At 69.1% G+C, this 54,147-nt stretch carries 60 protein-coding genes and 1 riboswitch (2 of these 61 only partly in view); of the genes, 26 read left to right on the forward strand and 34 right to left on the reverse strand.

The genetic code is table 11. The features are described from left to right. The 8 genes from hflX to ASD78_RS16190 form a co-directional block, all read left to right on the forward strand. On the forward strand, positions 1–650 hold the 3' portion of the coding sequence (gene hflX / locus ASD78_RS16155; RefSeq protein ID WP_055901095.1) for a ribosome rescue GTPase HflX. 658 nt of this gene lie to the left of the window's left edge; only the last 650 of its 1,308 coding nucleotides appear in the window; its start codon lies beyond the left edge, outside the window; its stop codon occupies positions 648–650. Positions 651–725: 75 nt separating this feature from the next. Then, positions 726–1,859, forward strand: a complete 1,134-nt coding sequence (gene hflK / locus ASD78_RS16160; RefSeq protein ID WP_055901093.1) for an FtsH protease activity modulator HflK — start codon at positions 726–728, stop codon at positions 1,857–1,859. Next, positions 1,856–2,719: a protease modulator HflC gene (gene hflC, locus ASD78_RS16165; protein WP_055901089.1), complete on the forward strand. Its 864-nt coding sequence runs from the start codon at positions 1,856–1,858 to the stop codon at positions 2,717–2,719. Before hflK ends, hflC begins: the two co-directional genes overlap by 4 nt. After that, positions 2,720–2,920, forward strand: a complete 201-nt coding sequence (locus ASD78_RS16170) for a DUF2065 family protein (protein WP_055901087.1) — start codon at positions 2,720–2,722, stop codon at positions 2,918–2,920. Positions 2,921–3,396: 476 nt separating this feature from the next. Further along, on the forward strand, positions 3,397–4,689 hold the full coding sequence (locus tag ASD78_RS16175; RefSeq protein WP_055901084.1) for an adenylosuccinate synthase: 1,293 nt from the start codon (positions 3,397–3,399) through the stop codon (positions 4,687–4,689). Between the two features lie 266 nt (positions 4,690–4,955). Continuing rightward, the gene (locus ASD78_RS16180; RefSeq protein ID WP_156087828.1) at positions 4,956–5,429 is read left to right on the forward strand and encodes a hypothetical protein; all 474 of its coding nucleotides are present in this window, start codon (positions 4,956–4,958) and stop codon (positions 5,427–5,429) included. Between the two features lie 30 nt (positions 5,430–5,459). Next, a complete protein-coding gene (locus ASD78_RS16185) occupies positions 5,460–5,834 on the forward strand; it encodes a hypothetical protein (RefSeq protein WP_056103284.1) in 375 nt (124 codons plus the stop codon). A 159-nt stretch (positions 5,835–5,993) separates the two neighbouring features. Beyond that, complete coding sequence (locus ASD78_RS16190; RefSeq protein WP_056103287.1) at positions 5,994–7,808, forward strand: SLC13 family permease; 1,815 nt, start codon at positions 5,994–5,996, stop codon at positions 7,806–7,808. 33 nt (positions 7,809–7,841) lie between these two features. Here the strand turns inward: ASD78_RS16190 and ASD78_RS16195 are convergent, their stop codons facing one another. Beyond that, the gene (locus ASD78_RS16195; RefSeq protein ID WP_056103290.1) at positions 7,842–8,171 is read right to left on the reverse strand and encodes a hypothetical protein; all 330 of its coding nucleotides are present in this window, start codon (positions 8,169–8,171) and stop codon (positions 7,842–7,844) included. Positions 8,172–8,316: 145 nt separating this feature from the next. On the opposite strand from ASD78_RS16195, the gene ASD78_RS16200 reads away from it, so the two are divergent. The 3 genes from ASD78_RS16200 (at position 8,317) to ASD78_RS16210 (ending at position 10,266) form a co-directional block, all read left to right on the forward strand. Then, positions 8,317–8,937, forward strand: coding sequence for a GIY-YIG nuclease family protein (locus ASD78_RS16200; protein WP_056103293.1), 621 nt, complete (start codon positions 8,317–8,319; stop codon positions 8,935–8,937). Positions 8,938–9,303: 366 nt separating this feature from the next. Then, on the forward strand, positions 9,304–9,567 hold the full coding sequence (locus ASD78_RS16205) for a hypothetical protein (protein WP_056103296.1): 264 nt from the start codon (positions 9,304–9,306) through the stop codon (positions 9,565–9,567). Between the two features lie 105 nt (positions 9,568–9,672). Continuing rightward, the gene (locus ASD78_RS16210; RefSeq protein ID WP_056103299.1) at positions 9,673–10,266 is read left to right on the forward strand and encodes an HAD family hydrolase; all 594 of its coding nucleotides are present in this window, start codon (positions 9,673–9,675) and stop codon (positions 10,264–10,266) included. Positions 10,267–10,318: 52 nt separating this feature from the next. On the opposite strand, the gene ASD78_RS16215 is transcribed toward ASD78_RS16210, so the two are convergent. Continuing rightward, on the reverse strand, positions 10,319–11,296 hold the full coding sequence (locus ASD78_RS16215) for an alpha/beta hydrolase (protein WP_056103302.1): 978 nt from the start codon (positions 11,294–11,296) through the stop codon (positions 10,319–10,321). A 141-nt stretch (positions 11,297–11,437) separates the two neighbouring features. Between ASD78_RS16215 and ASD78_RS16220 the strand changes: the two genes are divergently transcribed. From ASD78_RS16220 to ASD78_RS16240, 5 genes are all read left to right on the forward strand, one after another. Continuing rightward, a complete protein-coding gene (locus ASD78_RS16220) occupies positions 11,438–12,274 on the forward strand; it encodes a helix-turn-helix transcriptional regulator (RefSeq protein ID WP_156087829.1) in 837 nt (278 codons plus the stop codon). Between the two features lie 28 nt (positions 12,275–12,302). Further along, the gene (locus ASD78_RS16225) at positions 12,303–13,430 is read left to right on the forward strand and encodes a histidine kinase (RefSeq protein WP_162250179.1); all 1,128 of its coding nucleotides are present in this window, start codon (positions 12,303–12,305) and stop codon (positions 13,428–13,430) included. A 374-nt stretch (positions 13,431–13,804) separates the two neighbouring features. Next, positions 13,805–14,965, forward strand: coding sequence for a histidine kinase (locus tag ASD78_RS16230; protein WP_055901058.1), 1,161 nt, complete (start codon positions 13,805–13,807; stop codon positions 14,963–14,965). After that, positions 14,962–15,738: a response regulator gene (locus tag ASD78_RS16235; protein WP_056103311.1), complete on the forward strand. Its 777-nt coding sequence runs from the start codon at positions 14,962–14,964 to the stop codon at positions 15,736–15,738. Before ASD78_RS16230 ends, ASD78_RS16235 begins: the two co-directional genes overlap by 4 nt. A 174-nt stretch (positions 15,739–15,912) precedes the next feature. Further along, the gene (locus ASD78_RS16240) at positions 15,913–17,004 is read left to right on the forward strand and encodes a serine hydrolase domain-containing protein (protein ID WP_056103314.1); all 1,092 of its coding nucleotides are present in this window, start codon (positions 15,913–15,915) and stop codon (positions 17,002–17,004) included. Between the two features lie 51 nt (positions 17,005–17,055). Here ASD78_RS16240 and ASD78_RS16245 read toward each other — a convergent pair whose 3' ends face one another. The 10 genes from ASD78_RS16245 to gcvP all read right to left on the reverse strand — a co-directional run bounded on the left by ASD78_RS16245 (position 17,056) and on the right by gcvP (position 27,570). Beyond that, the gene (locus tag ASD78_RS16245; protein ID WP_056103317.1) at positions 17,056–17,427 is read right to left on the reverse strand and encodes a VOC family protein; all 372 of its coding nucleotides are present in this window, start codon (positions 17,425–17,427) and stop codon (positions 17,056–17,058) included. Positions 17,428–17,466: 39 nt separating this feature from the next. Beyond that, a complete protein-coding gene (locus ASD78_RS16250) occupies positions 17,467–17,889 on the reverse strand; it encodes a hypothetical protein (RefSeq protein WP_056103320.1) in 423 nt (140 codons plus the stop codon). 86 nt (positions 17,890–17,975) lie between these two features. Continuing rightward, positions 17,976–18,422 (reverse strand): SRPBCC family protein, encoded by a 447-nt coding sequence (locus ASD78_RS16255; RefSeq protein WP_200944243.1) that lies wholly within the window; start codon positions 18,420–18,422, stop codon positions 17,976–17,978. A 64-nt stretch (positions 18,423–18,486) separates the two neighbouring features. Further along, positions 18,487–18,843 carry a metalloregulator ArsR/SmtB family transcription factor gene (locus ASD78_RS16260; RefSeq protein ID WP_055901038.1) on the reverse strand — a complete coding sequence of 119 codons (357 nt, stop codon included), beginning with the start codon at positions 18,841–18,843 and terminating at the stop codon, positions 18,487–18,489. Positions 18,844–19,193: 350 nt separating this feature from the next. Beyond that, positions 19,194–19,595, reverse strand: a complete 402-nt coding sequence (locus tag ASD78_RS16265) for a hypothetical protein (RefSeq protein WP_056103322.1) — start codon at positions 19,593–19,595, stop codon at positions 19,194–19,196. A gap of 114 nt (positions 19,596–19,709) precedes the next feature. After that, positions 19,710–20,477 carry a LytTR family DNA-binding domain-containing protein gene (locus ASD78_RS16270; protein ID WP_056103326.1) on the reverse strand — a complete coding sequence of 256 codons (768 nt, stop codon included), beginning with the start codon at positions 20,475–20,477 and terminating at the stop codon, positions 19,710–19,712. Then, on the reverse strand, positions 20,470–21,741 hold the full coding sequence (locus tag ASD78_RS16275; protein ID WP_235566522.1) for a histidine kinase: 1,272 nt from the start codon (positions 21,739–21,741) through the stop codon (positions 20,470–20,472). Before ASD78_RS16275 ends, ASD78_RS16270 begins: the two co-directional genes overlap by 8 nt. A gap of 232 nt (positions 21,742–21,973) precedes the next feature. Beyond that, positions 21,974–22,837 carry a hypothetical protein gene (locus ASD78_RS16280; RefSeq protein ID WP_056103330.1) on the reverse strand — a complete coding sequence of 288 codons (864 nt, stop codon included), beginning with the start codon at positions 22,835–22,837 and terminating at the stop codon, positions 21,974–21,976. A gap of 25 nt (positions 22,838–22,862) precedes the next feature. Then, on the reverse strand, positions 22,863–24,428 hold the full coding sequence (locus tag ASD78_RS16285) for an XVIPCD domain-containing protein (RefSeq protein ID WP_056103333.1): 1,566 nt from the start codon (positions 24,426–24,428) through the stop codon (positions 22,863–22,865). Between the two features lie 259 nt (positions 24,429–24,687). Further along, the gene (gene gcvP / locus ASD78_RS16290) at positions 24,688–27,570 is read right to left on the reverse strand and encodes an aminomethyl-transferring glycine dehydrogenase (RefSeq protein WP_056103337.1); all 2,883 of its coding nucleotides are present in this window, start codon (positions 27,568–27,570) and stop codon (positions 24,688–24,690) included. A gap of 40 nt (positions 27,571–27,610) precedes the next feature. Next, positions 27,611–27,777, reverse strand: a riboswitch (glycine riboswitch). Positions 27,778–28,089: 312 nt separating this feature from the next. Between gcvP and ASD78_RS16295 the strand changes: the two genes are divergently transcribed. The 5 genes from ASD78_RS16295 to ASD78_RS16315 all read left to right on the forward strand — a co-directional run bounded on the left by ASD78_RS16295 (position 28,090) and on the right by ASD78_RS16315 (position 33,453). After that, positions 28,090–28,935, forward strand: a complete 846-nt coding sequence (locus ASD78_RS16295; RefSeq protein WP_156087830.1) for a hypothetical protein — start codon at positions 28,090–28,092, stop codon at positions 28,933–28,935. A 139-nt stretch (positions 28,936–29,074) separates the two neighbouring features. Continuing rightward, positions 29,075–29,521, forward strand: coding sequence for a VOC family protein (locus ASD78_RS16300; RefSeq protein ID WP_055901529.1), 447 nt, complete (start codon positions 29,075–29,077; stop codon positions 29,519–29,521). Further along, positions 29,518–30,780 carry a multidrug effflux MFS transporter gene (locus ASD78_RS16305; RefSeq protein WP_055901017.1) on the forward strand — a complete coding sequence of 421 codons (1,263 nt, stop codon included), beginning with the start codon at positions 29,518–29,520 and terminating at the stop codon, positions 30,778–30,780. The genes ASD78_RS16300 and ASD78_RS16305 overlap by 4 nt, the downstream gene beginning before the upstream one ends. A gap of 14 nt (positions 30,781–30,794) precedes the next feature. Then, on the forward strand, positions 30,795–31,997 hold the full coding sequence (locus ASD78_RS16310; RefSeq protein ID WP_056103342.1) for a DegT/DnrJ/EryC1/StrS family aminotransferase: 1,203 nt from the start codon (positions 30,795–30,797) through the stop codon (positions 31,995–31,997). A 157-nt stretch (positions 31,998–32,154) separates the two neighbouring features. Next, complete coding sequence (locus ASD78_RS16315; protein WP_056103345.1) at positions 32,155–33,453, forward strand: M1 family metallopeptidase; 1,299 nt, start codon at positions 32,155–32,157, stop codon at positions 33,451–33,453. Here ASD78_RS16315 and ASD78_RS16320 read toward each other — a convergent pair. The 10 genes from ASD78_RS16320 to ASD78_RS16365 all read right to left on the reverse strand — a co-directional run bounded on the left by ASD78_RS16320 (position 33,429) and on the right by ASD78_RS16365 (position 43,341). Next, a complete protein-coding gene (locus ASD78_RS16320) occupies positions 33,429–34,727 on the reverse strand; it encodes an amino acid permease (protein WP_056103348.1) in 1,299 nt (432 codons plus the stop codon). The genes ASD78_RS16315 and ASD78_RS16320 overlap by 25 nt on opposite strands. Next, positions 34,724–35,824 (reverse strand): aromatic ring-hydroxylating dioxygenase subunit alpha, encoded by a 1,101-nt coding sequence (locus ASD78_RS16325; RefSeq protein ID WP_056103351.1) that lies wholly within the window; start codon positions 35,822–35,824, stop codon positions 34,724–34,726. The genes ASD78_RS16320 and ASD78_RS16325 overlap by 4 nt, the downstream gene beginning before the upstream one ends. A 106-nt stretch (positions 35,825–35,930) precedes the next feature. Continuing rightward, entirely contained in the window at positions 35,931–36,155 is a 225-nt protein-coding gene (locus tag ASD78_RS16330; protein ID WP_055901004.1) for a hypothetical protein, read from the reverse strand. Between the two features lies 1 nt (position 36,156). Beyond that, the gene (locus ASD78_RS16335; protein WP_082559563.1) at positions 36,157–36,786 is read right to left on the reverse strand and encodes a TlpA disulfide reductase family protein; all 630 of its coding nucleotides are present in this window, start codon (positions 36,784–36,786) and stop codon (positions 36,157–36,159) included. A gap of 369 nt (positions 36,787–37,155) precedes the next feature. Further along, the gene (locus tag ASD78_RS16340) at positions 37,156–39,156 is read right to left on the reverse strand and encodes a M2 family metallopeptidase (protein ID WP_055900998.1); all 2,001 of its coding nucleotides are present in this window, start codon (positions 39,154–39,156) and stop codon (positions 37,156–37,158) included. 1,088 nt (positions 39,157–40,244) lie between these two features. Beyond that, positions 40,245–40,745 carry a hypothetical protein gene (locus ASD78_RS16345; RefSeq protein WP_055900995.1) on the reverse strand — a complete coding sequence of 167 codons (501 nt, stop codon included), beginning with the start codon at positions 40,743–40,745 and terminating at the stop codon, positions 40,245–40,247. A gap of 113 nt (positions 40,746–40,858) precedes the next feature. Further along, positions 40,859–41,119 (reverse strand): cell division topological specificity factor MinE, encoded by a 261-nt coding sequence (gene minE, locus ASD78_RS16350; RefSeq protein WP_055900993.1) that lies wholly within the window; start codon positions 41,117–41,119, stop codon positions 40,859–40,861. Between the two features lie 2 nt (positions 41,120–41,121). Then, the gene (gene minD, locus ASD78_RS16355) at positions 41,122–41,931 is read right to left on the reverse strand and encodes a septum site-determining protein MinD (RefSeq protein WP_055901526.1); all 810 of its coding nucleotides are present in this window, start codon (positions 41,929–41,931) and stop codon (positions 41,122–41,124) included. Between the two features lie 25 nt (positions 41,932–41,956). Beyond that, positions 41,957–42,730 carry a septum site-determining protein MinC gene (minC, locus tag ASD78_RS16360; protein ID WP_056103356.1) on the reverse strand — a complete coding sequence of 258 codons (774 nt, stop codon included), beginning with the start codon at positions 42,728–42,730 and terminating at the stop codon, positions 41,957–41,959. Next, complete coding sequence (locus tag ASD78_RS16365) at positions 42,727–43,341, reverse strand: GNAT family N-acetyltransferase (RefSeq protein WP_055900988.1); 615 nt, start codon at positions 43,339–43,341, stop codon at positions 42,727–42,729. The genes minC and ASD78_RS16365 overlap by 4 nt, the downstream gene beginning before the upstream one ends. A 193-nt stretch (positions 43,342–43,534) precedes the next feature. Here ASD78_RS16365 and ASD78_RS16370 point away from each other — a divergent pair, with 193 nt between their 5' ends. The 5 genes from ASD78_RS16370 to ASD78_RS16390 all read left to right on the forward strand — a co-directional run bounded on the left by ASD78_RS16370 (position 43,535) and on the right by ASD78_RS16390 (position 48,204). Continuing rightward, positions 43,535–44,740, forward strand: coding sequence for a sensor histidine kinase (locus tag ASD78_RS16370; protein WP_055900984.1), 1,206 nt, complete (start codon positions 43,535–43,537; stop codon positions 44,738–44,740). Further along, positions 44,737–45,429 carry a response regulator transcription factor gene (locus ASD78_RS16375; protein WP_055900982.1) on the forward strand — a complete coding sequence of 231 codons (693 nt, stop codon included), beginning with the start codon at positions 44,737–44,739 and terminating at the stop codon, positions 45,427–45,429. The genes ASD78_RS16370 and ASD78_RS16375 overlap by 4 nt, the downstream gene beginning before the upstream one ends. Before the next feature lie 290 nt (positions 45,430–45,719). After that, the gene (locus ASD78_RS16380) at positions 45,720–46,796 is read left to right on the forward strand and encodes an SRPBCC family protein (RefSeq protein WP_055900979.1); all 1,077 of its coding nucleotides are present in this window, start codon (positions 45,720–45,722) and stop codon (positions 46,794–46,796) included. A 359-nt stretch (positions 46,797–47,155) separates the two neighbouring features. After that, on the forward strand, positions 47,156–47,527 hold the full coding sequence (locus ASD78_RS16385) for a DUF423 domain-containing protein (protein ID WP_055900976.1): 372 nt from the start codon (positions 47,156–47,158) through the stop codon (positions 47,525–47,527). A gap of 2 nt (positions 47,528–47,529) precedes the next feature. Further along, positions 47,530–48,204 carry a DNA-3-methyladenine glycosylase gene (locus ASD78_RS16390; protein WP_056103359.1) on the forward strand — a complete coding sequence of 225 codons (675 nt, stop codon included), beginning with the start codon at positions 47,530–47,532 and terminating at the stop codon, positions 48,202–48,204. Positions 48,205–48,322: 118 nt separating this feature from the next. On the opposite strand, the gene ASD78_RS16395 is transcribed toward ASD78_RS16390, so the two are convergent. From ASD78_RS16395 to ASD78_RS16445, 12 genes are all read right to left on the reverse strand, one after another. Next, complete coding sequence (locus ASD78_RS16395) at positions 48,323–49,012, reverse strand: class I SAM-dependent methyltransferase (protein WP_056103362.1); 690 nt, start codon at positions 49,010–49,012, stop codon at positions 48,323–48,325. Continuing rightward, the gene (locus tag ASD78_RS16400; RefSeq protein ID WP_056103366.1) at positions 49,009–50,109 is read right to left on the reverse strand and encodes an acyltransferase; all 1,101 of its coding nucleotides are present in this window, start codon (positions 50,107–50,109) and stop codon (positions 49,009–49,011) included. Before ASD78_RS16400 ends, ASD78_RS16395 begins: the two co-directional genes overlap by 4 nt. A 16-nt stretch (positions 50,110–50,125) precedes the next feature. Then, on the reverse strand, positions 50,126–50,437 hold the full coding sequence (locus tag ASD78_RS16405) for a hypothetical protein (RefSeq protein ID WP_056103370.1): 312 nt from the start codon (positions 50,435–50,437) through the stop codon (positions 50,126–50,128). Between the two features lie 76 nt (positions 50,438–50,513). Then, entirely contained in the window at positions 50,514–50,999 is a 486-nt protein-coding gene (locus ASD78_RS16410) for a hypothetical protein (RefSeq protein ID WP_056103374.1), read from the reverse strand. 15 nt (positions 51,000–51,014) lie between these two features. Next, on the reverse strand, positions 51,015–51,452 hold the full coding sequence (locus ASD78_RS16415; protein WP_200944245.1) for a GNAT family N-acetyltransferase: 438 nt from the start codon (positions 51,450–51,452) through the stop codon (positions 51,015–51,017). 7 nt (positions 51,453–51,459) lie between these two features. Then, positions 51,460–51,765 (reverse strand): NIPSNAP family protein, encoded by a 306-nt coding sequence (locus ASD78_RS16420; RefSeq protein WP_056103851.1) that lies wholly within the window; start codon positions 51,763–51,765, stop codon positions 51,460–51,462. 67 nt (positions 51,766–51,832) lie between these two features. Continuing rightward, positions 51,833–52,633: a M15 family metallopeptidase gene (locus ASD78_RS16425; RefSeq protein WP_056103378.1), complete on the reverse strand. Its 801-nt coding sequence runs from the start codon at positions 52,631–52,633 to the stop codon at positions 51,833–51,835. Between the two features lie 9 nt (positions 52,634–52,642). Then, entirely contained in the window at positions 52,643–53,188 is a 546-nt protein-coding gene (locus ASD78_RS16430; RefSeq protein ID WP_056103380.1) for a hypothetical protein, read from the reverse strand. 1 nt (position 53,189) lies between these two features. Then, positions 53,190–53,336 carry a hypothetical protein gene (locus ASD78_RS20905; protein WP_156087832.1) on the reverse strand — a complete coding sequence of 49 codons (147 nt, stop codon included), beginning with the start codon at positions 53,334–53,336 and terminating at the stop codon, positions 53,190–53,192. Between the two features lie 43 nt (positions 53,337–53,379). After that, complete coding sequence (locus tag ASD78_RS16435; protein ID WP_055900953.1) at positions 53,380–53,562, reverse strand: hypothetical protein; 183 nt, start codon at positions 53,560–53,562, stop codon at positions 53,380–53,382. Next, entirely contained in the window at positions 53,559–53,747 is a 189-nt protein-coding gene (locus tag ASD78_RS16440) for a hypothetical protein (protein WP_056103383.1), read from the reverse strand. The genes ASD78_RS16435 and ASD78_RS16440 overlap by 4 nt, the downstream gene beginning before the upstream one ends. 3 nt (positions 53,748–53,750) lie before the next feature. Continuing rightward, positions 53,751–54,147, reverse strand: partial view of an SPFH domain-containing protein gene (locus ASD78_RS16445; protein ID WP_055900946.1) — the 3' end only. Its footprint extends 470 nt past the window's final position; the window shows 397 of its 867 coding nt (coding positions 471–867); its start codon lies beyond the right edge, outside the window; it ends in the stop codon at positions 53,751–53,753.

Below are 54,147 nucleotides of genomic sequence, written 5' to 3' on the forward strand. Positions count from 1 at the left end.
GCGCCGAGGCCTACGCCGCCGATCAGTTGTTCGCCACCCTCGACCCGACCGTGCGCCGGATCGAGCTGTCCGGCGGCGGCGTGGTGCTGGCCGACACGGTCGGTTTCGTGCGCGACCTGCCGCACGAACTGGTGGCCGCGTTCCGCTCGACCCTCTCGGAATCGCGCGAGGCCGACCTGCTGATCCACGTGATCGACGCCGCCGACCCGCTGCGCGACGAGCGTGTGGCCCAGGTCGATTCGGTGCTGCAGGAGATCGGTGCCGGCGACCTGCCTCAGCTACTGGTGTTCAACAAGATCGACCGTCTGGACGGCTTGCAGCCGCGCATCGACCGTCCGGGCGAGGGTCACACCCGGGTCTGGCTGTCGGCGCGCGAAGGGCGCGGGCTGGACCTGCTGCGCACGGCCCTGGCCGAGGCGCTGGAGCTGCGCCATGTCGCCGGGCGCCTGCGGGTGCCGTCGCAGGCCGCGCGCCTGCGCGCCCGCCTGCACGAGCTGGGAGCGGTGCGCAACGAGCTCGCCGACGAGCACGGCTGGGAGCTGGAGGTCGATCTGGCGATCGCCGACGCCCAGCGTCTGTTCGCCCAGCCGCACGGCGAACCGCTAAGGTCTTTGCTGGAATCGGTGGCTGTGCCGGACGACCTTGCTTGAGGCGGCCCGAACCCCAACCTAGAATCAACCGACCCGTAAGCTGAACACGGGTGCAGTTTCCTCTTTGGAGCAGGCATGGCCTGGAACACCCCTGGCAGTGACAATTCCGGCGGATCCGACCCCAACGGTCGATCGCCGCGGCAACGCAAGCCTGAAGGCCGCGGCCTGGACGCCTTGCTCGATCCGCTGCGCGGCCTGTTCGGCGGCGGTGGCGGCATCGGCGGTGGCGGCATCCTGCGCTGGGCCGCCGCGATCCTGGGCCTGTGGCTGGTCTTCAACTGCTTCGTGCTGGTGACCGAGCAGGAACGCGGCGTGGTCCTGCGCTTCGGCCACTTCTCGCGCATCCTGCAGCCCGGCCCGCATTTCAAGGCGCCGTGGCCGATCGAACGGGTGACCAAGGTCAACGCCACCCAGAGCAATGCCTACACCGAGACCGTGCCGGTGCTGACCCGCGACGGCAACATGGTCAACGTCGAGATCAACGTCCAGTACCGCATCGGCGATCCGGAGCAGTACCTGTTCGGTTCGCGCGAAGCCGCCGACGTGCTGCAGCAGGCGGCGCAAAGCGTGCTGCGCGAACAGATCGGCCGTTCCGACCTGGATACGGTGCTCAGCGCGCGCGGCGCCCTGACCACGATCGTGCGCGCGCGCCTGCAGGAGTCGCTGCTGGCTTACCGCACCGGTCTGACCCTGACCGAACTCAACCTGCCCAACGCGCGTCCGCCGGACGAGGTCAAGGACGCCTTCGACGAGGCCCAGCGCGCCGACGCCGACAAGGCCACCTCGATCAATCAGGCCGAGGCCTACGCCAAGAAGGTGGTGCCGGAAGCGCGCGGCCAGGCCGCGCAGGTGCGCACCGAGGCCGAAGGCTACAAGACCGCGGTGATCGCACGTTCGCAAGGCGACGCCAGCCGCTTCTCGCTGCTGGTCGACCAGTACAAGTCCGCGCCGGAAGTCACCCGCAAGCGCCTGTGGCTGGAAACCGTGCAGCAGGTGATGAGCGAGAACCGCAAGATCGTCGGCGGCGACTCGCGCCAGATGCTGTACGTGCCGCTGCCCGAACGCCGCGGCGGCGCTTCGGCGCCCTTGCTGACGCCGGAAATGCTGGCCCCGACGATCGCGACGCCCTCGTCCGATTCCGGAACCGAAACGATGTCGCGCCCGAGCCGCAGCAAGCGTCCGGATGGCCGCGAGGAGCCCGCACCATGAGATTCTCCGCCTGGATCGCCCTGGCCGTAGCCGCGTTGCTGGCGCTGCTGGGTTCGATGTTCGTAGTCAGCGAAGGGCATGGCGCGATCGTGTTCCGCCTCGGCACCATCGTGCGCCGCGACATCGGTCCCGGCCTGCACTTCAAGTGGCCGCTGGTCGAGAACGCGGCCGTGTTCGACCGCCGCCTGCAGGTGCTGACCGCCGCTCCCGAGCGCTACCTGACCGCCGACAAGCTCGACGTCAGCGTCGACTTCTTCGCGGTCGGCCAGATCGAAAACCTGAGCCGCTTCTACCAGGCCACCGGCGGCGACGAGAAGGTCGCGGCCGAGCGCCTGGCGCCGATCATCAAGGACTCGCTGCGCAACGAGATCAACTCGCGCACCCTGATCCAGGTGGTTTCGGGCGATCGCGCCACTGTGATCGGCAAGCAGCTGGTCGGCATCAACCGCGCCGCCTCTACCCTGGGCGTGCGCATTCTCGACATCCGGATCAAGCGCATCGATCTGCCGCAGGACAGCAACGTGCTGGCCTCGGTCTACAACCGCATGCGTTCGCAGCGCCTGCAGGTCGCCAGCCAGAAGCGCGCCGAAGGCGTGGAGCAGTCGCAGGCGATCCGCGCGACCGCCGACCGCGACAAGACGGTGATCGTCGCCGAGGCCGAGCGCGACGCCCAGCGCCTGCGCGGCGAGGGCGACGCGGAAGCCGCCAGCACCTACGCCGCGGCGGCCAACAAGGACCCGAGCTTCTACTCCTTCCAGCGCAGCCTCGAGGCCTATCGCCAGTCCTTCAAGGACGGCGACAGCGTGATCGTGCTCGACCGCGACGACCCGTTCCTGCAATACCTCAAGTCGGACCGTTGAGTGAGCGGTGAGCTGATTTCGGCACTGTGCCTGGTCGCAGTGCTGGAAGGGCTGTTTCTGTTCGTCGCCCCGCGCGGCTGGAAACGCGCCGCGGAGCAGCTGCAGGCGATGCCCGACCGTCAGCTGCGCATCGTCGGCGCGGTGGCGGTAGCGGTCGGCCTGCTCGCTTTGTGGGTCGTGCGCGCCTGGTTGTCCGGGTGAGTCGTCCGGGTGAGTCGGTCCGGCTGAGCCGGGCTCCGCTTCGGCGGTGGCCTGAGGGCTCCGTGTCGGGACGGGACCGCTTTGCGGCACCCAGGACCGCGGCGTGCCGCTCGGCCGGGGCTGCGCGGGTTTGCCCGGGCGCTACGGCTGGGAAGCACGGTCGCGACGGACCCCCGGTCCATGCCTGACAGCCCGCACCGGGTGACGTCGAAGGGCCTGGAGGACGCGGATAGGGGCCGCCGATACGCGGTTTCGCGGCCGTGGAACCGTCCGCCCAGCCTGTTCGGCGCGCAGGCTGAGCCGAATCTGTCCGCTGGCGTCGCTGGGGTGGCCCCGGTCGCCCGAAACCCGGATAATGCACAAAAGCCGGACGGGGATTCCCGCCGGCTTTTGTCGTTTTCGGTTTCCGCGGGACGCGGAACCTTACCGCGAGGCGGTCCCATCGGACCGCGCCAAACCAATTCGGAGTACGTGCAATGGGTCAGTCAGTCGTCGTTCTCGGTGCCCAGTGGGGCGATGAAGGCAAGGGCAAGATCGTCGACCTGCTGACCGAGCAGATCGGCGCGGTCGTTCGCTTCCAGGGCGGCCACAATGCCGGCCATACTCTGGTCATCGGCGGCAAGAAGACCGTCCTGCACCTGATCCCGTCCGGCATCCTGCGCGACGGTGCGCTGTGCCTGATCGGCAACGGCGTCGTGCTGAGCCCGGCCGCGCTGCGCAAGGAAATCGACGAGCTCGAAGCCACCGGCGTGGAAGTGCGTTCGCGCCTGAAGATCAGCCCGGCCACGCCGCTGATCATGCCGTACCACATCGCCCTGGATCAGGCCCGCGAGAAGGCCGCCGGCGGCAAGGCCATCGGCACCACCGGTCGCGGCATCGGCCCGGCTTACGAGGACAAGGTCGCTCGCCGCGGCATCCGCGTCGCCGACCTGCATTACCCCGACCAGCTGGCCGAGAAGCTGCGCACCGCGCTGGATTATCACAACTTCGTCCTGACCAAGTACCTGGGCGTCGACGCGGTCGACTACCAGCAGACCCTGGACGAAGCGCTGGCCTTCGGCGAATACGTCGAGCCGATGAAGTCCGACGTCGCCGGCATCCTGCACGACCTGCGCAAGCAGGGTAAGCGCGTGCTGTACGAAGGCGCGCAAGGCTCGCTGCTCGATATCGACCACGGCACCTATCCCTACGTGACCTCGTCCAACACCACCGTCGGCGGCGCGCTCGCCGGCACCGGCGTGGGCGCGGACTCGATCGACTACGTGCTCGGCATCGCCAAGGCCTACGCCACCCGCGTCGGCGGCGGTCCGTTCCCGACCGAACTCGACGACGAAATCGGCGAAGGCATCCGCAAGCGCGGCCAGGAATTCGGCGCCACCACCGGCCGTCCGCGCCGCTGCGGCTGGATCGATCTGGTCGCGCTCAAGCGCGCGGTCGCGATCAACGGCATCTCCGGCCTGTGCATCACCAAGCTCGACATCCTCGACGGCATGGACAAGCTCAAGCTCTGCATCGCCTACCGTTACCGCGGTAAGGAAACCGAGTACGCCCCGCTCGACGCGCAGGGCTGGAACGAGTGCGAGCCGGTCTACCTGGAGTTCCCGGGCTGGCAGGAAAGCACCCACAACGTCACCGAGTGGGACAAACTGCCCGCCGCCGCCCGCGCCTACCTGCGCGCGCTGGAAGAACTGTCTGGCTGCCCGCTGGCGATGGTCTCGACCGGCCCGGACCGCGACGCGAACATCGTGTTGCGCGATCCCTGGGCCTGAGGCCGGCACGACGGCTCGCCTGACGAGGCAGTGTTACGAGAAGGCCCCGCGATGCGGGGCTTTTTCGTAGCTTTAATCATCCCGATTCTTGGCGGTGTCGCCGCGCCGTCGCCAATTCCGATCTTCGCTCCTCGGATTTCAACCGAGCGTTCCGGCCGCTCGGAGCAACACTGCCAAGGCGGCATACCGATTCGGCTCGTCGCATCGGTGTTGGGCGCGCTTGCGTTTTTGCTAGGCTGGGCCTAGCCGATAGCAGGGAGACTGTCATGCGTACACAGCGAACCAAGCGCATGCGTGCGGTCGAGCGCTTGCTGCTGATGATGGCGTCGACCTGCATTTCGCTGCCTGCGTTCGCGATTTGTATGGCCACGCCGATAGAGGACGAGATGAAAGCCGCCAAGACCGTCTTCGTGGCGACCATCACCGAGTCCAAGCTCGTGGGCGCGGCGAGTGATCTCAAGAACGAGCACGGATACCGCATCGATCACGCTTTCGTCGTTCGCGAACGGCTCAAAGGCGATCCCGCATCCGTTAGGCGCGTCTTCACGACCGGCTTGTACAACGACCCTGCGAGCGACACGGTCGTGCGGGTAGCGGAGCAGACATACCTGGCTCCAGGAGATAACGTGCTCGTGGTGAGCGAGGGAGACGACGCGGTGCAGGTATCGCTGTGTGGGCCTTCCAAGAAGAGGGAAAGCGTCAACCTCGAGCTGGTGCGAACCCTGCTCTCAACGAAGTAGCGGAATCGACCCGCCCGCAAGCCGACGTTCATGACCGACCCTTACCAAGCGCCGTCCGCAGCCGCGCCGCCTGCGTCCTCTTCGGGCCATCCGGTCCTGATGGTGATTGGTGTTGCCTGCGCCGCGGTGACCGCGCTGATCCCGACCCTGATCGTGCCCAATTTCAGCGAAGTGTTCCGGTCCTTCGGCGCGGAACTGCCCGGACCCACGCAACTGTTGCTGCAGGGGTATCTCGGGTTGTGGATCCTGCCGGTAATGGTGTTGGTGATCTGGTGGCTGTGGCCCAAACCGCGCAGCCGGGCGAAAGCCGCGTGTTGGTTCGGCGCGCTGAGCCTGGTGTTGGGCTTGCCGGCCTGCCTATGGGCCTTGTACATGCCGATCGTCGCCCTGTCGCAAACGATTTGACTGCGATCGGGTGCCGGGCCGATGTGCGGGCTTTGCGAGCGCGACCGTCGGTTGCGCGATCCAAACACGTTACACGCTGACGTGATGGGCCGCTCGCGCATGAATGCCGCATTCATGTGCATGCGTTAAGTTAGTACGCAGTTCGTAACAGGGGGCGCGATGGAGCCGCAGCAGATCGTATTCCTCTTGATCCTGGCCGCGGCATTGGCCTTGTTCATCAGCGAAAAGCTGCGCGTGGATCTGGTGGCGATGCTGGCGATGCTGGCCTTGGCCCTGACCGGCGTGCTGTCGCCGAAGGAAGCGCTGTCGGGTTTCGCCAGCGAGCCGGCGATCATCGTCGCGGCGGTGTTCGTGCTGTCGGCGGGCTTGTCGGCCACCGGCATCACCGACCGCATCGGCGCGGCGATAGGGCGCGCGGCCGGCGGCAGCGAGGCGCGCGCGATCGCGGTGATCATGCCCGCGACCGCGGCGATGGCGGCGTTCTCGCATCATCTGATGGTCACCGCGATGATGCTGCCGATCCTGATGCGGCTGGCGCAGGAGCGAAAGCTGGCGGCGTCGCGCTTGCTGATGCCGATGTCGCTGGCTGCCTCGCTGGGCACCACCCTGACCCTGATCAGCGCGCCGGCGTTCCTGCTCGCCAACGATCTGCTGGCGCGCAACGGCGGCGGGCGCATGGACCTGTTCGCGATCACGCCGATCGGCGCGATGCTGGTCCTGATCGGCGCGATCTACATGCTGGCCGGGCGCTGGCTGCTGCCCAAGCGGCAGGGCGAGAGCGGCAACGTCGATTACCTCAAGCTGGAACGCTATTACACCGAGTTGCTGGTGGACCAGGACTCGCCCTGGATCGGCAAGACCCTGGCCGCGTTCGACAAGGCCTTCCAGGGCCGCCTGCAGGTGGTGGACTGGCTGCGTCACGGCATCCGTCGCCGCGACCAGCGCGCGGACAGTCCGCTGGCCGCGGGGGACGTGTTGCTGGTGCGCGCCTCGCCGGACGAGATCGCATCGGTGCGCGACGAGCCCGGCCTGTCGCTGCACGCGGTGGTCAAGTACGGCGAGAAGCCGCGCGAGAGCGGCAAGGTCGAGGAACTGGGCGAGGAACGTCTGGTGCAGGCGGTGGTGGCGCCGCGTTCGGAATTTCTCGGCCGCAGCGTGTCCGAGATCGATTTCCTCAGCACCCTGGGCGTGGTCGTGGTCGGCCTGTGGCGCAAGGAGGGCTGGCTGCACAGCGAGTTGTCGGAGCTGCGCCTGGAGGAGGGCGATCTGCTGGTGCTGTGGGGCGCGCAGGCGCGCCTGGAGCAATTGGCCGCGCATCGCGCCTTCCTGATGCTGATACCCTTCGACGCGCGCGGCAGCAGGCGCCGGCGCGCGCCGCTGGCGCTGGGGATCATGGCCGCGTCGATCGCGCTGGCCGCGACCGAACTGTTGGCACCACAGATCGCGTTCCTGCTCGGTGCGGTGGCGATGGTGCTCACGCGCTGCGTCAGCATCGAGCGCGCCTACGAAGAGATCGACGTGCGCATCTACGTGATGATCGCGGGCGTGATTCCGCTGGGCATCGCGATGGACAAGACCGGTACCGCCGATCTGGTCGCGCAGTTGCTGTCGGTGCACGCGCAGGGCCTGCCGGTGCTGGGCCTGTTGCTGCTGATGTTCGCGGCGGCGGCCCTATTGACCCAGATCCTGTCGGACGCGGCGACCACCGTGCTGCTGGCGCCGATCGCGCTGGCCCTGGCCCAGAGCCTGGGCCTGCCGCCGCTGCCGTTCGTGGTCTGCACCGCGATGGGCGCGGTGGCCTCGTTCCTGACCCCGATCGGCCACCACGGCAATCTGCTGATCCTCAATCCCGGTCAATACACCTTCGGCGATTTCCTGCGCGTGGGCGTGCCGCTGACCACGCTGATCGCCCTGACCGTGGCCTGGATGGCGCGCTGGCTGTGGCTGGGCGGGCCCTTGCTGCCGTTCGCTTGATCGGCGATGCGGCCCCGCGCGCGCCGCACCCGTTCAGGCATGCATATAGCTGGCCATGTCCGCGCGAATGCCCAGCCCGCGCATGAACGCCGCCGGGTCGAAACCTTCCTCGGCATAGCGCTGCTGCATCGCCGCTTTGGCCGTGGCGACCGCATCGGCGCTTTCCCACTCCACCAGGGTGGCGATGTCGTACTCGCCGCCGACGCCGATCCGGGTCAGGACCAGGTTCTGCTTGCAGCCGGGCATGCCGTCCAGCGCCTGCTGGGTGTAGCGCAGGCGTTCGACGAAGGCCGGCATGGCCGCTGCGGGCACGGCGAAATGATCGAGGCGGAAGACCGGAGCGGCGGAAGTGGGGTTCGACATGCGTGGTCCTTTCGATGGTGGCCGCGGATGGCCGGGGATGGCCGGGGAGGCGCCCAGTCTGCAACCTGAAGTAAAGCTGAGGTCAAGGGCCGGGCGCGACCGCTGGGCCTTAGCGCGAGTGCGGCAATCGTCCTAGGCTGTGACTATGGCTTTCCTGTCTTCCGGCGACCCCGACGTCATCCACAGCGCCAGCGAGGGCCGCTGCTACGTCTATGTCGTGCCCTGCGCCTACGAGGACCTGCTCAAACTCGGGTTCTCGCGCAGTCCGCTGCGCCGTCTCGGCGAACTGCAACCGCGTTACTACGACAGCTTCGATCTGGATCGCGCGTTCCTGGTCGAAACCGAAACCGTGCGCGATGCGCGCGACCTCGAGCTCGCGTTGCAGCACGCGGTGGTAGCGCACCGGGCGCCGGCGCCGCTGCTGATCCGGCGCGAGGCCGCCGGTCACACCGAGTGGTACCGCGGCGCCTACGCGTTGCTGCGCGCGCAGGCCGATACGCTGGTCGAGCGCGGCTACTCCCTGCACGCACCGCTGCGGAATTTCCTGGCTCGGGAACTGGATGCGCATTCCGATGCGCTCTATGCCTGGGCCGCGGGCGTGCTGGAGGTCCTGGGTGGCGAACCCGAGCTGTTGGACGCTCCGGCGCTGGCTGGCCTGCGCCGCAATGTGCTCGACACGCTGGATGCCTACGCCGCGTTGGGTCTCGCGCTCGATCAACGGCTGCCGGAGGCTTTGCTGGACTGGTACCGCATGCGTCGCGGCTGAGCGTCGACGGTGCCGTGAGCGTCGATCGTCGCGCAACGCAGTCGCAGTCCTATTCGGCCCGCAGGCCGGCGGCTTCGCCATCCCGCGGCAGGCCGCGCTGGACCTCGCGCGCGCGCCGGTTGTAGGAGCGCCCCGAGTGGCGCCTGCGTTCAATGGTTGGAGCCGGAGCTGCTTCTCTACATGTACGCCGAGAAATCCGAACCATCTCAGGCGCCCCATCGCGGGCCGTATTCACGTGCGCGGCGCGCGGCCGTTTGATGGAATAGGGGACGGGCATTCAGCAGTCGGCCCCACCGGCGCGCGGGACGGTCCCACGCGCCGCCGCCACGGCTCCGCACGCGGGGCCCCACTAGGAGACGCACGCTCATGGCCGTAACCGGCGCGGTAACGTTCACCCTGAAATCCGGCAAGGTCTGCGGCCCGTATAGCGCGACGCGCGAGGTGGCCGACAACTATGTCGACGTCGTCAAGGGCGGCAAGGACTATCCGACCAAGCTCGACTTCAACAAATTTCACACGGTGGCCTCGATCACCTTCAAGCCCGGCGTCGGCGGCGCCACCAGTTGGACCAGTTGGGACTACTTCAACAACGGCCAGTGGACGGTGGATCGCTTCACCAATCTGGCCTGAGTCGCGCGGGCGCGCCGTCTCGCCGGCGCGCCTGACATTCGTGTGCGAGGTTCCGGCGTTGCCGGCTATGCTGCGGTCCCCCGACCGCAGCTTGATCCGGCACGCATGAATCTCGCGCTGTTCGATTTCGACGGCACCATCAGCGACCGCGAACTGTTCGCCGATTTCGTGGCGCGTGCGGTGCCGCCGCAGCGGCTGCGCCTGGGACGCTGGCTGTTCGCGCCGATGGTGCTGGGCTACAAGCTCGGGCTGGTGTCGGGCAGCACGATCCGCGCGCGGGTGGCGCGGTTCGGCTTCCAGGGTTTGGACCTCGTGGCGGCCGAGCAGGCCGGGCGCCGCTTCGCCGACGAGGTGCTGCCCGGCGCGATCCGGCCCGAGGCCCTGCAGCGCATCGCCTGGCACCGGGCGCAGGGCGATACCGTGGCGGTGGTGTCCGGCGCTTTCGATCTCTACCTGCGCCACTGGTGCGAGCATCACGGCCTGGACTGGATCTGTTCGGCGCTGGAAGCCGAAGACGGCGTGCTGACCGGCCGCTATCGTGGCGCGCAATGCGTGGGCGCGGAAAAATCGCGCCGCGTCAGCGAACGCTACGACCTGTCGCGCTACGCGCAGATCTACGCCTACGGCGATACCCGCGAGGACCTGGATATGCTGGCGCTTGCGCACCGGCGCTGGTACCGCTGGCAGGAAGTCGCCTGAAGTCCGCGCGCCGCGGCATCCCGGGATCGCCGGAATGCCGCGACGGCATCGCTCAGACCGTGGCCCACAGGCGCAGCGCTTCCTCGGCGACCACGTCCGGGCGCTCTTCCGGCCAGAACAGCTTGCTGCCTTCGAGCTGGCGCAGGCCCTGGAAACGACCGAAGCTGCGCTGCAGATGTTCGGCACCGGCCGGCGAAAAAATCGTGTCGCCCATGCCCCAGACCACGCGGGTCGGCGCGGTGCTGCGCTTGAGCGCCTCGCCGACGCCTTCGAGCACGTTGTGGTCCAGCGCGACCGCATAGGCGTGCACGCGCGCCTTGCTCTGCGCCGAAGCCAGCAGCGGCAGGAAATAGTTGTCGATGGCCTCGTCGGTGGGATTGCCCGGATCGAGATAGCACATGCCGCCGATGCCGTCCGGCGAGCGCGCCAGGCGCTTGTCGGCCTGCCAAGGCGCCAGCCACTGGTCGACGAATTTGCCTTCGCGCGACAGCGCAATCACCGGCAGCATCGCCGCGGGCGGGCATTCGATCTCGGTGTCGCAGTTGGCCAGCAGCAGCGAGCGCACGCGTTCGGGATGGCGCGCCAGCAGCAATTGCGCGACCGCGCCGCCGCTGTCGCTGGCGATCACGTCGGCGCGGTCGATCGACAGCTTGTCCATCAAGGCCAGCAGCATCCCGACCTGGGCGTCGGGGGCGACGCTCTGGCCGTCGGCCACTTCGGTATGGCCCAGACCCATGAAATCCGGGGCCACGCAGCGGCGGTGCGGCGCCAGCCGCTCGATCGCGCCGCGCCATTGGAAGCTGTTGAGCGGGAAGCCGTGCAGGAACAGGGCCGCCGCGCCGCGGCCGCGTTCGACATAGGCGATGCGGCCGTAGCGGGTGCGCACGAAACGGCGCGCGGCGCGGAAGCCGGCGGCGTCGAGCGGGCCATTGGCGGCGGGTGCGGCGGCCGCGGCCAGGCTCAGGCCGCCGGCGAGGGCACCGGCGGCCAGCGCGCCGGTGGAGAGTGCGAGAAAGCGCCTGCGATTCATGTCGTGTCTCCGTCGAAGGACCGTCCTTCGTTGGCGGCCATGATTCGCTTCCGGGGTCATGCGCTCAATGCCGTCGCAGGTCATGCTTTCATGACCTGGCAGGTCATGGTTTTCGCAACCAGGCGTCGTAAGATGCCGACGATGGATACTGCCGTCGTCCGCGCCACGCCGTCGTCCGCGCCCACCCAGGTCGGTGCCTTGCTGCGCGAATGGCGCGCGGCACGGCGCTTGAGCCAGCTCGATCTGGCCCTGGACGCGGGCCTGTCCGCACGCCACCTCAGCTGCGTCGAGACCGGCAAGGCCCAGGCCAGCCGCGAGGTGATCGCGCGCCTGGCCGATGCGCTGGAGATGCCGCTGCGCGAGCGCAACGCGCTGCTGGTCGCCGCCGGCTACGCGCCCAAGTACCCCGAAACCGCGCTCAATACGCCCGAGCTGTCGCAGGTGCGGCGCGCGATCGAGTTCATCCTGGCCCAGCAGGAGCCGTATCCGGCTTTCGTGCTCAACCGGCGCTGGGATGTGCTGATGGCCAACGCCGCGGCGATGCGGGTCAACGCCTATGTGATGCGCGGCCGCGCCAGCGCGCACGGCAACATGATCCGGCAGATCTTCGATCCGGACGATCTGCGCCCGGCGGTGGCGAACTGGGAGGAGGTCGCGGGCGATCTGATCCGCCACCTGCACGACGAAGTCGCGGCTTCGCCCGGCGACGCGTCCGCGCGTGCCCTGCTGGAAGAAGTGCTGGCCTATCCCGGCGTGCCCGCGCGCTGGCGCCATCGCGAACTCGGCACCGCGCCGACCCCGCTGCTGACCACGGTGCTGCGTCGCGACGACCATCTGCTGCGGTTCTTCTCGACCATCACCACCTTCGGCACTCCGCGCGACGTCACCATCGACGAGTTGCACATCGAATGCTGCTTCCCGGTCGACGATGCCACCGTCGAACTCTGCCGCATGCTCGCCCACGACGCGGACGCATAGCGGCGCGGCCGATATGGACCGTTACGCGATGCCACACGGCGATGGCCCGGGCGACGCGATGCCGGCGGGCGGATTGGTCAGCGCCCTGTTGCCCAAGCCGATGTCGCCGTACTGGCTGCCGGTGCTCGCAGGCTTGCCGCTGACGGTCTGCACGCTGCTGCTGGCGCTGCCTTCGCTGGGACGTGAACGGGCCATGTTCTATTGGTCGGTGTTCCTGCTCGCCAACCTGCTGTGGATGTGGCCGCTGACCGCGATCCAGGCCACGATGCGCCGCCATGGCGCCTCGAAATGGGCGATGGCGGGCGTGCTGCTGCCCGCCACCTATCTGATGTCGGTGACCAACAACGTGGCCGGCGACGCGATCGCGCGCGCGCGCGGCTGGCCGTCGGACTATCCGCTGGATTGGAGCCTGCTGCTCAGCGGCTTCGACACCTGCTGGCTGGTGATGGTCGCGTTCTGCGTGGTGCATGCGGGCTCGGCTTACTACGCCGAGCTGCAGGAGGCGAAGGCGCGCAACCGCCAGGCGCTGGCGCTGACCCGCGAAGCCGAACTGCGCGCGTTGCGCTACCAGCTGCACCCGCATTTCCTGTTCAACACACTCAATGCGATCTCTACGCTGGTGGCCGAGCAGCGCAGCGCCGATGCCCGGCAGATGATCGCGCGCCTGGCCGAGTTCCTGCGCGCGACCCTGGAGAGCGGCGACCGCCACGAAGTCGCGCTGGCCGACGAGCTTGCCCTGACCGAGACCTACCTGGCGATCGAGCGCGCGCGCCTGGGCCAACGCCTGCGGCTGAAATGGAATATCGGCCCGGACACCCTGCGCGCGCGGGTGCCGGCCTTGCTGCTGCAGCCGCTGGTCGAAAACGCCATCCGCCACGGCATCGCCGCGCGCAGCGAGCCGGGGCAGCTCGATATCCGGATCGAGCGCGACCAGGGCCGTCTGCACCTGCACGTGGGCAACGACGGCGCGGGCGTCCCGATGCCGGTCGTAGCGGGGCGACGCAACGCCCCGGTCGGCCTGCGCAACATCGTCGAGCGCCTGCGTACGCTGTACCCGGGTGCCCACGCCTTCGCGGCCGGCGCGCGCGCGGATGGCGGCTACGAGGTGCGGCTGTCGTTGCCGTTCCAGGAGTCGGTGCCGCCCGCGGCGGGATGATGCGGGCGCAAGGCTCGGCCGGCGCCGTTCAGGCGGACGGCCGGAAGCCAGTGTTGTCGTTGGGGCCCGGCTCCGGCCGATTTCGTCCCGCCGCAAGCAGCTACCGTTTCGCCGCAACGGCACGCGCGCATCGTGGCCGCGCCCGCCCGCCTGGGCTCAAATGATCGTTCGCTCGAATCGGTACCGTCGTTCCGTCACGCGTCCACGGCCCGGCGGAACCGTTTCGAGCGTCTATTCTGTTGCCAGGGACGGCGACACTTTCTGCCGCTCCGCCGGCTGGCGCGCCGGTTTGCGGCCGGCGCCTCGGGCTTGGTCGGAGACGGCGTACGCTGGAGAATCGGCTTGCCGCTCCGTTACGACTCGCCGAAACCGACATGATCCCGCCTGCCGCGACCCCGGACACCCGCATCGACGCAGCGTCCGCCGACCCGGCAGGCGCGCAGCCGCAGGACCCGCCCGGTTCGGCGCGGCTGTGGCTGTCGCTGCTGGCGCGTCTGCTGCTGGGCGCGTGCACGCTGCTGATCGCGCTGCCGTCGCTGAACGACCCGCACGAGATCGCTTACTGGGCCACGTTCCTGCTCGCCAACCTGATTTGGATGTCGCCGCTGACCGCGATCCAGCACGTGTTCTGGCGCCGCGGCACCTCGAAGTGGACCATGGTGATGGCGTTGCTGGCGATCACCTACGCGATGTCGGTGCTGAGCAACCTGGCAGCGCACTGGATCGCCAATACCCAGGGCTCGCAGCTGCGCGATCCGACCGACTGGACCCTGATCTTCGGCGGTGTCGGCGGCTGCTGGCTGGTGCTGATCGCGTATTGCGCGATCCAGGCGGTGATCACCTACTACGCCGACCTGCAGGACGCGCGCGAGCGCAACCGCCAGGCCCTGGTGCTGGCGCAGGACGCCGAGCTGCGCGCGCTGCGCTACCAGATCAACCCGCACTTCCTGTTCAACACCCTGAATGCGATCTCGGCGCTGGTCGCCGACGACCGCAATCGCGAGGCGCAACAGATGATCGTGCGCCTGGCCGGATTCCTGCGCGTGACCCTGGACGGCGGCGAAGGCCACGAAGTCGCGCTGGCCGACGAGCTGGCGCTGACCGACACCTATCTGGAGATCGAGCGCGCGCGCCTGGGCCAGCGCCTGCTGCTGAAGTGGAACATCGGCCCGGACACCTTGCGCGCGCAGGTGCCGGTGCTGTTGCTGCAGCCGCTGGTCGAAAACGCGATCCGCCACGGCATCGCCCAGCGCAGCGAGCCGGGGCGGTTGGATATACGGATCGAACGCGAAGGCGGGCGCCTGCACCTGCATGTCGGCAACGACGGCGCAGCCGCGCCGGCACCGGCCGAGGAAGCCGCGCGCCGCGCCGGCGCGATCGGCCTGCGCAATATCGCCGAGCGTCTGCAGGCGCTGTATCCGGACAAACATTCCTTCGCCGCCGGCGCACGCGCCGACGGCGGGTACGAGGTGCGGATGTCGCTGCCGTACAGCGAGGCGCCGGCGACGTTGGTGATCAAGGAGACCCAAGCATGATGCGAGTAGCGGTAATCGACGACGAACCCCTGGCCCGCAGCGGCGTGATCACGCGGTTGGCGGCGCACCCGGACATCCAGGTGGTGGGCGAATTCGCCGACGGTCCCTCGGCGCTGGCCGGCATCTCCGCGCTGGCTCCGGACCTGGTCTTCATCGACGTGCAGATGCCCGGCATGACCGGGCTGGAAGCGCTGGCCGCGCTGGAACCGGAGCAACGGCCGCTGGCGGTGCTGCTGACCGCCTACGAGAACTTCGCCGTGCGCGCGTTCGAACTGCACGCGGTCGACTACCTGCTCAAGCCGATCGACGACGAGCGTTTCGCCGAAGCGCTGGAGCGCGCGCGCCAGGCTCATCCCTACCGGCGCGGCGGCCTGCCGCCCGGCACCGCCGCCGCGCCGCCGTCGCATAACGACGACGAGAATTCGTGGCTGACCCGCTTCGTGGTGCGCGTGGGCCGGCGCGTGGCCTTCGTCGAGGCCGCCGAAGTCGAGTGGATCCAGGCCGACGGCGACTACGCGACCCTGCACGTGGGCGACCGCGGCTACCTGCTGCGCGAGTCGATGGGGCGCCTGTCGCGGCGCCTGGATCCGGCGCAGTTCGTGCGCGTGCATCGGTCCACCATCGTGCGCGTGGACTGCGTGGCCGAACTGCAGCCGCTGTCCAACCGCGACGCCATGCTGCGCCTGCGCGACGGCACCCCGGTGCGCGCCAGCCGCACCTACATCGAGCCGCTGCAGGAGCGCCTGCGCGGCCGCGTGGGCTTCATCGGCTAAGGCTTCCGCCCCATGGCCTCGTCGGGCGGGCCGCTCCGGGTCGGCTGTCGACCTGCTGCAACCGCCGGCGCGGCGCCGGTATCTCCGATCCCGACCTTGGCGCCTCGCGCGCCGAGCCCGGGGACGGCGGCAGCCCGCATGCGGCCGGGCGTCCCGCACATACCGGAGCCGCCGATGAAATCCCTGCTGCTGAGCCTGGCCCTGCTTTGGCCGCCGATCGCTGCCGCGGCGGCGCCAACCGCCGCGCCGACCATCGATGCCTTCGTCGCCGACTACGCCAGGAGCCACGACTTCAGCGGCACCGTGCTGATCGCGCGCGACGGCAGGACCGAGTACCTGCACAGCTTCGGTCTGGCCAACCTGCCGTTCGGCGTGCCCAACACGCCGCAGACCCGCTACAAGATCGCCTCGATCACCAAGAGCTTCACCGCGGTGCTGATCCTGCAGTTGCGCGACCAGGGCAAGCTCGATCTGGAGCGCAGCATCGACGCCTACCTGCCCGACTACCGCGGCGAGGGCGCGCATCGGATCAGCCTGCACCAGTTGCTCAACCACACTTCCGGCCTGAGCAATCTCGATACCGTCAAGGATGCCCAGACCGCGATCCGCGACGGCCTGCCGGTGTACCAGCTGCCGCACAGCAGCGACGCGCTGCTGTCGCAGTACTGCAGCGGCAAGCTCGTCGCCGAGCCGGGGCGCGCGTTCGACTACAACAACTGCGACTACATCGTGTTGGGCAAGATCATCGAGCGCGTGAGCGGGCAGAGCTACGAACAGGCGCTGCGCGAGCGCATCCTGCAGCCGCTGGGCCTGGCCGACACCGGTCTGCTGCGCCAGGGCGTCGTGGTCGAGCGATTGGCCGATACCTATTTCCAGCGCGACGACCTGGGCGCGATGGCGCCGGACCTGCCTGCGTATCCGGAAAACTGGTACGCCGCCGGTGCGATGTATTCCAGCGCGCAGGACCTGGCGACCTTCGCCGACGCGCTCTACGGCGGCCGCCTGATCGGCGCGGACTCGCTCGCGCGCATGCTGCGTCCGGGCCTGGACGATTACGGCTACGGCCTGTGGAGCTACGAGATGAAAATCGGCGGGCGCGGGCTGAAAGTGGCCAAGCGCCCCGGCCAGATCATGGGCGCGCGCACCCAGTTGCTGCGCGTGATCGAACCGCGCATCAGCGTGGTGATCCTGGGCAACGCCGGCACCGCCGATCTCGACGAATTCGTCGCGCAGATCGCGCGGCATGTCGGCGCGTCGGCGCATTGAACCGGCATCGGCCGGACGCGCGCGCGTCCGGCCTGCGGTTCGATCCCGGATTCAGACCTTGGGCTTGAGTTGGTGCAGCAGGATCGAATTGCCTTCGCTGTCCAGGCACACCGCCATGCGGCAGACCGGGCTGTGGATGATGTCGCTCTTGAAGCTCACGCCCTTGCCCTTGAGGTCGGCGATCAGGGCGTCGAGGTCTTCGACCTCCAATGCGATGGTGCCGCCGGCGGTGTCGCTGGGCGCGTCGGGGACGAAGTTGGTCAGCGCCAGGCAGCCGCCGTCCGGCAGGTCGTATTCGATCCACCAGTTATCGCCCCGGTTGCCGCTGGAGCCCGGCTTGAGGCCGAAGGTCTCTTCGTAGAACTTGCGTGCGCGCGGCACGTCGCGGATCGGGTACATGGTGAACGCGACCTTCCTGAACATGCGTGCATCTCCGGTTGGGTGAGCGACGTGCAGCGGGTTTCAACGACGGCGCAACAGCAGGCCGCCGATCAGGCAGCAGGGCAGGCCGGTGACCGCGACCAGGATCGGATACCAGCGCGGGCCGAACCCGGGACCCATGCCCCAGGTCGCGACCACGCCGGCAATGCCGAACACGGTGCCGATCAGGCCCAAGGTCCACACATGCGCCATCGGCCGGTAGGGCGCGAGGCGCGCGCTGAGATAACCGCCGAACATGGTGTAAACCGCGCGGTAGCCGAGCGCGAGCAGCCACAGGTCGGTGCTCATCGCTTGGCCCTGCGGCGGGAACACGCCGCTGGAATGCATGACCTGGTCGGTGACGGTGGACAGCGCTATCACCGCGATCAGGCCGAGCAGCACCGCGCCGATGCTGCGCCCCGGGCGCCGCTGCGGTTGCACGGAAGTTGTGGTTTGAGCGTTCATGGATTCGCCTTCGCGCCGCGCGCGATCGGGAACTGCGAGAGAGGACGCGGGCGGCAGCGGCCCGCGTGCGAGTTCGGTCCGCGCGCTCAGCCCATTGCCTGCGCAGCGCCGGCCAGGAACGCGTCGAGCTTGTCGTAACCGGCGGCGATGCCCTGTTCCATGTTGCTGGCGAGCGCGCCGTCGCGGGCCTCGCGTGAGGCGTAGACCACCGTGGTGATCAGGGTGGTCTTGCCATCGCGTTCGCTCAGCACCGCGGTACCGACGGTCTCGCCGCCGGTCCAGTCCTGGTCGAATCGCTCGGTGCGGACGATGCGTTGCGGCCGTTCGATCTCGCGGTGCATGCCGCCCTGGCCCATCTCCACGCCTTCCGGGCCGTTCCAGACGAAGCGGTAGGCGCCGCCGACGCGCAGGTCGACTTCGCACACGGCCAGGGTCCAGCCGTCGGGGCCGTGGAACCAGCGTTTGAGCAGCTCGGGTTTGGTCAGGGCGTCGAACACCAGTTCGCGCGGCGCGTCGAACGCGCGTGTGATCACGATCTCGCGTTCGCCGGGGGGCGGTGAGGCTGAGGGCGTTGTGGGCGTGCATGGGCGGGATTCCTTAGGGTTTTTTCCTGCGTGGTGTGGGTCGCTGTTCGGCCTGCATTTCGCCGAGCAGCGCGTCGAGGCGCTGATAGTTCTGTTCCCAGATCCGGCGGTAGTGCTCCAGCCAGACGTTGGCTTCGGCCAGCGGCTGCGCTTCGATCCGGCAGGGGCGGCGCTGCGCATCGCGGCCGCGGCTGATAAGGCCGGCGTGTTCGAGCACCTTGAGGTGCTTGGAGATCGCCGGCTGGCTCATGGCGAACGGCTCGGCCAGTTCGGTCACCGTGGCTTCGCCGCTGGCGAGGCGGGCGAGGATCGCCCGTCGCGTGGGATCGGCCAGGGCGGCGAAGGTGGCGTCGAGACGTTGCGGCTGCATTTTGATAACCTACAAGTTACATAACTTGTGGGTTATATATATCCAGACGAGGCCGGCGTCAAGCGCTGTTTTTGCGAATTCGATGAGAGGCGGGGGCGGCGCGGCCCGGTGGCGGCGGCCGCAGGCCGCGGCGCGACTGGCCGCTGGAACTCGCGCGGGGTCGCGGTGGCCGCTCAGGCGGCACGCGCGGATCGGCTTCGACTCAGGCCTCGCGGCGGACCGATGCGGCGCCGTGCGCACCGCGTCGGCGGGCGCTCATGCGCGCGCAGGCGCCGCGCCAGGAACCAGGCGGCGATGCCGATCGGCGGCGAGCGCGCCACGCAGGCCGGAGGTATTCGCAGCGGCTATGTTCATCGCGCCTCCGAAGCGGCGGCCGCGGCGACCGAGCCCTCGGCTTGCAGAAACTTGCAATCCGGGCTCAGCGGCGCCGCCTTGCGGCTCACGCACAGGTCGAAGCGCGCGGGCAGGCCGACGATCTCGCGGCGGCTGCCGGCGGTCATGCTGAAACGTTCGAAGGGCTCGGCGCGGCAATCGGGCCGGTTCGGCGGGCATTCGTGCGCGAACAGGGCGTAGTGGCAGCGACCGCTGTCGCTGGCGATGCACTCGAAGCGGCCGATACCGGCCCGCATGCGGCTGCGGGCATGCAGGGTGTCGTGGCCGTCGATGCTGGTTCGCGTGACCAGGGTGGTGCCGCCGGTGTCGCAGCCGAGCAGCGCGCACAGGAAATAGAGCATGGCGATCAGGTTGCGCATACAGCACCTCGGAGCGTGGGCGTACGCCGCCGGCACGCGACGCGGTCGCATGCGACGGAACTGCGGATCGGAGCCGTTTGCGGCGCGGCTCCATGTCGGACTGCTTGTGCCGGACTACATGTGCCGGAACAGCGCCATGAAGGGCTGACTCACGCTGAGCGTTTCCGGGCGCTGTTTCAGCCGCACCGTGCCGCGGCCGCTGTCGTCGCGCACGATCGCCGCGATCGCTTTCAGGTTGACGATGGTCGAACGATGGATCTGCTTGAACGCATTCGGGTCCAGCATCGACAGCAGTTCGCGGATCGGCGTGCGCAACAGCGCTTCGCCGTCGGCGGTGACTACGGTGGTGTACTTGTGGTCGGCACGGAAATAGGCGACGTCGTCGATCAGGATCAGACGGGTCTCGCGGCCGGCGCTGGCGGTGATCCAGGTCAGCGCGGGCGCTTCCGGCCGCGGCAGCTCGGCGCCGAGCCGGCGCAACAGCGCGGCCAACTCCGCCGCATCCGGGTTGTCGCCGGCACGGCTGGCCTGCAGGCGCTTGACCGTGGCGGCCAGGCGCTCGGGGGCGATCGGCTTGAGCAGGTAGTCGATCGCACCGCGCTCGAAGGCGTCGACCGCATATTGATCGTAGGCGGTGACGAACACGATGCGGGTGCGCGGACTCGCTTCGGCCGCGGCCGCCGCCACTTCCAGTCCGCTCAGTCCCGGCATGCGGATGTCGAGGAAGGCGACCTCGGGCTGGTGCGTGGCGATGGCCTCCAGCGCTTCGGCGCCGTCCTCGCATTCCACGATCACTTCCAGCTCCGGCCAGGCCTGGGCCAGCAGATCCACCAGGGCCTGACGCAACAGCGCTTCGTCTTCGGCGATGACGGCCTTAGCCATGATGTGCGTCTCGATGAAAAGCGGCGGGGACCGTGATGGTCGCGGCCACGCCGTTGGGGAAATTGGCGACCACGGCCAGCGACGCGTCGTTGCCGTAGAGCAGTCGCAAGCGCTCGCGCACGTTCTTCAGGCCGATGCCGGTGCCGCCGGGTTGGCTGCCGAAGCCTTCGCCGTCGTCGGCCACCGTGACCGCGACGTTGGCGCCGTCGCGACGGGCCAGGATCCAGACCATGCCGCCGCCGCTGCGCGGTTCCAGGCCGTGCTTGATCGCATTCTCGACCAGGGTCTGCAGCATCATCGGCGGCAGCGGCGTGGCGCGCAGGATCTCCGGCACGTCGATCTGCAGCGACAGGCGCGGGCCCATGCGGATGCGCAGGATCTCCAGGTAGGCCAGCGCACGTTCGAGTTCCTCGCCCAGCGTCGACATCGAATCCTCGGTGCGCGGCAGCGAGTGGCGCAGGTACTGGATCAGATGGCCGAGCATCTCGTCGGCGCGCGCCGGATCGCTGCGGGTCAGGTACTGCGCGCTGGCCAGGGTGTTGTAGAGGAAGTGCGGCTCGACCTGGGCGTGCAGCAGGTTGAGCTTGGCGACGGTGAGTTCCTTCTCGGTCACGGTCTGGGCGACTGCGGCCTGTTCGTTGCGGCGCCGCTCGGCGACGCGGCGGGTGATCGCTCGCGAGATCGCCTCGGCGTTCTCCAGGTTGGTGCCGTCGTCGACCCGGAACCAGTCGCTCCACGCGCCGCTTTCGGGTTCGCAGACCAGGGTGACGCTGCCGCTGCCGGCGCGCGGCGCGACCATCGCCAGGATCTGGTTGCGCGGCACGTTGAACCAGTTGAGCGGGTTGTAGCGCCCCAGCGGGCGTCGGCCGTAGGTGTCGGGGCGCCGCACCTTGGCGCGTACCTGCAGGCTGTCGCGCGCGCTTTCGATTTCTTCGCTGCGCGGCAGTTCGCGGATCGCGGCGTCGAGCAGGTCGAAGGTTTCGCCGGCTTCGAACGGCACCTCGATTTGGCGGCGCTGGCGGTTGGCCAGCGTGCCGCCGTCGATGTGCCCGGCGATCAGGCGCACCCGGCGCAGGTGCGAGAACGCACCGGTGATGACGAACGCGGTGACCACGAATCCCACCAGGAACACGGGCCAGGGATCGTTGTCGCCGTGGTAGCCGCCTTGCGGGCTGGGCAGCGCCGACCACATCAGGGCCAGGAAGAAGAACAGCAATACCCAGGCGGCAATGATGCGGGCTAGGAACAGGATGCTCTTGATCACGGGGTGGTCCGTCGGCGTTATTGCGATGAAGCATAGCGACGCGCCGCACCGGGCATAGGGGGGCGGCGACGAAACCGGGCTTGGGGCGACGAAAGCGGCCGGCGCGGGAGCCGGGCGTCCGCGGGGATGCGATGTGTTCGCTGTTTGCGGCGAGCGATCCGGCTGGAGGTCGCTGCCGTGTTCTCAGGCGTCTCGGTGCGAACCGGCCGGCGGCCGGTCGCGTCAGGGGCGTTTACTTGCCCGGGGTCACGAAGCGGTCGTTGTCCGGATCGGCGCAGTGGGCCTGGTCGTCCGCGGCGCAGGGCCACAGCGAGCGCGGGACGCTGTCGCGGACTATGAAGCGGTCGCCGGTCCAGACCAGGAAGCCGCCATGGGCCATGCCGCCGGCCTCGAAGCTGCGCTCGTCGTCGACGGGCAAGGGCTGTTCGGGATCGGATTCCACCACCCAGCGCAGCGCCGGAACCCGGTCCAGGCGGCTGTCGTCGATCGCGATGGCGTTGGCGCCCAGCGCGCGATAGCGCTGCAGGCGTTTGCCGCCCAGGGTTTTGTTCGGGTTGACCAGGGTATGCGTCACGTCCACGGGCGCTTTGCCGGCGACTATGCGGTAGGCGCGCAATCCGGAATCGACGTATTCGGCGCGCGGCTGGCCGCAGATGCGCTGCGCTTCGGCCGCCGGTTCGCTGAAGCTGGCGCCGACGATGTCGCCGCAGGCGGCGCGTACCTGCAGCAGATAGCCGGTCACGCCTGGCGTGCTGCCCTGGAACGAGCGTAGCCAGAAACCGAACTTGGGTCCGTTCTGGTCGATGACCAGATAATCCGCGGCGCCCTGGGGGCGGGCGATCTCGACCACGTAAACCTTGCCCTGCAGATAGCGCTGCCGCAGTTCGCGCGGCACCAGCACGTCGCGGGTGGGCAGCGAGAGCAGGAACTCGGCGATCGCCGCCGGCGCCGCCTGGTAGCGGCCTGCGTCGGATTGCAGTCCGCTCGCCCCGGACAGGCCCGGCAGGCGTTCGCCGGCATTGCGCGGCGCCGACACCGAGGTGCTGGCGCAACCCACCAGCAGCAGGCCGAACAGCAGGCCGAGTTTCGAACGCATGAACGCTCCTGATTCGCGCATCGGCTCAGCCCATCCGGCGCACGGGCGAGTCCTGGGTTTGCGACTGCGAGTGCGCAGGCTGGGCCAGCGCCGGTTCCTGCGCGGCGGTCTGGTTCAAGGCATCCAATCGCGCCAGGCTGGTGTGCGCCGGCGTGTTGGCGGCGACGTCGACCGACAAGGCCACGCGTTGCGCCGCAGGATCGCCCATGCGGCCCTGGACCAGGAACAGCATCTCGCCGGCGCGCAGTTGATCGGTGGCGCGGTTGGGCGCCACATGATCGACCTGGGTCAGGCCGTTGATCTTGGCCGCGTTCAACAGGCTCAGGTTGATCTCGTCGACGCGCTGCGTGTAGGGCTCGCCGAGCGCACGCACATGGCCGTCGATCTGGCCGTGCATACGGTGATCGACATGGCGCGGATCGGAAGGGTGGCGCGCTGGTTCCTGTGCGCCATTGGGCAGGCCCTCGCGCGCGGGCGGCTGTGCGCCTTCGCGCGCGGGCGGTTGCGCGGGCTCGCCCTGCGGCCGCGCCTGGCCGGCTTCGGGTTGGGTGCGCTCCTGCTGCTGGGCCGGCGCCACCGAGGTCAGCACGTATTGCCAGCGGGTCTGGTTTTCGTTGCCGCGGACGGTGGTCACGAACGCGTCGTACTCGCCGCCGCCGATGGTCTGGCAGCCCGCGGAGTCGGTGTTGTTGTTGCTGCCGCGATGGATCTTGAAAGTGTTGTTGAGGTCCTGCACGCCGCCGACGTCGCGAGCGTCGAACCAGCCGTCGGCGTTGGTGTCGCGCTGGACCCGGCCGGCGCCGTCGCGCACCGCCTCGGGGGTCGGACGCAGCGAAAACTCGGCGGGATGGTTGCGGCGCGGGTGGGTGGTCTGGAGCATCTCGGTCGTGCCCTCGCCGAGCCGGCCGAGGTCGCGCACGTCGTCGCCGTTGACGTCGTCGCCTTCGATCTTGCGCCGGGTCACGTCCTCGTAGCCGGGCGACGCTTCCAGGCGCGGCGCCTGGCGCTGGGTGTCGGCGTAGATGCGGTTGCCGTCGCTGCCGGCGTGATGATCGTACTGCGCGGTGGGTTCGGTGGTGACGCTGTTGAACTCGCGCGCGTGGCGCTCGCCGTTGGCGTCCTTCCAGACCACGGCGATGCGGTCGTCGTAGACGCCCTGGCCGTTGCGCTCGGTGGTCTGGGTTTCGTTGCGCAGGCCCAGAATGACTCGGTCCTGGCCGTTCAAGGCATCGCGCGCGGCCTGGTTGCCACGGGTGCCGATCACGCTGGCGTAGACGTCGTACTGCTGCGCCTGCGACAGCTCGCGGGTTTCGTCGGCGGTGGGGAAGCGCGGCGCCGCGGTCGCGCCGCGCAGCCGCTCCAGGGTCGGGTTGAGCGCGGTCGCGTCCTCGGCCGAGAGCGCGTCCGGCGCGCGCAGCGCGGTCAGGCGGTCCTGGGCGCGGACGGCGACATAGCGGTCCAGCGACTCCTGCACCACCACGTCCTGGTCCAGGCGCAGCGCGTCCAGGCGGGCCGCGGCTTCGCGGTTCTGGCCGCGGTTGAGCAGGGCGACGACTTCGTCGGCCGAGGCATTGATGTCGAGTTCGGGCATGGGAAAGTCCTTTTCCGATTGAGCGATGTTCGGTCGTGCTGCGTCCCTGGCGGGCCTGCGCGGCCGGTCGGCCCACGCAGGGCGGGCCGGTTGCGGCCGAGGGTAACACCGGCCCCGCGGCCGTTACACCTCGGCGGGCGGGGGCGTGCGCGGGCTGCGCCGGGACGGTGGCCCGGCGCGGCGATTCGCCGGCCGAGGGCTATGGACACAAAAAAGCCCCGCGTCGCGGGGCTCTTTCGTTACGGCGGACCGGGGCGGATCAGGCCTCGGTTTCCTCTTCCTTGTAGGCGTCGACCGGGATGCAGGCGCACATGACGTTCTTGTCGCCATAGACGTTGTCCACGCGCGCGACCGGCGGCCAGTACTTTTGCAGCTTCAGGCTGGGCAGCGGGAACGCGGCCAGCTCGCGCGGATAGGCGTGGGTCCACTCGCTGGCCGAGACCGCGGTGGCGGTGTGCGGGGCGTGCTTGAGCGGGTTGTCCTCGCGATCCAGCTTGCCTTCCTCGACCGCGCGGATTTCGTCGCGGATCTGGATCATGGCGTCGATGAAGCGGTCCAGCTCGTGCTGCGATTCGCTCTCGGTCGGCTCGACCATCAGGGTGCCGGCGACCGGGAAGCTCAGGGTCGGGGCATGGAAGCCGAAGTCGATCAGGCGCTTGGCCACGTCCTCGGCGCCGATGCCGGTGGCGTCCTTGAGCGGGCGCAGGTCGAGGATGCACTCGTGCGCGACCAGGCCGTTGCGGCCGGTGTAGAGGGTCTCGTAGTGCGGCGCCAGGCGCTTGGCGATGTAGTTGGCGTTGAGCAGCGCGACCTGGGTCGCCTTGCGCAGGCCGGATGCGCCCATCAGGGTGATGTACATCCACGAGATCGGCAGGATCGAAGCCGAGCCGAAGCTGGCCGCCGACACCATGCCGACCGCGCCTTCCGCGCCCAGGGTGCGCGGAAGGAAGGGGGCCAGGTGCGACTTGACCGCGCAGGGGCCGACGCCGGGACCGCCGCCGCCGTGCGGAATGCAGAAGGTCTTGTGCAGGTTGAGGTGCGACACGTCCGAGCCCCACTTGCCGGGCTTGGCCACTCCGACCAGGGCGTTCATGTTGGCGCCGTCGGTGTAGACCTGGCCGCCGTGGGCGTGGACGATTTCGCAGATCTCGACCACGTCCTCTTCGAACACGCCGTGTGTGGACGGGTAGGTGATCATCAGCGCGGCCAGGCGGTCGCTGTACTTCTCGGCGGCGCGGCGGATGTCCTCGACGTCGACGTTACCGTTGCTGTCGCACTTGGTGACCACCACCTGCATGCCGCACATCTGCGCCGAGGCCGGGTTGGTGCCGTGGGCGGATTCCGGGATCAGGCAGATGTCGCGGTGGCCTTCGTTGCGCGAGCGGTGGTAGGCGCGGATCGCCAGCAGGCCGGCGTATTCGCCCTGCGCGCCGGAATTGGGCTGCAGGCTGACCGCGTCGTAGCCGGTGCACTCGACCAGCATCGCTTCGAGTTCGTCGATCAGCTGCTTGTAACCGGTGGCCTGGTCGGCCGGGGCCAGCGGATGCAGGTTGCCGAACTCCGGCCAGGTCACCGGGATCATCTCGGCGGTGGCGTTGAGCTTCATGGTGCAGCTGCCCAGCGGGATCATGGTGCGATCCATCGCCAGGTCCTTGTCGGCCAGCGCGCGCATGTAGCGCAGCAGTTCGTGTTCGCTGTGGTGGGTGTTGAACACCGGGTGCTGCAGGAACGCGCTGGTGCGCACCAGGCCCGACGGCAGGGCATCGGTGGTGGTCGCGTCGAGGGCGTCGATATCGTCGATGCGGGCGCCGAACAACGCGGCCAGTCGCACGACTTCGGCGCGGGTGGTGGTTTCGTCCAGGCTGATGCCGACCCGGTTCGGGTCGCCGGAATAATTCAGGTTGATGCCTGCCGCGATCGCCTTGGCGCGCACCGCTTCGGCGTCGACGCCGACGACGTCCAGGGTGTCGAAGAAGTCCGGACCGACGGCGATGCCGGCCTGGCGCAGCGCGCCGGCCAGGATCGCGGCCAGGCGGTGGACGCGGCGTGCGATCCGGGTCAGGCCTTCGGGGCCGTGGTAGACCGCGTACATCGAGGCCATCACCGCCAGCAGCACCTGCGCAGTGCAGATGTTGGACGTCGCCTTCTCGCGGCGGATGTGCTGCTCGCGGGTCTGCAGCGTCAGGCGGTAGGCCGGCTTGCCTTCGGCGTCGATCGAGACGCCGATCAGGCGGCCCGGCATCGAGCGCTTGTAGGCGTCGCGGCAGGCCATGAAGGCCGCGTGCGGGCCGCCGAAGCCGAACGGCACGCCGAAGCGCTGGCTGTTGCCGACCACGATGTCGGCGCCCCATTCGCCGGGCGCGGCGATCAGGGTCAGGGCGAGCAGGTCGGCGGAGACCGCGACCAGGCCGCCGCGCGCGTGCACGGCGTCGGCCAGGGCCTTGTGGTCGCCGATCTGGCCACGGGTGTTGGGGTACTGCAGCAGCACGCCGAAGCTGTCGACGTTGAGCGCTTCGCCGTCGTCGCCGACCCGGATGTCGATGCCCATGGCCTCGGCGCGGGTGTGCAGCACTTCCAGCGTCTGCGGGTGCACGTCCTTGGAGACGAAGAACAGGTTGGACTTGGACTTGGCCGAGCGCTTGGCCAGGGTCATGGCCTCGGCCGCGGCGGTGGCTTCGTCGAGCAGCGAGGCGTTGGCGATCTCCATCCCGGTCAGGTCGGCGACCATGGTCTGGAAGTTGATCAGCGCTTCCATGCGGCCCTGCGAGATTTCCGCCTGGTAGGGCGTGTAGGCCGTGTACCAGGCCGGGTTCTCGAGGATGTTGCGCAGGATCACGTTCGGGGTCAGCGTGCCGTAGTAGCCCTGGCCGATGAAGCTGCGGAAGACCTGGTTCTTGTCGGCGACGGCGCGGATCTTGGCCAGCGCCTCGACTTCGGTCATCGGCGCCGACAGCGCCAGCGGCGCGGGCGACTTGATCTTGGCCGGCACGATCGCGTCGGTCAGCGCTTCCAGCGACTCGTGGCCGACGGCGCGCAGCATGTGCGCGATCTCGGCGTCGTTGGGGCCGATATGGCGTTCCAGGAAGGCGTCGTGGTGCTCGAGGTCGCGCAGGGAAGCATCGCGCAGGGAAGCATGGGTCATGGCAGGGGGCGTCCGAAGGCAGCGTGCGGTGCCGCACGCGAGGCGCCCCTCTGTCCTTTTGCCTGAGAGTTTGGAAGCGCCGCTGCATACAGGCAGCTGGGGGAGGGCATCCTGGGTAGGATCGCTCCTGTACGGCTCGCTTCGTGCCCCTTCGGCGCCGGTTCCGCCTGATCGATCCGGGCGGTCGGTCTCTCCAGAGTTTTGTACACGCGGCGGTATGGGGCCTGAGCGATTACGGGCGTTGCGCCTTCGGCAGCGGTCGGTTCCCTTGCGGGGCCGGCCGGCTTCTCCCACCGCGTGTTTCAAGCTCGGGATTATAGCCGCTTGCCGCGGCCGGGTCAGCGGCCGAGCGGTTCAGTTTGCGGCGATAGGCCGTACCATGGGGCTCCGCCGTCTGTAGGCCAGTCCATCGTCTATGCACCCGTGCCAGGTCGAAAGGATCCAGGGGGATCGACAGGCCGCATCGTCGCAACGCCAGCGCCGCCCGCAAGCGCGCCGCCGGGCATGGAGCGCGACGCCATGAGCGACGGATCGGGCGCGCCCGCGCCGAAGCGGGCGAAGCGCAAGCGCCATCGCGCCGACGGGGGCGGCGCCCAGGGCTCGTCCGCGACGGCGGCCAAACCCTCGCGGCCGCCGCTCTCTGTCGAGGCCGCGGCGGACGCGCGCCTTGCGGGCGATGCCTGGGCGATACGCGCCTGGCGTCGCCTGATCGACGAACCCAGCCTGGGCCTGAGCGTCGCCTACTTGCTGGTGTCGATGATCGGGCTGTGGGCGAACTACTGGTTCTATCGCCAGTTCGGCCTGCCGATCCTGGAGTACATGCAGGCCAGCGACTATCTGGTCGCCGGGCTGCGCGACCCGCTGTATGCGCTGGTCCTGGCTGGCTCGGTGGTGGTGTCGTGGCTGATCAGCTGGCCCGAGATCTTCCGCAAGCAACACCCGCGCCGGGTGCGCGAATACCAGCGACGCTGGTGGGGCCGCGTGGTGTTTCCGGAATCGGACGTGTTCCGCTGGACCCTCATGCGGCTGAAGCCGGAGACCGGCATCGCCATCGGGGTGTGCCTGGGCTTGGCGGGGGCGATCTGTTCCTACGTGATCGGCAAGGCCAACCTGATCCGCGACCACGGCGCCGGTCATGCGGTGCGCGTGACCTTGGCCGGCGAGGCCGCAGCGCTGCCCGGCAGTGCGCGCCTGCTCGGCACCAGCAGCGCCTACGTGTTCTTGTGGTGGCCGCAGGCGCGGCGCGCCGAAGCGGTTCCGATCGAAAGCGTCGGCCGATTGCAGGCGCTGGGGTTCGTCCGCAAGCGCGACTCCGCGCCCGCCAAGACGACGGCGCCGGCCGCCGCGACCACCGCCGAGCCTTGAATGCCGCCGCACCATCGCGACGATCGAACGACCGAACGACCGAACGACCGAACGACCGATCCGGACAAGCGCGCATGACGCCGTCGCGACGACGCGGTTGTATGCTGTCGCGATCCCCTCGATCCCGCGGATGCATCGCATGAGCGCACCCCCGTTTCAGCTGTTGCAACTCGATCACATCGTGTTGCGGGTGCGCGATCCCGAGGCCATGGTCGCGTTCTACTGCGACGTGCTCGGCTGCAGCGTGGAGCGCCGCCAGGACGAGATCGGCCTGATCCAGCTGCGCGCCGGCCAGTCGCTGATCGACCTGGTCGGCGTCGACGGCAAGCTCGGCCGCATGGGCGGCGCCGCGCCCGGGGCCGAGGGCCGCAACATGGACCACCTGTGCCTGCGCGCCGATCCCTTCGACCGCGACGCGATCCTCGCCCACCTGCACGCGCACGAGGTGCGTGTCGGCGATTTCGGTTCGCGCTACGGCGCGCAGGGCGAGGGCCCTTCGCAGTATCTGTTCGATCCGGAAGGCAACCTGGTCGAACTCAAGGGCCCGCCGGACCCGCTGCCCGCTGCGACGGCGACGAACGGATGAGCGATCCCGCGACACCGCGGCCGGCGGCCAAGCCGGCGCGCTATCTGGCGCCGCTGCTCGCCGGCCTGGCGATGTTCGGGCCGTTCTCGATCGACACCATCTTCCCGGCGTTTCCGGCGATGGGGGCCGAGTTCGGCGCCGACAAGCTGGCGATGCAGCAGACCATCAGCGTCTATCTGATCGCGTACGCGCTGATGAGCATCGTCCACGGCCCGCTGTCGGACGCGATCGGGCGCCGCCGCGTGATCATCGGCGGCCTGGTCGTCTTCACCCTGGCCTCGGTCGGCTGCGCGCTGTCGCGCGACCTGGGCACCTTGCTGATCTTCCGCGCGGTGCAGGGCCTGTCGGCCGGCGTCGGCCTGATCGTCGGACGCGCGGTGATCCGCGACGTGCTGCAGGGCGACGACGCGCAACGACTGATGAGCAACGTCTCGATGATCTTCGGCATCGCCCCGGCGATCGCGCCGATCATCGGCGGCTGGATCCTGGGCTGGAGCCATTGGCCGGCGATCTTCTGGTTCCTGGTCGCGTTTTCGGTGCTGCTGCTGATCGCGACCCTGCGCGTGCTGCCGGAAACCCATCCGCCGGCGTCGCGGCTGCCGCTGGTGCCGCGCCGCCTGCTGCGCGACTACGTCGCGATCTTCATCAACCCGCGCTTCCAGCGCCTGACCGCGGCCAGCGCCTTCAACTTCGGCGCGCTGTTCCTGTACATCTCGTCGGCGCCGGCGTTCGTGCTCGATCTGCTGGGTCTCAACGAGCGCGAGTTCGCCTGGTTCTTCGTGCCGATGATCGGCGGCATGGTCGTCGGCGCGTTCGTGTCCGGCCGCACGGCCGGCAAGGTCGGCGGCCAGCGCATGGTCCGGATCGGTTTCGCCTGCACAATCCTGGCGATGGCGCTCAACGTCGCCTACAACCTGTTCGACGCCACCCCGCAGGTGCCGTGGGCGGTGATTCCGATTTCGCTGTGTTCGTTCGGCGTGGCACTGGTGTTCCCGATCGTGACCTTGTCGATCCTGGACATGTATCCCCGCCAGCGCGGTTCGGCCTCGTCCCTGCAGGCCTTCACCGGCCTGGTGCTCAACGCACTGATCGCCGGCGTGCTGTCGCCGATGGTCAGCGGCAGCGGCGTCTCGCTGGCGATCGCCGGACTGGCGTTCGTGGTGGTGGGCTGGGCGTTCTGGCGCTGGGAAGCCGCGCGTTCGTGGCAGGCCCCGACGACCCCGGACGCGCCCGCGATCGAACCGCCGGAAACGCTCTGACGCAGGCGTCAGCGATGCTGCCGCGGCAACGGCCCGATATCGGCTGGCTCGACCTCGCCCACGCGGCGGCTTATGCATTGCGCGGCGGCGATCCCGAACGCGCCCAGGCCGCGGCCGAGGCCGGCGCCGATGCGCTCGCCGGCGACGGCCGCTGCAGCCTCATCAGCCTGTCGGTGCGCAGCGGCTTCGATCGTCTGCTCGCGACCCTGCAACTGGCGCCGGGCAGCGAGGTGCTGGTATCGGCGGTGACCATCCGCGACATGATCGCGGTAATCGAACGGCACGGCCTGAAGGCGGTGCCGGTGGACGTGGACGCCGACACGCTGAGCCTGGACGAAACCGCACTGGCCGCGGCGCTCACGCCGCGCAGCCGCATGCTGCTCGTCGCGCATCTGTTCGGCAGCCGCATGCCGCTGCAGGGCGCGCTGGCGTTCGCGCGCCGGCACGGTCTGCTGCTGGTCGAGGACGGTGCCCAGGCCTACACCGGCGACGGCTGGTTCGGCGAGGCGGGCTGCGATGTCAGCCTGCTCAGTTTCGGCCCGATCAAGACCGCGACCGCGCTCGGCGGCGCCTTGCTGCGCTTCGCCGATCCCGACCTGGGCGAGCGCGTGCGCGCGGCGCAGGCGGGCCTGCCGTTGCAGCCGACCCTCGCATTCGCGCAGCGGGTCGGCAAGTACGCGCTGCTCAAGGCCTTGACCGGTCGCATCACCTACCGCCTGTTTTACCGCGCCTGCCGTGCGTTCGGCGTCGACCACGACGCCCTGATCAATCGTTCGGTGCGCGGCTTCGCCGGTGGCGAGCTGTTCCAGCGCATCCGCCACCGGCCGTGCGCGGCGCAGTCGCGGTTGTTGCTGCGGCGCCTGCGCGCTTACCCGCCGGCGCGCGCGGCGGCACGCACGCAGCGCGGCGAGCGGCTGCTGGCGGCGCTGCCGCTAGCGCGGCCCGGGCGCGCGGCGACCGGCTCGGCGCATTGGGTGCTGCCGGTACTCAGCGAAGACCCGCCGCGGCTGATCGCCGGCCTGCTCGCGCGCGGCTTCGACGCGACTTGCGGCGCGTCCAGCCTGTACCCGGTGCCCGGCGATGCGCAGCCGGGCGCGGGCGACCTGCGCCGCTGCATGGCCGCGGTCGTGTACCTGCCCGCGCCGGAGGGCGAGCGCGATCTGCTGCGTCTGACCGAGGCCGTGCGCGCGACCGTGGCCGGCGCCCGACCGGCATGAGCCGCGGCCCGGACGCCGGTACGGACGCGTTCAAACGGGCCGCGTCCGGGGACGCTAGACTTCGCCCCGACGAGTGACGGCATGACGGAACGGCATGGCAGTAGGCAGGGATAGAAACCCAGCGCGGATACGACCGCAGGCGCGCACGATCCGGCGCATGGGCCTGGTATTGGCCTTGGCCTGGGCGGCCGCCGCGCCGGCGCGCGATATCGACGTGCGCCATTACGTCGCCCGGATCGAACCCGATCTCAAGACCCGCAGCGTCAAGGGCGAGGTCTCGGTGCGCTTCGTCGCCACGGTGGATTCCACCGACCTGATCGTGCTCGACCGCGACGGCCTGGACATCGACCGGGTGCGCGAGGGCGAGCGTTCGCTGTCCTTCGACCAGACCGGGCGCGTGCTCAAGATCCGGCTGTCGCGGCCGGCGTTGCGCGGGCAGCTGCGCGAGGTCACGGTCAACTACCACGGTACGCCCAAGTTCGGCCTGCAGTTCCATCCCGAGCGGCGCCAGGTCTACACCCTGTTCTCGACCGCGCAATGGCTGGTCGGTATCGACGCGCCCGACGAGCGCGCGACCCTGGACCTGAGCGTGGCCCTGCCGACCGGACTCAAGGCGGTCGGCAACGGCTATCTGGTCGGCCGCCGCAGCCTGGGCAACGGCCTCGAACTGCACCGCTGGCGCCAGACCGTGCCGATGCCGGCCTACACCTACGGTTTCGCCGCCGGCCCGTTCGAAGAAGCCAGCGACCGCGGCAGCCGCGTGCGCCTGCGCTACCTCGGCGCCGGTTACAGCCAAAGCGAGCTGCGCCGGGTCTTCGCCGACAGCGGCGACATGCTGCGCTACTTCGAACGCCGCGCCGGCGTGCCGTATCCGGGCGGCGTCTACACCCAGGCGCTGGTCGCGCGCACGATCGGCCAGGAACTCGCCGGCTTCTCGCTGATGTCGGAAGACTACGGCCGCGGCGTGCTCGCCGACCGTCGCGACGAATCGCTGATCGCGCACGAGGCCGCGCACCAGTGGTGGGGCAACCTGGTCACCTGCCGCGACTGGGGCCACTTCTGGCTCAACGAGGGCTTCGCCAACTTCCTCGCCGCCAGCTATATGGAGCAGCGCTTCGGCCGCGAGGACTACCTCAAGCAGGTCGAGGGCTGGAAGCGCCGCTACGAGAAGCTCAAGGAAACCGGCAAGGACAAGCCGCTGGTGTTCCCGGACTGGGACAAGCCCAGCGGCGACGATCGCGCCGTGGTCTACCAGAAGGGCGCCTACGTGCTGCACCTGCTGCGTGAGGAGCTCGGCGACGAGCTGTTCTGGCATGGCCTGCGCGAGTACACCCGTGCCCACCGCGGTACCGCCGTGGTCACCCAGGATTTCCAGCGCTCGATGGAACAGGCCAGCGGCCGCGACCTGTCGGCGTTCTTCGCGACCTGGGTTTATCCGGCCGCGCCCGCGCGCTGACGCCGCAGGTAGTAGTGCAGCGGCAGGCCGGCGGCGACCAGCGCCGCGCCCCATAGCAGGGCCTGCGCGCCGATGCCGAACAGGGCGTACAGGCTGTAGAGCAGCGCCGCGGCCGCGACCGCGCGGCTGCGGCCCTGGCCGCGCAGCGCCCAGGCCGCGCTGCCGGCCACGTAGGGCAGCAGCGTTGCGGCGGTCGACAGCAGGATCGAGAAGGTGAACAGCTGCACCAGCGAACGGCTGTAGTTCGACAGCACCAGCGCCGAGGCCAGCGCGCTGCCGATCAGCACGCCCGCCACCGGCGTGCCGCGCGCATCGACGCGCGCGAACACCTGCGGGAACAGGCCGTCGCGCGCGGCCGCCAGCGGCAACTGCGCCGACAACAGTACCCAGCCGTTGAGCGCGCCGAAGCAGGACACCGCGGCCACCAGCGCCAACGCGATCCCGGCCTGCGGCCCCCACAAGGCGCGCGCGGCGTCGGCCATGGGGGCCTGCGACGTCTGCAGGACCGGCGCCGGCAGCACGCCGAGCACGGCGGTGCAGGCCAGGATGGTCGCCGCACCCGCGATCAGGGTGCCGAGCAGGGTCGCACGCGGCACCGTGGTCGCGGCGTCGCGCACCGCGCCGGCCGGCACGGTCGCCGCTTCCAGGCCGAGGAAGGCCCACAGCGTCAGCGCGGCGGTCGCGTGCGCGACCTGCGGCAGGGATTCGCCGCTGGGATTGAACGCCGCCGCCGCGTGTGTATCGGCGGCGTGTGTATCGGCGAACCACAGCGCGACCCCGCCGAACAGCAGCAGCGGCAACAGCTTCAGCGCGGTGGTCAGCAGTTGCATGCGGCCGGCCTCGCGGATGCCGGCCAGGTTGACCGCGCTGCAGATCCACAGCGCCGCGAGCGCGCAGGCCGCGGCGCGCGCCGGAGTCGCGGTCGCCGCCGGAAACACCGCGCCCAGGCTGCCGGCGAAGGCGACCGCGATCGCGGCGTTGGCGCACCAGATCGAGATCCAGTAACTCCAGGCGATCACGAAACCGGGCGTGTCGCCGAAGGCCCGGCGGGCGTAGACATAGGGGCCGCCGCTATGCGGCCAGCGCGCCGACAGACGCGCGAAGGTCAGCGCCAGCAGTAATGCGCCGCACAGGGTGATCGCCCAGCCGATCAGAGTCGCCGAGCCGTAGGGCGCGAGCGCCGACGGCAGCAGGAATACGCCGCTGCCGATCATGCTGCCGGTAACCAGCGCGGTGGCCGACCACATACCGAGCGGTCGGCCCTGGGCGCTCATGCGCCGTTCGCGTCGGCGGCGTCGCGATAGGTCGCGCGCAGCAGTTCTTGAAAGTGGTGGACCGCGTTCTCGCGCAACGGGTTCAGGCGTCCGGCGACGTAGCTGCCCGAGGCCAGTCCGCGTTGTACGTCCTCGCAGATGGTCAGGTCTTCGAGCTGCACTTCGTCGCTGAAGGCGAGGTCGGCGTCGCGGCGTGCGCGCGCTTCGCCTGAATCGTCGCGGGTGTAGTAGAAGTCGAACACCACCCTGCAGCGATCCACGCCGACCGGCACCACCCGATTGGTCTGCAGCCGCCCCGGCAGGATGTTGAGCATGGTGTTCGGCCACAGCCAGTAGTACAGCGCGTCGCCGTCGCCGTAGAGGCCGTCGCCGCTTTCCAGCGGGCTCCATTGGTAGGAATACCAGCGCGCGGTCTCGGTGACGTAGCTGCGGTAGTCGAGCAGGCGGTTAAGGCCCGGGTGGATATGCGGGACGTGGTAGCCCTCCAGGTAGTTGTCGATGTAGACCTTCCAGTTGCAGGCCACGTCGTAACTTACCCGGCGGTGATGGCCGTAGCCGGCCAGGCCGCGGCCGGCGCCGATGCGCGCGTCGATGTCCTGCACGAGTTCGTCGAAACCCATCGCCGGCTCGCCGACGCAGGCGAACACCATGCCCTGCCAGACCTGCACGCGCAGCTGCGGCAGGCGTATGTCGGCAGGGGCGAAGTCCGGTGCCTGGCCCATCTCAGGAGCCGAGCGCAGCACGCCGTCCAGGCCGTAGGTCCAGCCGTGGTAGCGGCAGCGCAGCGCGCGCGCGGCCAGGCCGTCGCAGCTCGCGATCGGACCGGCGCGGTGGCGGCAGACGTTGTGCAGCACGCGGATGTCGCCGTCCTCGCCGCGAACAGCGAGCACCGGCAGTCCGGCGAAGTCGGCGACGACGTGGTCGCCCGGGTTCTGCAACTGGCAGACGTGCGCGATCAGCTGCCAGCCGCGATCGAAGATCAGGCGCCGGTCCAGCGCGGCCATGCCCGGGTCGGTGTAGTAATGCGCGGGCAGGGCGGTGGCGTGCTGCAGCGGTTGCGGCGCCAAGTCGACGGCGGGGGTGGGGCGCGTGCTCATGACCGCAGTATTGCGCCGCCGGCGCGCGCTTCGCAAAGGGGGCAGGCAAGCGGCCGACGCGGTTGCGCCGGCCGCTTGCGGACTTGCGTGGTGCCGAACGTCGGGCTTAGCCGCAGCAATAGCACTGCAGGGGCTGGCCCGGGCCGCCGGGACCGAGGTCGCCGCCGAAACCCTGGCATTCCTGGCGACAGGCCCAGGCGCTGCAGGCTTCGCTCTCGGCCTGTACGCCGGCGCCGTCGCCGGCGACGACCTGGAAGGCGCCGAAGCTCATCGCGGTGGAGAACAGCAAGGCAGCCAGGGCGATGCGCACACTGCGTGTCCGATGCTTCATCTCAACTCTCCTTGGTGGTGGGGCCCGCTGGCGACGCTTCCTTGCGCCGTACCGCGGTCAGTACACCGTTGACGCCTTCCTTGGTATTGATCTCGCCCACGCGCGCGTAGCGCACGCGGCCGTCGCGGCCGATCACCAGCAGCAGCGGCACGTTGCGCGCGCGGAACAGCATCGCGCTGCGCCGGTCCTGGCTGGCGATCACCGGAAACGCGAAGCCGTGCTCGCGCGCGTAGGCGCCTGCGGCGGCGGCCGGGTCCAGGGCCACGCCGATCATCTCGGCGCGGCCGCCGGAGGCGGCGGCGAGCTGGCCCGCGATCGCCTTCACCAGCGGTGCCGAAGCGCGGCAGTGCGGGCAGCCGGTGGTGAAGAAGTAGAGCACCTGATAGTCGCCGGCGGGCTGGCCGAGGGTACGGCTGGCGCCGTCCAGCGAGGCCATCGCGATGCGCGGCACGTACATGCCGATGTAGGGCTGGGTCGCGCGTTGCGACAACCAGCGTTGATTCTCGCGGGCCTGATGCAGTTGCCAGCCCAGGGCGACGACCAGCGCACTGGCCAGCGCGAGCGCGGCGATCAGCAAGGGCACGGTCCAGCGCGAGACGACCCGGCTATCCGTAGGCGTGGGGTTCGACATGTCGGCGACCGTAGCAGCGCGCGCCGACGCATAACTTGACGAGGCTCACATCGAGGCGATGCGGATTGCGACGTTGTTCGCGCTTGCCCTGGTCAATCGTCGGAACGCTTTAGCGATGTTCGAAGTCTGCCGTGGATGGCGATGCCGTCGCGGCGATCGCATGTTGCGCGGCTTCGGTATCGGACGACTGCGGAAGCAATGCGAATCGTGATTCGTCGTCGCACGGGGCTGCGCAATCGCGACTCACGTCGCTCCCACATAAGGTCGGGACCCGCGCGAGCATCGCTTCCTCAGGATGTCGTTACCCGAAAATACGAAAGGCCGGCATGCGCCGGCCTTTCGAGGCGTTGCGACGTAGCGGCGGGGCGATCAGCCCTTGCCGCCGGCCGGCTTGTTTGCGGGCTTGGCCGCGGCGACCTTGCCGTCGGCCTGCCAGCCGCAGGTCTTGCCTTCGTTCTGCTGCTTCAGCCAGGTCTGCAGCGGGGCGAAGTATTCCAGCACCGCCGAGGCGTCCATCTTCTCGCCGCCGGTGAGTTCCTTCAGCGTCTTCTGCCAGGGCTGGCTCTGGCCCTTGCTCAGCATGGCTTGGAACTTCGCGCCGGCTGCCTTGTTGCCGTAGAAGCTGCATTCGTACAGCGGGCCCTTGTAGCCCGACGCGTCGCACAGCGCCTTGTAGAACTGGAACTGCAGCACGTGCGAGAGGAAGTAGCGCGTGTACGGGGTGTTGCCCGGCACGTGGTACTTGGCGCCGGCGTCGAAGAACTCTTCGCCGCGCGCGGTCGCCGGGGCCACGCCCTGGTACTTCGCCTTCAGGTCCCACCAGGCCTTGTTGTAGTCGCCCGGCTTGATCGAGCCGTCGAACACGCCCCAGCGCCAGCGGTCGATCATCAGGCCGAACGGCAGGAACGAGACCTTGGCCAGGGCCATGCGCATCTGCGCGTTGATCAGCGCCTCATTGCTCTGCTGCTGATCGCCGACCAGGCCGATCGACTGCAAATACTTGGGCGTCATCGCCAGCACGATGGTGTCGCCGATGGCCTCGTGGAAGCCGTCGTGCGCGCCGCCCTGGAACAGCGGCGGCTGCTTGTTGTAGGCCATGTAGTAATAGACGTGGCCGAGTTCGTGATAGATCGTGGTGAAGTCTTCTTCGTTGGCCTTGATGCACATCTTGGTGCGCACGTCGCCGGCCATGTTCATGTCCCAGGCGCTGGCGTGGCAGACCACGTCGCGGTCGCGCGGCTTGATGAACTGGGTCTTGCTCCAATAGGTCTCGGGCAGCTTGGGCATGCCCAGCGAGACGTAGAAGTCCTGCGCGCGTTCGGTCATCTCGCGCGCGGTCGCGAGCTGGGCGTCGACCTGCAGCTGCGCCTGCTCCTCGGGCTCGCGCGAGTCCGGGTTCTTGGCCATCTGTGCATCGAACTGCTCCTGGTACTGCGCGGCCAGCGCAGCGGTGACGTCCAGGCTGCCGGCGTTCTTGTACGGCGCCAGCACGTCCCACAGGTTGCCCCAGTCCTGCTGCCACATGTTGCCCATCAGGTGCGCGGGCAGCATGTTGCCGGCGACATGGCCCTTGTCGGTGCCGTAGGTAGCTTCGAGCTTGGTGCGGGTGTAGCAGTGCAGCTGCTCGTACAGCGGCTTGACCTGGCCCCACAGGCGATCGGTCTCGGCCGCGATCTCGGCCGGGCTCATGTCGTAGCCCGAGCGCCACATCTCGCCGGTGTCGGCGTAGCCCATGTCGCGCGCGCCTTCATTGACCAGCTCGACGAAGCGGGTGTAGTCCTTGCGCATCGGCTGGGCGATGGTGTGCCAGCCTTGCCAGGCGTCGAGCTGGGCGTCGTAGTCGCGGCTGCTGCGCAGCACGTCTTCGAGGTCGCCGAGCTGGCGGCAGGTCTCGGCGTCGCCTTCGCCGGTGCAGTACTTGCCGGCGCCGTACATGCCGTCCATCTTGGTCGCGATCCTGGTCAGCTCGGCGAGCTTGGCCGGATCCTTCGGCGCCGGCATCGCGGTCAGCAGCTTGAGCAGCTGGATCGAACGCGCGGTGTCGGGCGTCATCTGCTGGCCTTCGAAGCGCTTGGACTGCTCGATCCAGCTGTTGAGCTGGGTCAGCCAACGTTCGTTGCTCTTGGCCGCGATCATGGCGCTGTCGTCGTTGATGAAGGTGTTCGACAGCCACTGCGCCGAACTCATCTCCGGATACATCGCCTTGTACTCGGCGTTGACGCGGGCGATGAACTGGTCGGCGGTCTCGCCCTTGGGCACGGTGGTCGGCGCGGTGCCGGTGGTGGTCGGGGTCGGTTCTTTCTTGCAACCGGCCAGGCCGATCACGGCGGCGGTAATGCTGAGCGCGAGCAGGGCGCGTAAGGGTTTCATAGGGTGTTCTCTCCGGGACGAATTACGCCGCGCCGGGCGCGGGGTGCCCCGAGGCTAGAGGCCCGTCCGGTGCCGCGCAAGGCCGGAAAGGCCCGTATGCCGGTGGATGTCCGGCCTGTGCGGCGGTTCCGCTGCGGCTCTTGCCGGCACCTGCCGCGCGGCTGTGCGCAAGTTGCCGGGCGCCTGGTCCGGTCGCGGCCTTCCGCGCGGGTTCGCGCAATTTCGCGCAGGACCCGCTGCCAACGGGCAATTGGATAACGCAATGGGTGACGCATAGCGGCAACAGCCGTGCCAACTCCGTACAGCTGGCGTTCATGTTTCCGTGAAGGTTACATGAACCTTGCCTGCAGATTGCCGCTAATTTGGCGGCTACATGCGGTCTAAAGCTGTTAACTACCGGTAAATGCGATACCACGCAAATTCCTGAATGTAGGCTTGCTGGGCCGCAAAACATCGACTACAACCGACAGCAGTCACAAAAGAATAATTTGATTTGTGACCCAGAAGCAGGAAAGGTGACGCTCCAGGACACCGGGGTTGTCGCCCGGTACGCCCAGGAAGGTCCGATTCGCGCCGGCGCCAGACGCGCTGCGCAGGACCGACCAGCCGACGCCGGGGAGGGCGTCGGAGTGCCGGGTGGGAATGTCCTGTTTGCGTTACGGGGTTTCAGGGAGAGGTAGTGAATGCTCGACGGCGTGCGCCCGGATGGCCGCGCCGAGCCATGGATGCTCGTCCGACGCGGCTCTAGCGAGCCCTCGGGCGCGAGGTAGGAGATGGACCGGTCGCCGGCGGCAAGGGATGCCGTCGGGACGTCAGCGGCGATGATGGTGGGTGGGGAGCTCAAGGACTCGGCGGCACCGTCTGGAGACGGCGGCCGCGGCGAAGGAACGCTTTCGGCGCGGGCCGCAAGGCCGCAACGCACGACGCGAGTACCCATTGGATCGGCCGTGCCAGGGACGGTATCGAATGCGGGGCTGTAGCGAGCCCCAATGCGTGCGCCCGGAGGGCGTGCGCGACGGCCGCGGTGGCCGTCGCCGGGCAGCGCCTGTGGGCGCGCTGCGCGGCGGCGCCGCGGTAGCAGTCGGATATCAGACGGTAATCGCCGGGGAAAGCGCCGGCAGGATCAAGCCGCGCTGCGTCGCGTCGGCCAGGCCGCGCTCGTGCAGCCATTGCCAGGCCGCGTCGGCATCGTGCTCGACGTAGGCGCGGGCCGAGCCCAGGCGGAAGGTGTAGCCCCATTCGTCCATGTCGGCGAGCACGCGCTCGCGGCCCACCCCGGGCAGGGCGTCGCCGAGCAGGCTTTGCAGCACGCACACCGCGTCTTCTTCCTCGACCGAATCGGTGGCGTCGGTGTGCACGGCGGCGCGGCGTTGCGGCGGCAGTACGATCAGGTGCGCGGCTTCGTGCAGCAGCGAATGCACCGGCGTGTCGGCGCGTGCGTACACGGTGCTGCCGATCAATCCGGCTTCGCACTCGCCCCAGTAGCTGCCGGGAATGGCGTCGCCGTCGGCGACCCGCGACAAGACCAGGCCGTAGCGCGCGAGCAGCGCGGCGACGGCGTCGAAGTCGATGTCGGACAGGCTTAGCATGGGGCTAGGAAATAGTAGCGAGGAAGTAGGAACTAGTAGAGGCACGGGCAAGCTTTCGCCGCCAACTACTTGCTAATTCCTAACTACTAATTCCTAGCTACTCGTTACTAGCCTTAAGCCGGGCTCGGGCGGTCGGGCAGGGCCACGGAAATATCGAGCACGTCGTGCTCGCCTTCCTTGACCACGTCGACCTTGACCGACTCGACATCGACGTTGACGTACTTGCGGATCACTTCGAGCAGCTCGCGCTGCAGCATCGGCAAGTACTCGGGGCCGCCGCGTCCGGCCCGCTCGTGCGCGACGATGATGCGCAGGCGGTCCTTTGCGACCGAGGCGGTCTGCTTCTTGGCCAGCAGGAAGTCGAACAGTCCCATGCTCAGCCTCCGAAGATCTTGCTGAAGAAGCCTTTCTTTTCCACTTGCACGAAGCGCATCGGACGGGTGTCGCCGAGCAGGCGCGCGACCGCGTCGTCGTAGGCCTGGGCGGCGTCGGATTCGGTTTCCAGGATCACCGGCTCGCCCTTGTTGGAGGCGTTGAGCACGTCGCCGGATTCGGGGATGACGCCGATGGTCTTGAGGCCGAGGATCTCCTCGACGTCGCCGACGCTGAGCATCTCGCCGGTTTCCACGCGCTTGGGGCTGTAGCGGGTCAGCAGCAGGTGTTCCTTGACGCGCTCGCCGTTCTCGGCGCGGCGGGTCTTGGACGCGAGCAGGCCCAGGATGCGGTCGGAGTCGCGCACCGAGGACACTTCCGGGTTCACCACCACCACCGCCTGGTCGGCGAAGTACATGGCCAGGAACGCGCCCTTTTCGATGCCGGCGGGCGAATCGCAGACGATGTAGTCGAAACCCTCGGCGATCAGGTCGTCGAGCACCTTCTGCACGCCTTCCTTGGTCAGCGCGTCCTTGTCGCGGGTCTGCGAGGCGGCCAGCACGAACAGGTTGTCGAAGCGCTTGTCCTTGATCAGCGACTGCTTGAGCGTCGCTTCGCCGTTGACGACGTTGACGAAGTCGTACACCACGCGGCGTTCGCAGCCCATGATCAGGTCCAGGTTGCGCAGACCGACGTCGAAGTCGATGACGGCGACCTTGTGGCCGCGGCGGGCGAGGCCGCAAGCGACGCTGGCGCTGGTCGTGGTCTTGCCCACGCCGCCCTTGCCCGAGGTGACTACGATGATTTCGGCCAAGTTGTATTCCTCCAAAAGTGCGGCCTCAGTCCAGCGCCGCGATCATGATCTGTTCGTCTTCGAGCCAGACCTGCACGGCTTTGCCGCGCAAGGTCTTGGGGATGTCTTCCAGCACTTTGTAGTGGCCGGCGATGGCCACGAGCTCGGCATGGAACTCGCGGCAAAAGATGCGCGCTTGCGGATTGCCCTGCGCCCCGGCCAGGGCGCGGCCGCGCAGCGGGCCGTAGATGTGCACCGAGCCGTCGGCGATCACCTCGGCGCCGGCGCCGACCGCGGTGAGCACGGTCAGGTCGCGGTTTTCGGCGTAGATCTGCTGGCCCGAGCGCACCGGCGCTGACTGGATCAGCCCGGGCGAGGCGGCGGGCGCGGCGGCCTTGGCCGGCGCTGGAGCGGGCGCAGTCGCTTCCCGGCGCGCGGGCGCCGGCGCAGCGGCCGGCGGCGCGGATTCGTCGTCGCCGCGCTCGTACTGGGCGCGGAATTTCGCCAGCAGCGGTAGGCCCAGGGCCTCGGACAGGCGCTCGGTCTCGCTGGTGCCGTAGGCCAGGGCCACCGGCAGCACGCCGGCGGCGCGCAGGCCGTCCAGCAGCGCCTGTGCGGTCGCGGCGTCGGGGGTGTGGCTGAGGCCGCCGAAGTCGATCACCACCGCGGCGCGGCCGAACAACTTGGGCGCGCGCTGCACGCGGCCGCGCATTTCCTCGATCAGGCGCGGCACGTCGAGGGTGCGCACGCGCAGGTTGGCGATGCCGACCTGGCCGATCTTGAGTTCGCCGGCCTGTTCGTAATCCACCGCCACGCTCACGGACAGGTTCCCGTCGGGCGTTGCGCCAGGGAATCGTCGTGGGCGATGGCGACGCGCGGCCGGGTCAGCCAGGGTTGCTCGGGCAGTTGGTCGCCGTAGGTCTCGCGCACCCAGGGGTAGCTGCACAGCGGTTTCATCAGCATCGCCGCGCGCACGTCGGCCTCGGCCATGACGTGCTGGCCGACCTCGCGGAAGCCGAAGCTGCCGTGGAACAGCAGCGCCGGGTCGTTGCCGCCTTCCAGGAACACCTCGCAGGCCAGCTGCGGGTAGCGTAGCTCGGCATAGCTCTGAGCGTCGGCATAGAACGCGCGGCCGACGCCGCCGCCGCGACGGCGGCTGGCCACCACGATGCGGTCGATATAGAAGAAGTCCGGGTAGCGCTCACGGAACCAGCGGAAATTGCTGCTGTCGTGCTCGGAGTGACTGCCCATGCCGATCAAGAAGCCGGCCATGGTCCCGTCGCGTTCGGCGACCCGGAAATACTCGGCGTGGTCGAAGAAGTGACGCAGTCTCGCCGCATCCAGCGGCAGGATCGCGGGCCCGGCAGCATTGTTGAGTGCAAGGACGGAATCCAGCTCGTGCTCACGCACGTCGCGGACGACGATCGACATTCCGGGCTCCAGTATTCGCAAGCCGGCCACGAGATATGTGGCCGGCGGGCCGATTATCGCATGGCCGCCCCATCCCGGCGACCGCTGGGCGGACAGGGCGCCGGAATGCCGGATATGGCCGCTGGCGGGCGCCAGCGGCGTTCCATTACTTTCGGACGGCTCCGAGCGCAGCCGCAGCCGTTAGCATGCGTTCATGCTGGCGCGCCTCACCCACACCCGACTGCTGCGTTACGCCGGCCTGTTCACCTGGGGCCTGCTGGGCTGCTGGCTGCTGTCGATCTGGCTCGATCCGGGCTATTTCCAGGTCGAACCGGGCCAGTCGCTGGTGCCGGTCTACCTGCAGGTGCTGCGCTGGGTCGCGGTCTACCTGACCTTCGGCATCGTCTATTGGTGGATCACCCGTTCGCTGGGCGAGCGCCAGACCGGCATCGTCGACCATCTGCTGCTGCTGGTGCTGACCGGCTGCGCGATCGGGGTCAGCTACTACTCCAATACCGGCCTGGGCAGCGTGCTGTTCATGGTCATCGCCGGCCTGCTGCCCTGGATGCTGCCGCTGCGGGTGGGCATCGTCTGGCTGCTGGTGGGCAACCTGGCGATCACCCCGGTGTTCGTGCAGGCGCTGGACATCCCGCCGCTGGTTGCGGTGCTGCAGTCGCTGCTGTACATGGGCTTCTCCAGCTTCGTGTTCGTGACCGCGCTGGTCGCGCTGCAGCAGACCCAGGCGCGCGAGGAGCAGCGCCGGCTCAACGCGGAGCTGCGCGCCACCCGCGCTCTGCTGGCCGAAAGCGCGCGCATCAACGAGCGCACCCGCATTTCGCGCGAGCTGCACGATCTGCTCGGCCACCATTTGACCGCGCTGAGCCTGAATCTGGAGGTCGCCGGACATCTTTCCGACGGCCGCGCCAAGGAGCACGTGCAGCAGGCGCATACTCTGGCGAGGTTGCTGCTGACCGACGTGCGCGAAGCGGTGAGCCAGCTGCGCGAGAACGGCGCGATCGACCTGGCCGTGGCCCTGCGCCCGCTGGCCGAGAATGTCCCCGCGCTCGACATCCGCATGGACATCGAGACCCCGCTGACCCTCGACGACCCCGAGCGCGCCCACGTGCTGATGCGCTGCACCCAGGAAATCATCACCAACGCCGTGCGTCACGCCGGCGCGCGCCATCTCGACATCCAGGTGCGTCGCCACAACGACTGCATCGTGATGGACGCGCGCGACGACGGCCACGGCGCCGACAACCCCGTCTCCGGCAACGGCCTGCGCGGCATGCGCGAGCGCCTGGTCCAGCACGGCGGCGACCTGCGTATCGAAACCCGGCCGGAGGCGGGCTTCTGCCTGCACCTCACGTTGCCGGCCTCGGCGGCCGCGGCCGCCGCCTGTGAAGGAGTCACTGCATGACCCCCAGCTCCAGCAATGCCAGCGCCGATAACACCCGTCCCGCGCGCACCATCCGCGTCATGCTCGTCGACGACCAGACCCTGGTCCGCCAGGGCGTGCGTTCGCTGCTGGCGCTGGCCGAGGGCATCGAAGTGGTCGCCGAGGCCGGCGACGGCCGCCAGGCCGTAGAAATGGTGCCCCAGGTTCGCCCGGACGTGGTGCTGATGGACATGCGCATGCCGGTGATGTCGGGCCTGGAGGCCCTGCAGGCCCTGGCCCGCGCCGGCAACCTGCCGCCGACCATCATCCTGACCACCTTCGACGACGACCAACTGGTGCTGGCCGGGCTCAAGGCCGGTGCCAAGGGCTACCTGCTCAAAGACGTCTCGCTGGAACAGCTGGTCGGTGCGATCCAGGCCGTGGCTGACGGCGGTTCGCTGGTGCAGCCGGCGGTCACCCAGCGCCTGCTGTCGGGCCTGGAGCACATGCGCAACGATTTCGTCAGCCTGGACCGCCCGGACCCGCTGACCGAGCGCGAGACCGAGATCCTGCGCCTGATGGCCGGCGGCTTCTCCAACAAGGAAATCGCCAATTCGCTGGGCGTGGCGGAGGGCACGATCAAGAACCACGTGTCCAATATCCTGTCGAAACTCGGCGTCCGCGACCGCACCCGGGCGGTGCTCAAGGCCTTCGAGCTGCAGTTGGTCTGAGCGTAGTCCTGCCGGCCCGGCGCAGCGCGCCGGGCGTTCCCCCGGGCCGCGCGTAAGCGGCCCGTTCCGTTCCCGATCGGGGCGGCTCGCGGCGCGTTCGGCGCCTGCACTGAAACCGTGCCTAGCCGCATGTTGCGATTTCGCCCGGCGCCCGCGGCCCCGGGGCGCTCCGGCCCCGCTTGCCCACATCGGCCGGTTGCAACGGATGACTGCCCGGGCCGCGGCTTCCTTGATACGATTGTGGGTCTGCGCCCCGGCCCGATCCGGGTCCCGGCCTTGGAGAAACCTGAATGACCCGTCTGATCGAGTTTTTGATTTCCCTGGCGATCGTCGCCGTGCTGTTCCTGGTCGTCGGCGTCGTGCTGCCGTCCAGCCGCCACCTGTCGCACTCGGTGGAGACCAACCGCAAGCTGACGATCGTGTTTGACACCTTGAACAGCCTGCACCGGTTCAAGGATTGGAACCCGCTGGTCATGAAAGACCCGAACATGCAGCTGAAGCTCGCCGGTCCGGAGTCGGGCGTCGGCGCGCGCCTCGAGTATTCCTCCAAGGAAAAGAACCTGGGCAACGGCAGCTGGGAAATCACCGCTTCCGAGCCGGGCAAGCGCGTCGCCTACAAGATCGACGACATCCTGCGCGGCAACAACAAGCGCACCGAATTCACCCTGCGTCCGACCGGCCGCAACAACCGTAACGTCGAGATCACCCAGACCTACGACGTCGAATACGGCTGGAACATGCTCGGCCGCTACTCCGGCCTGTACGTCAGCAGCAGCGTCGGCGAAGACATCAAGCTCGGCCTCTCGCGCCTGAGCAACATGCTCGCCGCGGTGCCGAACTACGACTACGCCGATCTGAGCAAGGACAACCCGGCCAACGCGCCGAAGTTCGTCCAGCGCGACGCCGAGAACCTGCTGATCGTCACCGCCGCCGTCGACCGCGACAACGCCAAGGTCCAGGCGCAGATGAACAGCAACATCGAGTGGATCAAGAAGGTGATGGCCGCCAACGGCCTGGAAGCCGCCGGTCCGGTGCGCATCATCACCAACGAGTTCGGCGCCGAAACCTATTCGTTCGACGTCGCCCAGCCGGTCCGCAAGATCGGCGAGACCGGTCCGGCCACCGAGCTGGCGGTCAAGGTCGAGGGCCCGGTCAAGGCCGTGTTCCTGGGCCCGGCCAAGGTCGCCGCGGTGCCGTTCAAGGGCCACATGGCCAACCTGCCGAAGGTCCGCGACGCGCTGCGCGCCTGGGCCATGACCCAGGGCACCGAGACCATCGACCGTCCGTACGAAACCTGGAAGGCCGGCATCGAGAAGAGCTTCACCGAGGAAGGCGACTTCGACGTGTACTGGACCATCAAGCAGTAAGCCGTCCAGGCAGCTCGCAATACGAAACGCGCCGCGGATTCCGCGGCGCGTTTTTTTTTGCTTCGTCCCGGAGGCGCGCCGGCGTCGAGCAGTGGGGCGGCGAATCGCGGCTTACGCCGCTCCTACAGGCGCGAGCGACGCGGGGCGCGGAAGGGCGTGAGCCCCGATCAGGCGCGGCTGCCGCCCCCTGTGGGAGCGGCGTAAGCCGCGATTCGACACCAGGCCGGACTCGAGCACCGATGCGCCGACCGCGAGCGCGCGCGACTCATGTCGTCGACGCGTCGAATCGCAAGAACGGCCGCTTGCGGCACATGCGCCGCCTGCTATCGTGCCGACACGCACGAGCGGACACCCCACGCATGACGCCGTCCAATTCGACCTCTCTTCCTTTCACGCGCGCGTTGGCCGCCGCCGGCGCGGTGCTCGCCGCGCTCTCGGTCGCGCTGTCGGCCTACGCCGCGCACGTCGCCGATCCGACCGCGCAATCGCGCCTGCAGATGGCCGCATTGTTCGCGTTCGGCCATGGCATCGCCTTGGCTGCGCTCGCGCCCGGGGCCGCGCGCCGGCTGGCGCGGATCGCACTGGCCGCATTGCTGATCGGCGTGCTGCTGTTCGCCGGCGGTCTGGCCTCGGCGTATTTCTTCGGCACCACCACCCGGATGCTGCCGTTCGGCGGCAGCCTGATGATCCTGGCCTGGCTGCTGTACGCAGCCGACGCCGCGAGGCGCTGACGATGCCACGCCATGCCCGCGGCTTCGATACCCAGGCCGCCTACGCCCACCTCGCCAAGCGCGACCGCAAGCTCGGCGCCTGGATGAAGAAAGTCGGCACGCTCGGACCCGACCCGCGTTGGCGCAAGTCCTTCGATCCGGTCGACGCGCTGGCGCGCGCGATCCTCTACCAGCAGCTCAGCGGCAAGGCCGCGGCGACGATAGTCGGGCGGGTCGAAGCCGCGATCGCCAGCGACCGTTTCCATTGCGACACCCTGGCCCGTTGCGACGATGCCGCGATCCGCGCCTGCGGCGTGTCGGGCAACAAGCTGCTGGCGCTGCGCGACCTGGCCGCGCGCGAATCGCGCGGCGAGATTCCCGACCTGCGCCGCATGAGCGTGATGGACAACGACGCCATCGTCGCGGCGCTGGTGCCGGTGCGCGGGATCGGCCGCTGGACGGTCGAGATGATGTTGATGTTCCGGCTCGGGCGCGCGGACGTGCTGCCGGTCGACGACCTGGGCATCCGCAAGGGCGCGCAAGCGGTGGACAAGCTCGACGCGATGCCGACGCCGAAAGAGCTTGCCGAAACCGGCGAGCGCTGGGGACCGTACCGCACCTACGCCAGCCTGTATCTGTGGCGCATCGCCGACCTGGCGACTCCGAGCAAGACCGAGACCAAGCGTTCGCAGGATTGAGGCAGTACGCGATCGGCACGAGCGGCATGCGGTGAGCGCGGCGAACCGCGTCTCGCTCAACACGAAACCTCGCAACCAAGGCCGCGGGCCGCGTCGCGGTCCGCGGCGCTCAGCGCATCTACGAAACCCCGCGCTTCGCTTGCGCGATCAGGATCAGCGACGCCGGCTGGCCGGTACGCGGATGCGTCGGTTCTTCCAGTTCGACGACGCGCAGGCCGCAGCGTTCGAGCAGGGCGAACCAGCCGCCCAGGGTGCGGAAGTACCAGGGCGCCGGATCGGCGAAGTCGCCGTCGCAACCGGCCCAGGAACCCGCGCGCCAGCCATCGGCATAAGGCAGCTCGGTACCGGCGGCCAGCGGATGCAGGGTCTGCACGATCGCGCGGCCGTCCTCGCCTAGCAGCGCGGGCAGTGCGCCCACCAGGGCTTCGACGTCGTGCTCGCCGATCAGCGAGAAATTGCAGACCGCGACGTCGTAGCGCGCATCGAGCGCGCCTTGCGCGATCTGCGCATAGGACAAGCTCAGGTAGCGCTCGCCGGCACCGGCCGCACGCGCGGCCTCGACCAGTTCGGCGATCGCGTCGGTGCCGGTGACGTCGATGCCGTGCGCGCTCAGTGCGCGCGCCAGCCAGCCTTCGCCGCAGCCCAGGTCCAGGACCTCGCGCGGCCGTTGCCGCAATACCGCCTCGACGATCGCGCGGTCGGTGATCAGACGCCGGCTTTCGATGCCGCCGCTGCGCACGGCGCGGGTCCATGGCGCGGCATTGCTGCGCCAGGCCGCGAGCACCGCATCGTCGTGCGCGTCGCTCATTCGCTGCGCAGGCTCACGGCTGCGGGCCCCGCCGCCGCCGCGTCGGCGACGACCGCCGGCGCGTGCGGGTCGGTGCGGGTGCCGAAGCGCGATTTCAGCCGCAGCGCCGGACGTTCGACCAGGAACCAGGACAGGGCCGCGAGCGTTGCCGCGATCAGGGTCGCCCACAAGGTGTTCATCAAGGGGCCGGTGCTGGGCGCGAAGTACTGCACCAATTGCTGCGAGGGCCAGCCGTAGAGGTAGAGGCCGTAGGACAGATCGGTGCGGCGGATCTGCGGCAGCCGCGGCACGAAGGCCAGGAACAGGGTGGTGTAGCTCAGGGCGACGAAATAGCCCAGGTAGTAGTAACTGCCGCCGCGCAGCAGCGCCGCCAGCACCAGCACCAGCGCCAGCAGCCACCAGCGCAGCGGCACGCGCTCGCGGTTGACCCAGGCCAGGCTGCCGGTCAGGAAATAGGCGGTGCAGTACAGCCAGTTGATCTTCTCCGGCTTCAGCGCCTCGCCGCCGTACTTCACGATGCCGGCGATCAGCAGCGCCAGGCACAGCAGGTTGAAGCGATTGCGCGGCAACAGCCGCAGCAGCCCGATCAGCGCCAGCCACAGGTACAGGCGCACTTCGATCGGCAACGACCACAGCGAGCCGTTGATGGCGTGGCTGGGCAGGGTCTCGAACACGCCGGGCAGGAAGTATTGGGTTTCGCGGGCGAGCAGGGCGTTCGCGCGCAGATAGTTCCAGACCTGAGGCGAACTCCAGTAGTCCGCGGCCGTGGTCAGTAGCGGACCGAGCACCAGCACCGTCAGCGCCACGCAGACGATCAGCGCCGGGAAGATGCGCAGCGCGCGCGCGGCCAGGTAGCTGGGCAGGCGATTGCGTTCCAGGCTCGCGGCAATCAGGAAGCCGCTGATCACGAAGAACATGTCGACCGCGATGCCGCCGGCGAACTTGATCTGCACCAGCTGCAGCAGCAGGTCCTGGCCGCCGCTGGCGGTGACCGCATAGCTGTGGCCGTAGATCACCAGCCAGGCCGCGAACAGGCGGATCAGGTTGAAGTTGTTGTCGGGCTGGGCGTGGCCTTCGGCCAGGGTGCGCGGCGTCATGGAATCGGCAAGGCGCTCAGTCGCCGAACAGTTCGTCGGCGTTGCCGTGCACGTACTCGTGCAGGTCCGAAGGGGCGCCCTGGTGCAGCAGCAGGTCCGGCTCGGCCGAGAAGGTCAGCACCGGCGTGATCGTGGTGCCTTCGACCTCGAACGGCGCGCTGGCGTCGATCAGGCAGGCGAGGTCGAAGCCGATCGCGGTGGTCAGCTCGCGCACCTGCTGCGGCGGCAGCGCTGCCTGCTCCAGACGCTCTTTGATCGTGCGCAGCAGTTCGTAGCTGAAATAGGCCTGCCACTCGTCGTACTGGTTTTCGTCCTGCTGGAATTTCATGCCGGATCCTGGCGGGCGAAGCGGGTTCGGCGCATTGTGCCCGAACCGGGCCGGCCCATGCCGCGCGCGTGGCGCCTTATTCCAGCCGGTTCCATGCCGCGCGCAGGACGATGGCCGCGACGCCGAACAGGCCCAGCGCCATGCAGGCCAGGTGCAACTGGTCCACCGAGATCCAGCGCAACAGGGGGTTGGCCGGCGACAGCGGCCAGACGGGTTGTAGGTCGGAGTGCATGATCGCGTCCAGCAGCACATGCGAATAGGTGCCGAGCAGGGCGCCCGCGAACGAGGCCGGCCAGGTGAACGGCGCGTGCGGGATGCGCAGCGAGCGCAGGCAGGCGGCGCTGATCGGCCGCCCGATCGCACCGGCGAGCAGCCCGATCGGCAGCGCGCCCCACACCGTATGCGTGGGCCCGTGCAGCACCGGCCAGCCGCGCAGGATGCCGAGCAAGGGCTCGATATCCATCAGCACCTGCGCGCCGCCGAACACCATGAAGCTGAAGCGGCGGCCGCCGATGGCCTTGAATGCGAGACCGGGGCCGAGGTGGATCGGGGTAAAGGGCATCGGCGGCCGGCGTTTTCAGTCGGCGCCGTCCAGCGGCAGGGCGACGGCCAGCATCGGCGCTTCCTGGCCGCCCAGCGCCGCGTACAGGCCGCGTGCGGCGGTGTTGTCGAACTCGGTGGCGACCCAGGCCTCGCTGCAGCCCAGGGCCCGGCCGTGCACGAGCAAGGCGTCCATCAGCTGCCTGGCGATGCCGCGGCGCCGCAGCGCGGCGGTCACGCCGACTTCGTTGATCCACAGCGTCGGCGGCTTGTCGGGATGCACGTAATGCAGCGCCGAGGCCATGCCGACGATCTCGCCGTCGAGCACGGCGACCGCCAGGTGATGGCGCGGATCGGCGAAGAACTCGCCGGCCCAGCGCGGGTCGATCGGCTGGTCGAACACGTCCGCCGCGACCCGTTCCAGCACCGCGATCTCGTCGCGGCCGAGCAGGCGCACCTGCGGCGCGGCGCTCACGTCGCGCTTACTCCGTCACCGGGCGGAAGAAGCTGCGCTCGTAGCTCAGGAAGCAGCGCGTGTCTTCGTAGTAGCGCATCGCGGCCTGGCATTCGGGATCGCCTGCGGCCTGGGTCCGGTAGGTTTCGTAGGCCGCCAGCGACGGGAACGAGAACAGCGCCAGGGCGATATTGCTGTGGCCTTCGCCGGGCAGGAAATAGCCGTGGTGCTCGCCGCCCAGGCGCTCGACCAGCGGGATCCACATGCGCGCATAGGTTTCGAACTCGGCCAGCTTGGCCGGATCCAGCACGTAGCGCAGGTAGCAGGTGATCAAGATGAGGCTCCAGAACGGCGCGTGGCGCGGTCCGGCCATCCTAGCGTGGCTCCGCCGTCGCGGGCGGTCAGGGCGCCGCGTAGCGCCAGTGCCAGGGCTCGTAGACGATGCCGTGCGGGTTGTCGCGGGGATAGCTCATCACGAAGCCATAGCCGCCGGCCTGGGTCCGCAGCCAAGCGAAGGCGGCGGTGCTTTCGAAGGATTCCTCGGCCGGCGGCTGGTCGGGCGCGCCGATGTCCAGGGCCAGGCCGGAGTGGTGTTCGCTGTAGCCGGGCGCGGCGTTGACGGTGAGGATCTGTTCGACGTCCAGGCCGCGCGCGAGTTTGCGTTCGAAGATGCCGAGTTGGTAGTCGTGGCTGCGATAGCCGGAGATGGCCTCCAGCACCACGCCGTCGCGCAACGCGGCTGCGTGTAGGTGGGTCCAGGCGCGCGCGGCCAGCGGATGCAGCCACAGCGGGCGGCGGTAGCGGTCGTGGCCGGCGAAGGCGAGGCGGTCGGGTTCGGCGACCAGGCTCAGGCCGGTGCGCTCGCCGTAGCCGTGGTCCAGTCCGAGCGCGTGCAGGCGTTCTTCGAGCCGGTCCAGCGGCAGTTCGTGGACCCGTTCCAGGCCGGCGCGGCGCGGCGTCGCAGCGTGTTCCAGCGCGTCCAGGGCTTGTTCGAGACCGGGTTCGTGGCGCAGCCGCTGCACCAGCGGCAGCAGCCCCTCCGGCAGGTCGGCGGCGAGGTACTGGCCGTCGCGCTTGCGCCGCAGCACGTGGCGCGCGCGCGCCAGGGCGCGGGCGTCGTGGTTGCTGCGCGCACGCAGCAGGCCGGCCGGCCAGAGTTCGATCTCGGGCGTGTTGATCAGTACGGGAATGACGCCGCGCATACGCGCAGGTTAGCGGGAGCGGCGGCGTCGCGCTACGTCGTTGAGCGCATCGAGCAGGGCTTGCGGCTGCTCCAGCGACAGCAGCAGCGAGGGGCCGTCGCCGCGCTCAGGCAGCCACAGCACGCGCCGGCGCTGGGTCAGCAGATAGAAGGCCTTGCGCCAGCGGTCGCGCATGCGGAACCAGCCGGCCTGGTAGCCGGGCAGGGAGGTGCCGAGAGTCTTGATCGAGGGGCGCAGGCCGGTGTGTTCGTCTAGGTCGACGATGCGCGCGCGCTCCAGGTCCAGCGCCGCGACCTGCACCCGGCAGGTGTGCGGTCCGGCCTTGACGGTGAGCTGCCCGGCTTCGAGTTCGACCGCACGCCGGCGCGCGCCGAGCCAGATCAGGCCGCCGACCAGCACCAGCGTCGGCACCGCGATCCACAGCAGCTGGACGACGCTCGGATCCTCGCGTGCGCGCAGCAGCGCGAACGCGATGCCGAGCACCGCCAGGCCCAGCGAAATCGCCGGCACCAGCAGGGCGCGCCGGCCAGGCGCGGAGACGGCGTAGCTGCGCATCTCAGCGCAGCTGCAGCACGACGCCGGCCATCAGCGCGGCCGCGGACAGCGCCAGCAGCGCGACCGTGGCCAGCCGGGCGGCAGGCGTCGGACGGGCATCGCCCTGGCGCGGATAGCGGCGTTCGATCAGCTTGATGATGTGCAGCATGAGGGGCTCCCGGTTGGGGCTGGCGAAGGTTCGGCGCCTGCGCTCAGGCCGGCTTCTTGAAGTACAGCCGATGGGTTGAACTGTTGGAATCGTAGGCCACCGTGACCAGCTCCCAGCCCTGCGCGCCGCGCTTGCCGAGTTCCTCGCGGATGCGGTCGGCGGCCGAAGGGCCGAACAGTTGCAGGCCGATTTCGCTGAGCAGGTAGTTCCATTGCGTGTGGCTCATGATTCGTTTTCATCCGTGCTGGGTGGAGGGGTCCGGTCGGGCAGGCGACCGGCCTTGCGCAGGGCATCGCGCAGGGCGTATTCGATCTGTGCGTTGAGCGAGCGCAGCTCGTCGTCGGCCCAGCGCTGCGCCGCGGCCAGCACTTCGGCGTTGATGCGCAGCGGGTAGGCTTTCTTCTCGGCCACGGTTCAGTAGAGCGTGCCGGTGTTGACGACCGGCTGCACGCCGCGGTGATCCGAGCACAGCACGATCAGCAGGTTGCTGACCATCTGCGCCTTGCGTTCTTCGTCCAACTGCACGGTGCCGTGCTTCTGCAGTTCCTCCAGCGCCATCTCGACCATGCCGACCGCGCCGGCGACGATGCGCGTGCGTGCGGCGATCACCGCGTTGGCCTGCTGGCGCTGCAGCATGGCCTGGGCGATTTCCGGGGCGTAGGCGAGGTGGCTGATGCGCGCGTCGACCACCTGCACGCCGGCGTCGGCCAGGCGCTCGGCGAGTTCGTCCTTGAGGTGCTGGGAAATCTCGGCGGCGTGGCTGCGCAGGGCGAGCTGGCCTTCCTCGTGCTGGTCGTAGGGATAGCTGGTG

This window comes from Lysobacter sp. Root667, assembly GCF_001427715.1.
Classification (GTDB): Bacteria; Pseudomonadota; Gammaproteobacteria; order Xanthomonadales; family Xanthomonadaceae; genus Lysobacter.

What these genes read in the sequence shown, in the direction of transcription:
- ASD78_RS16175 (WP_055901084.1), top strand. Translation starts at nt 3,397, where the DNA reads ATGGGTCAGTCAGTCGTCGTTCTCGGTGCCCAGTGGGGCGATGAAGGC.
- ASD78_RS16305 (WP_055901017.1), top strand. Translation starts at nt 29,518, where the DNA reads ATGAGCGATCCCGCGACACCGCGGCCGGCGGCCAAGCCGGCGCGCTAT.
- ASD78_RS16240 (WP_056103314.1), top strand. Translation starts at nt 15,913, where the DNA reads ATGAAATCCCTGCTGCTGAGCCTGGCCCTGCTTTGGCCGCCGATCGCT.
- minE (WP_055900993.1), bottom strand. Translation starts at nt 41,119, where the DNA reads ATGGGACTGTTCGACTTCCTGCTGGCCAAGAAGCAGACCGCCTCGGTC.
- ASD78_RS16285 (WP_056103333.1), bottom strand. Translation starts at nt 24,428, where the DNA reads ATGCCCGAACTCGACATCAATGCCTCGGCCGACGAAGTCGTCGCCCTG.
- ASD78_RS16410 (WP_056103374.1), bottom strand. Translation starts at nt 50,999, where the DNA reads ATGCCCTTTACCCCGATCCACCTCGGCCCCGGTCTCGCATTCAAGGCC.
- ASD78_RS16405 (WP_056103370.1), bottom strand. Translation starts at nt 50,437, where the DNA reads ATGAAATTCCAGCAGGACGAAAACCAGTACGACGAGTGGCAGGCCTAT.
- ASD78_RS20905 (WP_156087832.1), bottom strand. Translation starts at nt 53,336, where the DNA reads ATGCTGCACATCATCAAGCTGATCGAACGCCGCTATCCGCGCCAGGGC.
- ASD78_RS16335 (WP_082559563.1), bottom strand. Translation starts at nt 36,786, where the DNA reads ATGTCGAACCCCACGCCTACGGATAGCCGGGTCGTCTCGCGCTGGACC.
- ASD78_RS16250 (WP_056103320.1), bottom strand. Translation starts at nt 17,889, where the DNA reads ATGAACGCTCAAACCACAACTTCCGTGCAACCGCAGCGGCGCCCGGGG.
- ASD78_RS16330 (WP_055901004.1), bottom strand. Translation starts at nt 36,155, where the DNA reads ATGAAGCATCGGACACGCAGTGTGCGCATCGCCCTGGCTGCCTTGCTG.
- hflC (WP_055901089.1), top strand. Translation starts at nt 1,856, where the DNA reads ATGAGATTCTCCGCCTGGATCGCCCTGGCCGTAGCCGCGTTGCTGGCG.
- ASD78_RS16190 (WP_056103287.1), top strand. Translation starts at nt 5,994, where the DNA reads ATGGAGCCGCAGCAGATCGTATTCCTCTTGATCCTGGCCGCGGCATTG.
- hflK (WP_055901093.1), top strand. Translation starts at nt 726, where the DNA reads ATGGCCTGGAACACCCCTGGCAGTGACAATTCCGGCGGATCCGACCCC.
- ASD78_RS16400 (WP_056103366.1), bottom strand. Translation starts at nt 50,109, where the DNA reads ATGACGCCGCGCACCCTGGCCGAAGGCCACGCCCAGCCCGACAACAAC.
- ASD78_RS16300 (WP_055901529.1), top strand. Translation starts at nt 29,075, where the DNA reads ATGAGCGCACCCCCGTTTCAGCTGTTGCAACTCGATCACATCGTGTTG.
- ASD78_RS16380 (WP_055900979.1), top strand. Translation starts at nt 45,720, where the DNA reads ATGACCCGTCTGATCGAGTTTTTGATTTCCCTGGCGATCGTCGCCGTG.
- ASD78_RS16220 (WP_156087829.1), top strand. Translation starts at nt 11,438, where the DNA reads ATGGATACTGCCGTCGTCCGCGCCACGCCGTCGTCCGCGCCCACCCAG.
- ASD78_RS16365 (WP_055900988.1), bottom strand. Translation starts at nt 43,341, where the DNA reads ATGTCGATCGTCGTCCGCGACGTGCGTGAGCACGAGCTGGATTCCGTC.
- ASD78_RS16225 (WP_162250179.1), top strand. Translation starts at nt 12,303, where the DNA reads ATGCCACACGGCGATGGCCCGGGCGACGCGATGCCGGCGGGCGGATTG.
- ASD78_RS16265 (WP_056103322.1), bottom strand. Translation starts at nt 19,595, where the DNA reads ATGCGCAACCTGATCGCCATGCTCTATTTCCTGTGCGCGCTGCTCGGC.
- ASD78_RS16430 (WP_056103380.1), bottom strand. Translation starts at nt 53,188, where the DNA reads ATGCGCAGCTACGCCGTCTCCGCGCCTGGCCGGCGCGCCCTGCTGGTG.
- ASD78_RS16340 (WP_055900998.1), bottom strand. Translation starts at nt 39,156, where the DNA reads ATGAAACCCTTACGCGCCCTGCTCGCGCTCAGCATTACCGCCGCCGTG.
- ASD78_RS16205 (WP_056103296.1), top strand. Translation starts at nt 9,304, where the DNA reads ATGGCCGTAACCGGCGCGGTAACGTTCACCCTGAAATCCGGCAAGGTC.
- ASD78_RS16210 (WP_056103299.1), top strand. Translation starts at nt 9,673, where the DNA reads ATGAATCTCGCGCTGTTCGATTTCGACGGCACCATCAGCGACCGCGAA.
- ASD78_RS16395 (WP_056103362.1), bottom strand. Translation starts at nt 49,012, where the DNA reads ATGAGCGACGCGCACGACGATGCGGTGCTCGCGGCCTGGCGCAGCAAT.
- ASD78_RS16370 (WP_055900984.1), top strand. Translation starts at nt 43,535, where the DNA reads ATGCTGGCGCGCCTCACCCACACCCGACTGCTGCGTTACGCCGGCCTG.
- ASD78_RS16195 (WP_056103290.1), bottom strand. Translation starts at nt 8,171, where the DNA reads ATGTCGAACCCCACTTCCGCCGCTCCGGTCTTCCGCCTCGATCATTTC.
- ASD78_RS16235 (WP_056103311.1), top strand. Translation starts at nt 14,962, where the DNA reads ATGATGCGAGTAGCGGTAATCGACGACGAACCCCTGGCCCGCAGCGGC.
- ASD78_RS16315 (WP_056103345.1), top strand. Translation starts at nt 32,155, where the DNA reads ATGGGCCTGGTATTGGCCTTGGCCTGGGCGGCCGCCGCGCCGGCGCGC.
- ASD78_RS16270 (WP_056103326.1), bottom strand. Translation starts at nt 20,477, where the DNA reads ATGGCTAAGGCCGTCATCGCCGAAGACGAAGCGCTGTTGCGTCAGGCC.
- ASD78_RS16230 (WP_055901058.1), top strand. Translation starts at nt 13,805, where the DNA reads ATGATCCCGCCTGCCGCGACCCCGGACACCCGCATCGACGCAGCGTCC.
- ASD78_RS16280 (WP_056103330.1), bottom strand. Translation starts at nt 22,837, where the DNA reads ATGCGTTCGAAACTCGGCCTGCTGTTCGGCCTGCTGCTGGTGGGTTGC.
- gcvP (WP_056103337.1), bottom strand. Translation starts at nt 27,570, where the DNA reads ATGACCCATGCTTCCCTGCGCGATGCTTCCCTGCGCGACCTCGAGCAC.
- ASD78_RS16245 (WP_056103317.1), bottom strand. Translation starts at nt 17,427, where the DNA reads ATGTTCAGGAAGGTCGCGTTCACCATGTACCCGATCCGCGACGTGCCG.
- ASD78_RS16310 (WP_056103342.1), top strand. Translation starts at nt 30,795, where the DNA reads ATGCTGCCGCGGCAACGGCCCGATATCGGCTGGCTCGACCTCGCCCAC.
- ASD78_RS16375 (WP_055900982.1), top strand. Translation starts at nt 44,737, where the DNA reads ATGACCCCCAGCTCCAGCAATGCCAGCGCCGATAACACCCGTCCCGCG.
- ASD78_RS16295 (WP_156087830.1), top strand. Translation starts at nt 28,090, where the DNA reads ATGAGCGACGGATCGGGCGCGCCCGCGCCGAAGCGGGCGAAGCGCAAG.
- ASD78_RS16435 (WP_055900953.1), bottom strand. Translation starts at nt 53,562, where the DNA reads ATGAGCCACACGCAATGGAACTACCTGCTCAGCGAAATCGGCCTGCAA.
- ASD78_RS16425 (WP_056103378.1), bottom strand. Translation starts at nt 52,633, where the DNA reads ATGCGCGGCGTCATTCCCGTACTGATCAACACGCCCGAGATCGAACTC.
- ASD78_RS16260 (WP_055901038.1), bottom strand. Translation starts at nt 18,843, where the DNA reads ATGCAGCCGCAACGTCTCGACGCCACCTTCGCCGCCCTGGCCGATCCC.
- ASD78_RS16200 (WP_056103293.1), top strand. Translation starts at nt 8,317, where the DNA reads ATGGCTTTCCTGTCTTCCGGCGACCCCGACGTCATCCACAGCGCCAGC.
- ASD78_RS16385 (WP_055900976.1), top strand. Translation starts at nt 47,156, where the DNA reads ATGACGCCGTCCAATTCGACCTCTCTTCCTTTCACGCGCGCGTTGGCC.
- ASD78_RS16185 (WP_056103284.1), top strand. Translation starts at nt 5,460, where the DNA reads ATGACCGACCCTTACCAAGCGCCGTCCGCAGCCGCGCCGCCTGCGTCC.
- ASD78_RS16320 (WP_056103348.1), bottom strand. Translation starts at nt 34,727, where the DNA reads ATGAGCGCCCAGGGCCGACCGCTCGGTATGTGGTCGGCCACCGCGCTG.
- ASD78_RS16390 (WP_056103359.1), top strand. Translation starts at nt 47,530, where the DNA reads ATGCCACGCCATGCCCGCGGCTTCGATACCCAGGCCGCCTACGCCCAC.
- ASD78_RS16180 (WP_156087828.1), top strand. Translation starts at nt 4,956, where the DNA reads ATGCGTACACAGCGAACCAAGCGCATGCGTGCGGTCGAGCGCTTGCTG.
- ASD78_RS16325 (WP_056103351.1), bottom strand. Translation starts at nt 35,824, where the DNA reads ATGAGCACGCGCCCCACCCCCGCCGTCGACTTGGCGCCGCAACCGCTG.
- ASD78_RS16345 (WP_055900995.1), bottom strand. Translation starts at nt 40,745, where the DNA reads ATGCTAAGCCTGTCCGACATCGACTTCGACGCCGTCGCCGCGCTGCTC.
- ASD78_RS16215 (WP_056103302.1), bottom strand. Translation starts at nt 11,296, where the DNA reads ATGAATCGCAGGCGCTTTCTCGCACTCTCCACCGGCGCGCTGGCCGCC.